Source organism: Microbacterium sp. 2FI (assembly GCF_005502885.1).
GTDB lineage: Bacteria > Actinomycetota > Actinomycetes > Actinomycetales > Microbacteriaceae > Microbacterium.
The window spans coordinates 1-51006 of the sequence record NZ_SCMR01000028.1; the positions used below are offsets into that span (position 1 = coordinate 1).

The following is a 51006-nucleotide window of genomic DNA, read 5'->3' on the forward strand; positions in this document are numbered from 1 at the left end:
GGGCTCGGAGATGTGTATAAGAGCCCGAGCCCCACCCCCGCCGTCGAACTGCTGCGCGTCGATGCGCTTCCTGTGCCGAGCATCGCCCAGCGCGAGGCGACGAGTGACATCTGCACGCTCCCCGACGTCACCGCTGCCGTCGCGGCGGGGGATGACCTCGCCGTGATCGAGGCCGCGGGCGGCGGCGAGGCATTCCGCGCTGCAGTGGCAGCCGACGCCGCACCGTGCATCGCGCTCGACGACCCGGCGCGGCTGTGGGTCGTGGTCAACAAGGCCCGCCCGTACGTGCCGATCGACTACTGGCCCGATGGGCTTGTGGCGCCCGAAGGGGTTCAGAACCGTTCCGGTGGATCGCTGCGCTCCGACGCGGCATCCGCACTCTCGTCGCTCGTGCGTGCTGCGCGCGACGCGGGCGTGGGGGAACTCGCGATGGAGAGCGGGTTCCGCTCGTACACGACCCAGGTGACGTCGTACGGCAACCAGGTCTCCATGCGCGGCGTCGAAGGGGCCGACCTCGTGAGCGCGCGCCCCGGATTCAGCGAGCATCAGTCCGGTCTCACCGCCGATGTCGTGGCCTGCTCGGGCGGGTGCGGCGGGCTCGACGACCTCGCCGCGACACCGCAGGGCGAGTGGCTCGCCACCCATGCGTGGGAGCACGGATGGATCGTGCGGTACGAAGAGGGCGAGACCGAGACGACCGGGTACCTGCCCGAGCCGTGGCACCTCCGCTACGTCGGCACGGCGCTCGCCGAGGCCTATCATCAGGGCGGGTGGAAGAGCTTCGAGGCGTTCTTCGGGCTCGATCCCGCACCCGGATACGTCGGGTAGCGGCATCCGTTCAGGGTGAAACTGAGTACCCTGGTTCGTGGGATGCAATCCCACCCGGCCGACCACTCGGCGATTTTGCTCGAAGACGAGAAGGAGGCGCCATGGAGCGCGACATCTACGACGAGGACCACGAGGCGTTCCGCGACGTCGTCAAGGAGTTCATCAAGCGCTACGCGACCGAGGACAAGCGCAAGCAGTGGGAGGCCGACGGCGAGGTCGACCGCGCCACCATGCTCGCGGCGGGCGAGGCCGGCATCATCGGCCTGTCGGTTCCCGAGGAATTCGGTGGCGCCGGGATGCTGCAGGACTACCGCTTCCGCTCGATCGTGCTCGAAGAGACCATCGGAGTGGGTCAGGGCTCGCTCGCCGGTGCGCTCGGCATCCAGGACGACCTGGCCGTGCCCTACATCGTGCACATGGGCACGCAGGAGCAGAAGGAGAAGTGGCTCCCCGGCATGGCGACCGGCGAGATCCTCGGCGCGCTCGCGATGACCGAGCCCGGCGCAGGTTCCGACCTCCGCGGCATCAAGACCACGGCGAAGAAGGTCGACGGCGGCTACATCGTCAACGGCGCGAAGACCTTCATCTCGTCGGGCAAGACCGCCGACATCGTCGTGACCTTCGTCAAGACCGGCGAGGGCAACCGGCCCGATGCGTTCAGCCTGCTGATCCTCGAAGACGGCATGGCGGGCTTCGACCACAGCCGCAAGCTCGAGAAGATGGGGTTCCACGGCTGGGACACCGCCGAGATGTCGTTCGTCGATGTCTTCGTGCCCGAAGCGAACCTCATCGGCGGCAAGGAGGGCCTCGGCTTCATCCAGCTCATGATGAACCTGCCCCTCGAGCGCCTCTCGATCGGCGTCGCGGCGGCAGCCGCCGGCGAGGCCGCGTTCGCGTGGACGCGCGAGTACACGCTCAGCCGTGAGGCGTTCGGCGAGCGCATCGCCGACTTCCAGAACACGCGCTTCCGCCTCGCCGACATGGCGACGACGGTCGACGTGATGTGGGCCTACGTCGATCGCGCGATGATGCTCTACAAGGACGAGAAGCTGACGGCCGAAGAGGCCGCGAAGGTCAAGTTCTGGACCACCGATCGCGAAGCGGAGCTCCTCGACATCGGCGTGCAGCTGCACGGCGGCTACGGCTACATCACCGAGTACCCGATCGCGCGCGCCTACCTCGATGCCCGCGTCCACCGCATCTACGGCGGCACGAATGAGATCATGCGCGATCTCGTCAGCCGTCAGATCGTCGGCAAGCGCAAGTAGGTTCGATTCGAACATCGGATGCCGCGACCCGCGCCTCTTCGAAGGCGCCGGTCGCGGCATCCGTCGTCTGTGGTGTCAGTGCTGGCCCGCGGGACCGCTGCCGGCGCCGAGGCCGCGCGCGGCGAGACCGCGACGGCGGGCGAGCTTGGCGACGCCCGCTCTGCGCAGGCGATCGGCGATCAGGATGCCGAGCCCGACGCCCACGAGACAGCCGACGATCGTGAGGGCGAAGAAGGCGACGAGCGCCCAGGGCTGCATCGCCCACAGGTTGAACGACTCGGCCGCGAGCACCGGATAGATCGCGCCCACGAAGACGGCGCCCGCGTAGTACTGCCACGTGCTCCACGACCGGTAGAGCGCGACGAGAAAGGCGAGCTCGGCGAAGAAAGCCCACCACAGCGCCGCCCCGAGGAACGGAAAGGCCACGAGGCCCGAGATGAGTCCGACGAGGATGCCCGCGCCGGGCCGCTCGAGGAGGCGCAGGGCCACGGTCGCCGGCAGCAGCCACAGGCCCGCGATTCCGACCGAGAGGAACGGCACGACCGCGAACAGCGCGGTCGACGCCCAGCCCGCGCCCCACAGCAGCGCGCCGCCGGCGACCCCGATCGCCGCGCACGTGAGGAGGTAGACGGTCGAGACGCGGCTCACGCGTGGGCCTCGGCATCCGCGAGCTGGGATTTCGGGGTAGGGGATGCCGCGCCCACGCGCCAATACCCGCAGAAGCTGATGTGGTCCTTCGCGACGCCGCGGTCGGCGACGAGGTGCCGTCGAGCCTCGGTCGGCAGCGCCTGCTCGCCGACGATGTAGGCGTGGAAGGGGGCGGTGGGCAGTTCGGAGTCGGTCAGCGCGCGCAGTGCTGCGAGTGCCGGCTCGCCCGGCTTCGCGGCCGGGTCGCGGACGATCCAGCGGATCTCGATGCCTTTCGGATGGTCGAATGCGATTGCGTCGGCGGCCTCGGGCACCTCGACGATGACGAGGCCCTCGGCGTGCGCAGGGAGCGACGCGCAGATCCCGGCGACGGCGGGAAGACCCGTCTCGTCGGCGACCAGCAGCACGCGATCGACGCCCCGTTCGGGGTTGAACGCCAGGCCCTCGTCGATGATCACGACGCTCTCGCCCGGCTCGCAGGTCTCTGCCCAGCGCGAGGCGGGGCCGGCGGTTCCTTCGGCTGCAGAACCGTGAAGCACGAAGTCGATGTCGATCTCGGGGCCGGAGTCGGGCGTTGCCGGACGATAGGTCCTCACGGTGTAGTTGCGCATGACCGGCCGCACGCCGTCGGGGATGCGGAGGTAGCGCAGATAGCCGAACATCTTGTTGGCCTTGGCCGGAAGGCGCTCCAGTCCCTCGTCGCCGCCGAGCGGCAGGAAGAGGCGGAACCACTGGTCGTAGCCCATCGCCTCGAAGCGCTCGATCTCACCGCCGCCGAAGGTGATGCGCATCCAGTGCGGTGAGAGGCGCTCGCGGCGGAGCACCGTCAGGTGCACGAGTCCCTGCGAGGCGGGTTTGACGAGTCGACTGGCGAGGGCCATGTCTCATCCTTCCGGGGTGGGCGCCGAGACTTCACAGATGTGAGCTCGGCGGGATTGTTCGGTGACAGCTGTGAAGTCTCGGCGAGGAGAACAGGGCCTCAGAGGCCCCAGGGGAAGAACACGGTGAAGATCGCGGCCGACGCGATCCAGAACAGCACGATGAAGACCACGTCGCGGGCGCGGAACGGCACGAGGTGCCGCTCGGTGCGGTCGGCGTGGGCGCCGAAGGCGCGCGCGTCCATCGCGAGCGCGACGCGCTCGGCATGACGGATCGCGCCGGCCAGCAGTGGCACGATGTAGCCGAACCAGCGCGCGACCGCGGCGATCGGGCCCCGCCCGCCGTGCGCTCCGCGCACGCGGTGCGCCTGGCGGATGACGTCGAGCTCGTGCCCGAAGCGCGGCACGAAGCGGAAGGCCGCGAGCGCCGTGTAGCCGATGCGGTACGGCACGCGCAGCTGCTGCACGGTCGCGCGCACGAGGTCGGGACCGGTGGTCGACAGCCCCGTGATGAGCGTGAGCGCGACGATCGCGGCGATGCGCAGACCCGTCGCGAAGCCCACCGCGAGCGCACCGCCGTACAGCGTCCACGATCCGAGCTGGAAGACGACCACCGACTGGTCGACGCGCGCGGCATCCGTCCACAGCGCGAAGCCGAAGCCGATCGCCGCAGCTCCGAGCGGCAGGGCGAGCAGCAGCACCACGGCGAGCCGGCGCGTGAAGCTCACCCCGACGAGCAGCACGGCGTACGCGAGCAGCACGAAGGCGGCCGGGGTGGCGGCATCGCGCACGAAGACCAGCAGCACCATCGCGGGAAGCGGGGCGGCGAGCTTCGCGAGGGGGTTCAGGCCATAGAGGAACCGCACCGGCGACGCGTGGATGCGGTCGGCGTACGGGTCGACGGCGGCGCGAGGCGCCTGGGCGGTGAGGACCGGTCCGGTCGCGGTCATCGCTCACCTCCGGGAAGGTCGGCGAGGCGCGCGGCGCGAGCGAGTTCGGGATGCTGCGCGAGGCCCTGCAGAGCGCGCCGCAGCGGCGGCAGCCGCAGCCCCGCGCGCTCGATGAGATCGGCATCGGCGAACACCTCTGCGGTGGGGGCCGCGGCGATGAGACGGCCCTCACTCAGCACGACCGTGCGGGTCGCATACTCGGTCACCAGCTGCATGTCGTGGGTGACGACGATGATCGTCGTGCCCTCGTCGTTGAGCTCCTGCAGGAGCGTCAGCAGCTCGTCCGCGCGGGCGCGGTCCTGCCCGAAGGTCGGCTCGTCAAGGATGAGGAGGGGCGCACCCGCCACCAGGGCGGTGCCGACCGACAGTCGGCGCTTCTGCCCGCCCGAGAGCAGGAACGGGTGCGATCCGGCCTTGTCGGTGAGCCCGAAGCGGTGAAGGAGCGCCTCGGTGCGCTCGCGCACCTCGGCATCCGGAAGTCGGCGCTGTCGCAGCCCGTGCGCGACCTCGTCGAAGACCGTGTGGGTGATGAACTGGTGCTCGGGGTTCTGGAACACGAAGCCAACGCGCGATGCCAGCGTGCGGGCATCCGCGCGACCGACGTCGAGGCGGTCCTTCGAGCCCGACGGGTCGCTGAGGCTGACGGTGCCGCGCGGCGGGGTGACGACCCCGGCGAGCGCCTGGATGAGGCTCGTCTTGCCGGCTCCGTTCGCTCCGACGACCGCGACGAACTCGCCCCCGGCGACGTCGAGGTCGATGTCGTGCAGCACGGTTGTGTGCCCGCGGCGGAGGGTCAGCCCGCGGACGGCGATCAGGGGTCGGTTCGGGCCGCTCACCGTTCGCAACTCCGGATGGATGCTGCGCGCCGGGGGTTTTTCGGAGGCGGAAGGCCCATCCATCCGGACTTGCGAACCGGCAGCGGAGGGCACGGGCGCAGGCTCGCCTTCGAGCGCTGCGTGCAGCTCGGCCGGCGTGAGGGGCAGGGGATCGAGCGTGAAGCCGGCGCGGCGCAGCCGCAGCGCGGCGATCGTCGAGACCGGCAGCCACACGCCCATCGCGTGCAGCTCGCCGGCGCGTTCGCGCAACACGGCATCGACCGAGCCGTCTGCGACGACGCGCCCGCCCTGGTCGAGCACGATGACCCGGTCGACGAACCCGACGGCCGCGTCGAGGTTGTGCTCGACGAGCAGGACGGCGCGCTCGGCGCCTGCGACGAGATCGGCGAGCGCGGCGTAGACCTCCTCGATCCCGCGGGGGTCGAGGTTGGCGGTCGGCTCGTCGAGGACGAGCAGCGGCGACCCCATCGCGAGGGCGCACGCGATCGCGAGCCGCTGACGCCCGCCGCCCGACAGGCGGTCGGGGTTCTCGCCGCGCCGCTCCCACAGCCCGACACGGCGGAGCGCGGCCTCGGCGCGCTCGAGCACGTCGGCCACCGGCATCCGCAGATTCTCGGGACCGAACGCGACCTCGTCGAGAAGCGTCCCCGTCACCAGCTGCGCGTCGGGGTCTTGGAAGACCATGCCGACCCGCGTCGAGAGGTCGGCGACCGTCGTCGCGGTCGTGTCGATGCCGTCGATCTCGACGATTCCGGTCACCTCGGCAGGCACCGCGTGCGGGATGAGCCCGTTCAGCGCGAGGGTGAGCGTCGACTTGCCGGATCCGCTCGGCCCGAGAAGAAGGGCGACCTCGCCGGCGGCGAGATCGAACGAGACGGATGCCGGTGCCGCCACGGTCTCGCCGTCATGGGTGATCGCGAGGCCGCGCACCCGCACGAGCGGCGTGTCAGAGGCCGCCGCGAGCGCGGCGGCGGGGTCGCGCTCGAGTGCGGTCACGGATCTTCCCGGCAGGAGTGAACTAAGCCACTCCTAACTTAGCCGACCCTTACCCGGGCGGCGAGCGGGCGTCCGATCAGGCTGCCGGGCGTCGCGGTACGCCGGCTCGCCGGAGCGCCGCGCCGATCGCGAGTCCGACGGCGGTCCACAGCACCGGCCCGATCACGAACAGTGCGACGTAGACGATCTGACCCCACAGCGCGAACTTCGACACGTCGGCGGCGAACCAGATCGCGACCGCGATGACGGCGCCGACGATGACCGCCGAGACGAAGAAGCGCCACGGCTCCCAGTGGCGGTAGCGGGCGATGGCCGCGACGAGCTCTTGGAGCCCGCCGATCAGGAGCGCCGTGCCGATGTAGCGGCCGATCCACAGCGGCACCACGGCGCTCGCGACGAGGGCTGCGACCAGGTGGGTGAGGAGGGCGACCCACGGTGCGCGCAGCAGTTCCTGGGCGATGACGCCGGGAAGCACGTGCACGCCGAGCACCAGGCCGTAGAGGATCGGCAGAGCTGCCGAGACCGGTGCGCTGATCGCGCCGGCGGCAGCCTGCAGAACACCCGTCGCGACACCGATCGCGGCGCAGGTGAGCAGAACGCTCGTCGAGAGTCGGGATCGGTTCGCCACCTGCACAGCGTACTGGCCTGGGACGCTGCTTTTCTCATCGAGTCCTCACGAACTATGAGTTCGCTGAAAGTTACGTTTGAGCCTGTTGCGCCTCCACGAGGAGACGCACGTCCCTGCACATCTCCGAACGGGAGGCCATTCATGGGTCGTACCTCCGTCCGAGCAGCCGCGGTCGTCACACTCGCCGCACTGTTCACCGGGTCCGCTGCCACCGCGAGCTTCGGTGCCGCGCCGGAGGAGGTGAACAGACCCGTGCCGATCGACGCGCCGGCCGGCCGCTACATCGTGTTGCTGAAGGATGCGCCCCTGGCGACATACGAGGGCGGAACGAGCGGAATCGCGCGCACCAAACCCGACAAGGGCGGCCAGCTCGACGCTCACTCGTCGAACTCGCAGAAGTACGTCGCGCACCTCAAGAAGGAGCAGAAGGCGCTCGCCGCCGACGCCGGCGTCGAGCCTGCCGCGACCTACCAGGTGACACTGAACGGCTTCAGCGCCGACCTCACGAGCGACGAGGTCGCCGAGCTCCGCGGCAACAAGGATGTGCTCGGTGTCTACGCGGACGAGGTCCGGTACCCGCAGGCGGTCCCGTCGACCGAGTTCCTCGGGCTCGGGTCGAGCGACGCCGGAACCGGCGGAGTATGGGATGCCGTGGGCGGCGTCTCCGAAGCCGGCAAGGGCATCGTCGTCGGGGTCGTCGACACCGGCATCGCAGCCGACAACCCGTCGTTCGCCGGCGCACCGCTGAAGAAGAAGCCCGGCGCCGAGCCGTACACGGTCGGCGGCGACACCATCGTCTTCGACAAGTCCGACGGCAAGCAGTTCCGCAGCCCCATCGTCATCGGCCAGAGCTGGAACAAGCTCGACTACTCGACCAAGCTCGTCGGCGCCCAGTACTTCAGCTCGGGTGCAGAAGCCGCAGGGTTCGACTTCAGCTACGACTACCTCTCGCCCCTCGATGGAGACGGCCACGGCTCGCACACCGCCAGCACGGCAGCCGGCAACTTCGGCGTCGACACGACCGTCGAAGGCGTCGACTTCGGCCCGATCTCGGGTGTCGCACCGGCGGCCAAGGTCTCGTCGTACAAGGCGTGCTATGTCGGTCCCGACCTGCTGGCGACCTCGGACGACATCTGCGCCCTGAGCGATCTCCTCTCGGCGATCGACAAGGCCGTCGCCGACGGCGTCGACGTCATCAACTACTCGATCGGCGGCGGCTCGGCCACCTCGGTCCTGCAGCCCGATGACATCTCGTTCTTCAACGCCGCGGCGGCGGGCGTGTTCGTCGCGGTGAGCGCCGGCAACTCCGGCCCGGGTGCTGCCACGGCCGACCACGCGTCGCCCTGGTACACGACGGTCGCGGCATCCACGATCCCGACCTATGAGGGCACCGTCGAGCTCCCGAACGGCTTCCAGGCCGCGGGTGCGTCGGTGAGCGTGCCGTTCGGCGAATCGGTGACCGGACCCGTCGTCTACTCCGGTGACGCGGTCGCCGCGGGCGCAGCGCCGGCCGAGGCCGCACTCTGCTTCCCCGACACCCTCGATGCGGCCAAGGTCGCGGGCAAGATCGTGGTCTGCGACCGCGGCACCAACGCGCGTGTCGAGAAGTCGCAGACGGTCGCCGAGGCCGGCGGCATCGGCATGATCCTCGTCAACGTCACGCCGAGCTCGCTCGACAACGACTTCCACTCGGTTCCGACCGTGCACATCGACGCCCAGCACCGCACACCGCTGCTGGACTACGTGCGCAACACGGCCGCGCCGACGGCTACCCTCGTCGGCGAGAACACGACCGGTGTCGTGACGCCCACGCCGCAGGTTGCGGGCTTCTCGAGCCGAGGCCCGATGCTCGCCGACGGCAGTGACGTCATCAAGCCCGATGTCTCGGCGCCCGGTGTCGCGATCCTCGCAGCCGTTCACAACGGCCCGAAGGAGAAGCCGCAGTTCGGCTTCAAGTCGGGCACGTCGATGTCGTCGCCGCACGTGGCCGGTCTCGGCGCGCTCTATCTCGGCGAGCGGCCGCTGGCCACGCCCGGTGAGATCAAGTCGGCGCTCATGACCACCGCCTACGACACCGTGAACGCCGACGGCTCGGCGAACACCGATCCGTTCGCGCAGGGCGCCGGTCACGTCGACCCGACGAAGTACTTCGACGCGGGACTGCTGTACCTCAACGGTCCGGCGGACTGGGCGGCGTACCTGCAGGGTCTCGAGCTCTTCGACTTCGGGGTCTCCCCGATCGACCCGAGCGACCTCAACCTCGCCTCGTTCGGCATCGGAGCACTGTCGGGTCCGCAGACCGTCACGCGCACGGTGACCGCGACCCAGGCGGGCACGTTCACCGCAGCGGTCGATCTTCCCGGCATCGATGCGGTCGTCGAGCCCAGCACCCTCACCTTCGGGGCTGCCGGCGAGAAGAAGTCGTTCACGGTGACCTTCACCAAGGGTGACGCCGACGTCGAGGCGTGGACCACGGGATCGCTCACGTGGACCTCGGGCGACACCTCGGTGCGCTCGCCGATCGCGATCTTCCCGGTGACCGCCGATGCTCCGGCAGCGGTGGAGGGCAGCGGTGCCGACGGCAGCGTCGAGGTCGAGATCACGCCGGGTGTCTCGGGCGACCTCGCCCTCAACCTCGCAGGCCTCGCCCGCGAAGAGGTGCTGGTCGACGGTGACGAGACGACGGGTGCCGCCGAAGACGGCTACAGCTACTACACGGTGACGGTGCCCGCAGGTGCCGAGCTCGCGCAGTTCGCGCTCGACTCGGCGGACGACGCCGGATCGGACCTCGACCTGTTCGTGTACCGCGTGGTCAGCGAGACCGACTGGCGCTACTACGAGTCGTGGACGTCGGCTTCGGCATCCGCCGATGAGTCGGTCCAGCTCGCGGCCCCGGTTGCCGGAACCTACCTCGTCGAGGCGCACGTCTACTCCTACACCGCGCCGTTCACGTGGCAGGGCACGAGCGCCGTCGTGACCCCGGGCGGAGAGGGCGCGCTCACGGCGACGCCGAACCCGCTCCCGGTGACCGAGGGCGTGCCGACGCAGTACACCGTGTCGTGGTCCGGCCTCGACGCGGGCAGCTACCTGGGTGTCGTCCGCTACGGCGACTCGCAGGTTCGCACGGTCGTCTCGGTCGACGTTCCGTAGCAGGTGCAAAAGGAAGGCGCCCGGGCTTCGGCCCGGGCGCCTTCCGCGTTCTTACGGGTCAGAGCCGCCGGCGCCGCTGGGTGAGACGCACGGCCGGCATCGGCGGCGCGGGGATCCGCTCGTCGGCGTGGCCGACGACGTGCCCGAACCGCGGAGAGTCCGCCTCCCACGCATCGCGCGCGTCGGCGATCTCGTCGTGCGAGCGGCCGACGAAGTTCCACCACATCACGATGTCGTCCTCGAACGGCTCGCCGCCGAGCAGGAACACGGTCGCTCCGGTCTCACTTGCGACCTCGACCGCGTCGCGGTGGATGCCGAGGTACAGCAGGTGCGCGTCGTCGAGGGCGACGGTCCCGTCGGCGGATGCCGCGACGGCGGCGTCTCCGTCGACGCCGACGAGCGCGTACTCCCAGTCGGGACGCAGCGGCAGACGCACCCGGCTGCCGGCGGCGATCTGCACCTCGGCGCCGACGATCGGGGTGTACGTGGTGGCCGGCGAATGCACTCCGGCGAATTCGCCGAGGACGACGACGGCGGATGCCGCATCCCCTGCGACCGCATCGAGGGTCACCAGCGGCAGATCGTCGTGCTGCTCGAACGCCGGCGCGCCGTGGCGGCGCGATTCGGGCAGCGCCACCCACAGCTGCAGGGCGTCGAGCGGTGCGGCATCCTCGCCCACCGAGTATTCCGAGTGCGCGATGCCCGAGCCGCTCGTCATGAGGTTGAGCGCGCCGCGGCGCACGACCACGTCGCTCCCGACGGTGTCGCGGTGGCGCACGTCGCCGACGAAGGGCCACGTCACCGTCTGCAGGCCCACGTGCGGGTGGGGCTCGACGCGCATGCGGGTGACCTGCGGACCGAATCGGTCGAGGAAGCACCATGCCCCCACGAGCGGCAGGTCGCGCTGGGGGAGCGCGCGACGCACCGACATCGCCCGGACGCCGCCGAGCGGCACCTCGCGGGCTTCAAGAAGCAGGGCGCGTGGGCCGTCGCACTCCGTGGGGGAGTCGACCGATACCGCGTCGTCGGTGTCGAGTCTTGTCATGAGTGTGCGCTCATTCGGGGTGCGGCACCTTCGGCCAGTCGATCGCGAGGCCGGGCACCTCGTTCTCGCGCAGGTATCGCGCGACGACGGTGCAGTGCGGGACCACGGTCTCGCCGCGGCTCGCGACGTCGGCCATCGCCTCGGCGACGAGCCGCTGCGCGATCCCGCGCCCGCGGAAGGCCGGATCGACCTCGGTGTGGGGGAAGAGGAGGCGTCCGCGGGAGTCGATGCGGAACGCGGTGAAGCCGGCGAGCACGTCGCCGACGTGGATCTCGTAGCGTCGATCCTCGTCGTTTCTGGTCACGGTGATGTGGTCGTCGATCTCGCTCACGCGGTTCCTTCCGTCGTGTCTCTCAACGTACGGGTCGGCCCGGCGATTCCGCCACCGATGCGGGGCCTCTGGTGCCGAGGCCGGTGGAGGTCTATCGTCAGCCTCGTCCGCGGCTTTCATTCCGGGGACCGGCTCCATGGGGGGAGCCGATCGGTCCGAACAGAGGATTCGAAGGGGAATCATGAAACGACGCATCATCGCCGTGCTCTCCGCCGCGGCGCTCACCTTCACGATCGGCATCGCCGCGGCGCCGGCTGCCTCCGCCGACGGACACCTGGGGGCGTCGTATGTCGCCCTGGGCGACTCGATGGCCTCCGGCAACGGCAACCTGCCCTACGTCGACCCCGTGTGCCTCCAGTCGGCGCGGTCGTATCCGAAGCTGCTGGCCGCGGCGACGGGACGCGACCTGGTCTCGGCTGCCTGCACCGCCGCGACGACCGACCAGGTCGCGATGCAGCTCGGTCAGCTGCAGCTCGACGGCGATATCGGACCCGGCACGGAGCTCGTCACTCTCACCGCCGGCATCAACGATCTCGGCTGGCAGCAGGCGCTCGCCGTGTGTGCCGCCCCCGGCATGGAAGCGCAGTGCGCGTTGGCCGTCCAGGCGATGGCGGCGGCCGGTGCCACGGTGCCCGGCAAGATCTACGGACTCCTGATGGGGATTCGCGCGGCCGCGCCGAACGCCGTGATCGTCGTGACCGGCTATCCGAAGCTGTTCGGGACCGTCACGAAGAGCTGCAGCATCGGCAACCTCGGCGGCTCGTCGGTGAAGCTGCCGGCATCGCTCACCGTCATGGCGAACGGCGCGCTCGACGGCGCCGTCGACGACCCGTTCCCGCCCGGAAGCGACCCGATGCCCGGGCTGAACGACGCGATCGCGGGTGCGACGTGGCTCTTCGCCTCGACCGACCCGGTGGGAACGCTGTTCGTGGATGTCGACCCGGCGTTCCAGACCCACCGCCTGTGCGACACGGGTGACCGCTGGATCAGCGGCCTCATCCGAGGCGTGCCGGTCGACCGCGGCCTGCACCCGAACGCGGCGGGCCTCCAGGCCTTCGCTGCGACCATCGGGGCGGCGCTGGTGCCGTAGGGCCGGACGCCGCGGTCGCGGCATCCGCTCCTTCCGACTGTCTGCCAGGCCGAGTCTCGCCACTCGGCCTGGCAGACTCATGTCATGCCGCTCTCCCTGCTCGACGCCGTGCCGCGCGGCGCCGATCCGGACTCGGCGTACCTCGGCTTCGTCGAATGGGCGGAGAGCCGGGGGCTGACGCTGTACCCGGCGCAGGACGAGGCGGTCATCGAGATCGTCTCAGGCGCGAATGTGATCCTGTCGACGCCGACCGGCACCGGCAAGTCGCTCGTCGCGGTCGCCGCCCACGCGGCATCCCTCGCCGCCGGCGGCCGCAGCTACTACACCGCGCCTATCAAGGCGCTCGTGAGCGAGAAGTTCTTCGCGCTCGTCGACATCTTCGGCGCCGCGAACGTGGGGATGGTCACCGGCGACTCGTCGGTCAACCCCGACGCCCCCATCATCTGCTGCACGGCCGAGATCCTTGCGAACGTCGCGCTTCGCCAAGGAGCGGATGCTGCCGCCGACCAGGTCGTGATGGACGAGTTCCACTACTACGGCGACCCCGATCGCGGGTGGGCGTGGCAGGTGCCGCTGCTGCTCCTTCCGCGTGCGCAGTTCATCCTCATGTCGGCGACCCTGGGCGACGTCACCGCGATCGCCGACGACCTCTCGCGCCGCACGGGCCGCACGACCGCCCGCATCACCGGCGTCGAGCGACCGGTGCCGCTGCACTTCACCTACGCCCGCACGCCGGTGCACGAGACGGTCGAAGACCTGCTCCACACGAATCAGTCCCCGGTGTACATCGTGCACTTCTCGCAGGCGGCGGCGATGGAGCGGGCGCAGGCGCTGTCTTCCGTGCGGATCGTCTCGCGCGAGCAGCGCGACGAGATCGCCGAGGCGATCGGCGGCTTCCGCTTCACGACGGCGTTCGGCAAGACGCTGTCGCGGTACGTCCGCGCCGGCATCGGCGTGCACCACGCCGGTATGCTCCCCCGCTACCGCCGGCTCGTCGAGACGCTCGCACAGCGGGGCCTGCTGCGGGTCATCTGCGGCACCGACACGCTGGGCGTCGGCATCAACGTGCCCATCCGCACGGTCATGATCACGGCCCTGGCGAAGTACGACGGACAGCGGATGCGGCAGCTGAGCGCCCGCGAGTTCCATCAGGTCGCAGGTCGCGCGGGTCGGGCCGGCTACGACACTGCCGGCACGGTCGTGGTGATGGCGCCCGACCATGAGGTCGAGAACGCGGCCATGCTGGCGAAGGCCGGCGACGACCCGAAGAAGCTCAAGAAGGTCGTGCGCAAGAAGGCGCCACAGGGGTTCGTGAACTGGAGCGAGGCCACTTTCGAGCGCCTCGTGGATGCCGAGCCCGAACCGCTCGTGCCCCAGCTGCAGCTGACGGCGGCGATGCTGATCAACGTGATCGCGCGGGGCGGCGACGTCTTCCAGAACGTGCGCTCGCTTGTGCGCGACAACCACGAACCGCGGGCGCGTCAGTTCGAGCTCGCGCGCCGCGCGCTCGCGATCTTCCGCACGCTGCTGGCCGCCGACGTCGTCGTGGTCGGTCCTGACGGCGGAGTCCGCCTCACGGTCGATCTGCAGCCGAACTTCGCGCTGAACCAGCCGCTGTCGCCGTTCGCGCTCGCCGCGATCGGCCTGCTCGACCCGGAGACGGAGCTGCGCCACGGCGCGACCGAGGGCCAGGTGGGCTCTGCCGGCACCGGCCACTACGCCCTCGACGTCGTCAGCGTCATCGAGGCGACCCTCGACGATCCGCGGCCGGTGCTGTCGCAGCAGCAGTTCCTCGCGCGCGGCGAGGCCGTCGCCGCGATGAAACGCGAGGGCATCGAGTACGACGAGCGCATGGAGCTGCTCGAGGGCATCACGCACCCCAAGCCCCTCGACGAACTCCTCGCCCAGTCCTACGAGGTGTTCGCGTCGAGCCAGCCGTGGATCCGTGACTTCGAGCTGTCGCCCAAGTCGGTCGTGCGCGACATGTTCGAGCGGGCGTTCTCGTTCGCCGAGATGATCCAGCACTACCAGCTCGCCCGCAGCGAGGGGCTCGTGCTCCGCTACCTGAGCGACGCGTACCGGGCGATCCGCCAGACGGTGCCGACCGAGGCGCAGACCTCCGACCTGCTCGACATCATCGCGTGGCTCGGCGAGCTCGTGCGCCAGGTCGACTCGAGCCTCGTCGACGAGTGGGAGGCGCTGATCAACCCGGTCGCCGATCCCGACGCGCCCGTCGTGCCGCCCGCCCCGCCCTCGGTGCTCACGAACCGCCGCGCGTTCGGGGTGCTGGTGCGCAACGAGCTGTTCCGCCGCGTGCAGCTGGCGGCGCTCCAGCGCGACGACGAGCTGGCAGAGCTCGACCCCGATGTGGACTGGCCGGCAGTCCTCGACAGGTACTTCGACGAGCACGACGAGATCCTCACCGGCGGCCCCGCGCGGTCGCCGAGGCTCGTCACCGTCGATGAGACGGATGCCGCGGCATCCGGTCTCTGGCGCGTCGAGCAGACGATCGACGACCCCGAGGGCCACCACGACTGGCGCATCCGCGGCGAGGTCGACCTCGCCGCGTCCGAAGAGGCCGGAACCGCGGTCGTGCGGGTGACCGAGGTCGTGCGGCTTTAGCCCGCAGTCGCCCGGCCGGTTCCCGAGGTCATCGGGTTCGTCATTCAGTCCGCACGTCTGCCGGAGGGGGCGACACGCCGTCGTCGACCCGCGCGAGTCGGTGCAGAGACTAAATTCTGAACGGCGTGCGTCGACGACAGGCGGATGCCGATGCCCCGGCATCCGTCATGATGGCGTCATGCCGACATACCTGGCGTTCCTGCGCGCGATCAACCTCGGGCCGACTCGGAAGTTCCCGAAGGGCGACATCGTGCGCTGCGTCGAGTCCGTCGGGTTCACCGACGTCGCCACCCACATCAACACCGGCAACGTGCGCTTCGCGACGCCGATGCGCTCGCGCGCCAAGATCGAGGCGGTGCTCGAGAAGGCGTTCGCGGCCGATCGCGGGTTCGACGTCCCGACCATCGTCTTCAGCCAGGCCGAGTTCGCCGCGATCGCGCGCGAGGGGGCCGAGTTGAGCGCGGCAAGGCCAGACCTCGAGCGACACTACGTGTACCTGATGAAGGACGAGCCGTCGGCCGCGGTCATCGAGCGGGTCGAGGGGACGACCGCCGACGCCGGCGAGATGGTCGTTCGCGGCCGCGCCGCCCACGCGCTGCTCGGGCCCGGGTATCAGGAGGGCGGCGTCGATCCGCTGGGCGCGGCGAAGCTGCTCGGCGTCGCGACGAACCGCAACCTGAACGTCGTGACGACGCTCGCCGCGAAGTGGTGCTGAGGTTCGCTCCACAGGAGGATCGCGCTTGTACAGGAGGATCCGGCTGGATTCGTCCTGTGCAGCGCGACTTCTCCTGGGAGCGCGGCGCGCGCGGCGCCTCCTCCCCAGGCCATCGGCTCCATTCGCATGCCACGGATCTGCGCGGGGTCGGGAGTCGGCGTCGGATGCCGCGGCTACCCTGGGTCGAGTGACCATTCCGCAGGGCGACCCGTACGCCGATCTCGCGTGGGATCCCGACGAGTTCGCCCCGCCGCCCGATGACTCGTGGGCTCCGCCCGAAGAAGAATGGATGCAGTCGGCCGGCGCCACGGCCGGCGCGGGCCGCCACGCGGGGCTCGTCGCGGCACCGGGTGGCACTCGCATCGCGCCCGCCGCGGGTGCGGCATCCGTCGATCTCCCGCAGCACCGCGACTTCACCGGCGCCGACCCGCGTGCCGTGCTCAAAGAGGTCTTCGGCTACGACGCGTTCCGCGCCGACCAGGCCGACATCGTCGCCCAGGTGGTCGGGGGCGGCGACGCGGTCGTGCTCATGCCGACCGGTGGCGGCAAGAGCGTCACCTACCAGGTGCCGGCGCTCGTGCGTCCGGGCACGGGGCTGGTGATCAGCCCGCTGATCGCACTGATGCACGATCAGGTCGACGCGCTGCTCGCCAACGGCGTGCGCGCGGCGTACCTCAACTCGACGCAGGCGCCGACCGAGCGTGCGGCCGTCGAGCAGGCGTTCCTCGCCGGAACGCTCGACCTGCTCTACGTCGCGCCCGAACGGCTCTCGGCCACGGCGACCACCAAGCTCCTCCAGCGCGGCACGCTCAGCGTCATCGCGATCGACGAGGCGCACTGCGTGTCGCAGTGGGGGCACGACTTCCGCCCCGACTACCTCGCGCTCGGCGACCTCGCCGAGCGGTTCCCCGGCGTGCCGCGCATGGCGCTCACCGCGACGGCGACCCGCGAGACCCACCGCGAGCTCACCGAGCGGCTGCGCCTGCCGAACGCGCGGCACTTCGTGGCGAGCTTCGACCGCCCCAACATCCAGTACCGCATCGACGCGAAGACTGATCCGCGCCGGCAGCTCGTGGCCTTCATCCGCTCGATGCGACCGGTCGATTCCGACGAGCAGCCCGCGGGCATCGTCTACGCGCTCAGCCGCAAGTCGGTCGAGCAGACCGCCGACTTCCTTCGCACCCAGGGCATCGACGCCCTGCCGTACCACGCGGGTCTCCCCGCCGAGACGCGGGCGGCGAACCAGTCCCGCTTCCTCCGCGACGACGGCGTGGTCATGGTTGCCACGATCGCCTTCGGCATGGGCATCGACAAGCCCGACGTGCGCTTCGTCGCCCACATAGACCTGCCGAAGTCGGTCGAGGGGTACTACCAGGAGACCGGTCGCGCCGGACGAGACGGCGAGCCGTCGGTGGCCTGGATGGCATACGGGCTCGGCGACGTCGTGCAGCAGCGCCGCCTCATCGACATGTCGCCCGGCGAGCGGTCGTACAAGATGCGGCTCGGCCAGCACCTCGATGCGATGCTCGCGCTGTGCGAGACGGTCGCGTGCCGCCGCCAGAACCTCCTCGCTTACTTCGGCCAGGAATCCGGCGCGTGCGGCAACTGCGACACGTGCCTCGAGGCGCCCGAGACGTGGGACGGGCTCATCCCTGCGCAGAAGCTGCTCTCGACGATCGTGCGCCTGCAGCGCGAGCGGGGGCAGGCCTTCGGTGCGGGCCACCTGATCGACATCCTCCGCGGAGCCTCCACCGAGCGCATCCGCCAGCAGGGACACGACGCGCTCTCGACCTACGGCCTCGGCGCCGATCTCAGCGAGCAGGACTGGCGCAGTGTCATCCGGCAGCTGCTGGCACGCGGCATCCTCGTCGCCCAGGGCGAATACGGCACGCTCGCCCTCGGCGAGCCGGCCGCCGAGGTGCTGCGGGGCGCCGGCCCCGTACCCCTCCGGCGAGACGTGCTCGGCAGGCAGTCGACGACACGGGTTCGCAAGGCCTCGGCATCCGATTCGCTGGATGCCGCAGACCAGCCGCTCTTCGAAGCCCTCCGCGCGTGGCGGGCGGCCGTCGCGAAGGAGCTCGGCGTTCCGGCATACATCGTCTTCGGCGACGCGACGCTCCGCGCACTCGCCGAACTGCGTCCCGAGAGCCTCGCCGACCTCGATGGGGTCAGCGGCATCGGCGCCAAGAAGCGCGAGGCCTACGGCGAGGCCGTGCTCGAGGTGATCGCGGCGGCCTGATCCCGGCCTGACGCGGCGGGTGCAGCCTCCCGCGCCTACCCGCGCGGCAGCAGGTCGTTCAGGTGCGCCTCGAGGTGCTCGGCGACGTCGATGCCGTCGCGGTCGTAGAGCCACTGGTACTGCAGGCCGTCCCACAGCGCCACGAGCCAGACCGCCTCGCGCTCGGGGTCGCGGTGCGCGGGCAGATCGCCGTCCGCCTGCGCGAGGCGGAGCAGCTCTGCGAAGTGCTCGAGCACCTGCGCGTAGCGCTCCTCGAAGTAGGCGTGCGCCGGGTGGTCGCCCGGCACCGCCTCGCACGAGAGTACGGCGTACACCTCGATGAGCCCGGGCGCGGTGCGCGCGTTGTCGGCGGCGCCGCGCGGCAGTCCGCGCAGCTCGTCGGCCACGCAGGCGGCCCGCTCGTAGGACTCGCGCGCACTGATCGAGCGGTCGCGCTCGGCGAGCACGGCGCTCAGCAGCGCTTCCTTCGAGGGGTAGTGGTGCAGCAGGGCCGACTTCGAGACCCCGACCTTCTCGGCGACCTCGCGCAGGCTCGTGTCGGTGTACCCCTCGCTCGCGAACAGGGTCATCGCGTCGGCGACGATGCGGGTGCGCCGCTCGCGCCCGACCCGGTAGCCCACCTCGGGCAGGGCGTCGGGCGGGGCGAGATCGGGCATCGCCGGCACCGGCGCCCGCTCGGCACGCGGACCCGGATCGTCGGCATCCCGCCAGCCCACAGGCAGCGCCACCGCCGCCTCGTGATCCTCGAGCAGCCCGACGATGTCGATGCGCTCGGGCAGGTACTGCGCGAGGACCTGGAGTCCGTCCCACGCCGCGGCCGTGCGGATCGCCTCGCCTTCGGCATCCCGATCGGCCGAGACCGTGTCGTGCGCGATCGCGTCCTCGATCGCCGTCGCCGCGAGCGCACGCAGGCGCGCATAGCGCTCGCGCATCCGCTCGTGCGCCGGATGTGTCGTGGTCGACGCCTCGCCGGTCAGCGCCGCGAACAGCTCGAGGTAGCCGGGGATCTCGGCGTTGTGACGGGCGACGGCGGCGTAGTTGAGCACGCCGGGCTCGTCGGCGACCATGCTCTCGAGCAGCAGCGACTCGTTGTCGGCTTCGAACTGCGCGACGACGGCGGCCAGCAGCTCGTCCTTCGTCGAGAAGTGGCGCAAGAGACCCGGATGCGAGATGCCGGATGCCGCGGCGACATCGCGCAGCGACGTGGCGCGGTAGCCGCGCGAGACGAACGCCTCGCGCGCCGCAGCGACGATCGCGGCGCGCGTCTCTGCGGCACGCGCACTGCGCGCGGTGCCTCGCGTCGTCGCGGTCGTCGTGGTCACGTGGGGTCCCCCTGAGCGTCGAGTCCATTCTCTCTGATTACCGCTCGGTCTAGTTTCAGTTACCACACGGTCGGGTTTCGTGTATTCTCACTCGAGACACACCGCGCGAGACGTTCGCGCATCACACCGCTGTGAAAGGACACCGATGACAGAGCTGTCACCCGCCGCGACGGCCGCGGCCGCCGGCACGACGGGCTTCAAGGCCCCCGGCACGACACCCGCCAAGACGCCCCGCGGTTACACGCCTGGACTCGCCGCCGTGAACTTCGGGGTCTACCTCGCTCTTCTGACGCCTGTCATGGTGTCGATGGCGTTCAAGATCCAGCACATCTCCGAGACCCCCGAGCAGGCCACCGGCAGCCTCGGCCTCGTGATGGGCGTCGGAGCGCTCTTCGCTCTCATCGCGAACCCGCTGGCCGGTCGCCTGTCCGACCGGACGACGTCGCGCTTCGGCATGCGCCGCCCGTGGATCCTCGGCGGCGCACTCGTCGGCCTCGGCGGCTTCGCGCTCATCGGCGTCGCACAGTCGGTGTGGGTCGTGCTCATCGCATGGTGCCTCGTACAGGCCGCGATGAACGCGGTGCTCGCCGCCGCGAATGCGACCCTCCCTGACCAGGTGCCGACGCAGAGCCGCGGCAAGGTGTCGGGCATCATCGGCATCACGACCCCCATCGGCATCCTCACCGGCAGCTTCCTGGTGACTCTCCTCTCCGACGACTTCGCGCGCTTCGTCGTGCCGGCTGTCATCTCGACGGTGCTCGCCGCACTCTTCGTGCTGGTGCTCAAGGACCGCCGCCTCACCGTCAAGCCCGAGCGCTTCACGGTCGGTCAGTTCTTCGGCTCGTTCGTCTTCAACCCGGTGAAGCACCCCGACTTCGGCTGGACGTGGCTGACGAAGTTCCTCGTGATGTTCGGCTACGCCGGCATCGCGACCTTCCTGCCCTTCTACCTGACCGAGAAGTTCGAGCTCGACGAGCAGGCCGCAATCTCGACCATCCTCATCGCGAACCTCGCCTCGATGGCCGCGATGATGATCTCGGCGCCGATCGGCGGCATCCTCTCCGACAAGATCGGCAAGCGTCGCCCGTTCGTCGCGGTCGCCGGTGTCGTGATGGTCGCGGGCCTCGTGCTGCTCGCCTTCGCGCCCGACATCACGACGCTGATCATCGCGCAGGCGATCATCGGCTTCGGCGCGGGCTCGTTCATGTCGGTCGACCTGGCCCTCGCGACCCAGGTGCTGCCGAACCCCGACGACGTCGCGAAGGACCTCGGCGTGCTCAACATCGCCAACGCCCTGCCGCAGTCGATCGCGCCCGCCATCGCCCCCGCGATCATCGCGTTCGGCGCGACGACCGCGCTCGGCGGGTATACGACGTACTACCTGTTCGGCGCGCTCGTCGCCCTTGCCGGCGCCGTGCTCGTCTACCGCATCAAGGGAGTGAAGTAGCCATGACCGACACCACCACGATGACGGATGCGGCGCCCGCAGCATCCGAGATCGAACGCCCCTGGCTCGACGCGACGCTACCCGTCGACGAGCGGGTCGAGCTGCTGCTGGCCGAGATGACGATCGAGGAGAAGGCCGGGCTCTTCTTCCACACGATGATCGGCATCGGCGACCTCGAGGCACCCAACCCGATCTTCGCGACGCCGTCGGCGGTCGACTTCGTCGAGCAGCGTCACATGACCCACTTCAATCTGCTGGGCGCGGCTCCGAGCGGCCGAGAGATCGCCGCGTGGCAGAACGCGGTGCAGCGGCTCGCGGCATCCACTCGTCTGGGAATCCCCGTGACGCTGTCGACCGACCCGCGCCACTCGTTCAGCGACAACCCGGGGGCTGCGATCATGGCGGGGCCGTTCTCGCAGTGGCCCGAGACCATGGGCCTCGCCGCGATCGGCGACGAAGAGCTCGTCGAGCGCTTCGCCGACATCGCGCGCCAGGAGTACACCGCAGTCGGCCTGCGCGTCGCGCTGCACCCGCAGGTGGATCTCGCCACCGAGCCGCGCTGGGCGCGCCAGACGGCGACGTTCGGCGAAGACCCCGAGCTCGCCGGTCGCATGGGCGCCGCGTACATCCGAGGGTTCCAGGGTTCGTCGTTCGGGCCGGGTTCGGTCTCGACGATGACGAAGCACTTCCCGGGCGGCGGTCCGCAACGGGACGGCGAAGACCCCCACTTCGCGTACGGCCGCGAGCAGGTCTACCCCGGCGGCCAGTTCGAGCTGCATCTGAAGCCCTTCGAGGCGGCCTTCGAGGCGGGCACACGCCAGATCATGCCCTACTACGGCATGCCGGTGGGCACCGAGTACGAAGAGGTCGGCTTCGGCTTCAACAAGTCGGTCATCACGGGGCTGCTGCGCGAGCGCTACGACTTCGACGGCGTCGTGTGCACCGACTGGGGCCTCATCAACGACGCCGAGATCTTCGGCCAGCCCTTCCCGGCGCGAGCTTGGGGCGTCGAAGAGCTCACCCCGCTCGAGCGCATGAAGAAGGTGCTGGATGCCGGTGTCGACCAGTTCGGCGGCGAGGCGTGCCCCGAGCTGCTGCTCTCGCTGGTTTCGGACGGATCGGTGACCGAGGACCGGCTCGACGTGTCGGCCCGCCGGATCCTGCGCGAGAAGTTCGAGCTCGGCCTCTTCGAGAACCCGTTCGTCGACGAGGACGCCGCCGACGCGATCGTCGGGCGCGACGACTTCCGCGCCGCGGGCGAGGCAGCGCAGCGCGCGTCGATCACGGTGCTGTCCAATGACGGCGTGCTGCCGTTCGCGCGCGGACTGAAGCTCTACGTCGAGGGCATCGCACCCGAGGTCGCGGCCGCGTTCGGCAAGGTCGTCGCGACACCGGCCGAGGCCGACATCGCTGTGCTTCGCCTGCAGGCGCCGTTCGAGGAGCGCGCGTCGATGTTCGAGAACTTCTTCCACGCAGGGTCCCTCGACTTCCCGGCCGATGTGCTCGCGCATGTCGCCGAGGTCGCGGCCGCCGTGCCGACGGTCGTCGATGTGCTGCTCGATCGCCCCGCGATCCTCGAGCAGATCGTGGACGCCGCAGCCGCCGTGACCGCCAACTGGGGCGTGAGCGCCATGGGCCTGCTCGACGTGCTCGTCGGCGAGGCCGCGCCGAAGGGCCGCCTGCCGTTCGATCTGCCGCGCTCGATGGCGGCGGTCGCGGCATCCCGCCCCGACGTGCCGTTCGACACCGCCGACCCGCTGTTCCGGTTCGGTCACGGGCTGGAGCTGTAGGCCGCGTCCCACGGCGAAGCATTTCGGAGGAGATATGCGAAACGGAGGGCGCGCTGTGCGCGAAGCACCCTCCGGATTGCAGATCTCCTCCGTTCTGCGTGTGCGGTGGGTCTCGGTGTGGACTCCGCACAATCGAGCGGCCGCGCGTCGCGCGATGTTCTTGTAGGCATCCACCAGTCCGTTTCGGAAGCGGTTGTGGGAGTCCTACGGTCGACAGTGAACTTCTCCTGTCCACTCCACCGAAAGGTGAGGCACATGGCCGACGCCGCCGTCCGTTCACACAAGCCCGCCACGAGCCGCCGCACGCCCGCCGGCGGCGCCCCCACCGCCGCGCACACCGCCGCCGAGGCATCCGATCCGCGCATCGACATCGACGCCGTGACGAACCTGCTGCTGGGAACGTGGGGCGAGACGCGCCGCGAGGCGCGCGAGATGATCAAGGACCCCGCGTTCTGGCGCATCGAGGGGATGCCGATGGCCGAGCACCGCGAGCGTGTGCTCACCCAGCTGCACCTCCTCGTGCAGCACGGCGGCTCGCGCCGCGCGTTCCCGGCCGAGTACGGCGGCCTCGAGAACAACGGCTCGAACATCGCCGGCTTCCAGGAGCTCGTACTCGCCGACCCGAGCCTGCAGATCAAATCCGGCGTGCAGTGGGGTCTGTTCGGCTCGGCCGTCCACCAACTGGGCACCAAGGAGCACCACGACAAGTGGCTTCCGGGCATCATCGACATGTCGATCCCGGGCGCGTTCGCGATGACCGAGACCGGCCACGGATCCGACGTCGCGGCCATCGGCACGACCGCGACCTACGACCCGGCGACCGAGGAGTTCGTGATCCACACGCCGTTCCGCGGCGCCTGGAAGGACTACCTCGGCAACGCCGCCCTGCACGGCAAGGCCGCGACGGTGTTCGCGCAGCTCATCACCGGCGGGGTCAACTACGGCGTGCACTGCTTCTTCGTGCCGCTGCGCGACGACGACGGCGTGTTCCTGCCGGGTATCGGCGGCGAGGACGACGGCGTCAAGGGCGGCCTCAACGGCATCGACAACGGGCGCCTGCACTTCGATCACGTTCGGGTTCCGCGCAGGAACCTCCTCAACCGCTACGGCGACGTCGCCGCCGACGGGTCGTACACGAGCGACATCCCCAGCCCCGGCCGCCGCTTCTTCACGATGCTCGGCGCGCTCGTGCAGGGACGCGTGTCGCTCGACGGCGCCGCGACCACGGCATCCGCCCTCGCGCTCCACATCGCGCTCACCTACGCCGGCCAGCGCCGCCAGTTCGACTCGGGTTCTGGTTCGGACGAGGTCGTGCTGCTGGACTACGGCAAGCACCAGCGGCGCCTGCTGCCCCTTCTCGCCCAGAACTACGCGCAGTTCTTCGCGCACGACGAGCTGCTGCGGAAGTTCGACGGCGTGTTCTCGGGTCGCACCGACACGTCCGAAGAGCGCGAGGACCTCGAGACCCTCGCGGCGGCTCTCAAGCCCCTGTCGACCTGGAACGCGATGGACACGATCCAAGAGGCGCGCGAAGCGTGCGGCGGATCCGGCTTCCTCGCCGAGAACCGCCTGGTCGGCCTCCACCAGGACCTCGACGTCTACGTCACGTTCGAGGGGGACAACAACGTGCTGCTGCAGCTCGTCGGCAAGCGGCTTCTCTCGGACTTCGCCAAGCAGTTCAAGGGAGCGGATGCCGCCGCCCTCGCCCGCTACGCCGTCGGCCACACCGCCGGACGCGTCTTCCACGGGGCGGGGCTGCGCCAGCTCGGCCAGTCGGTGGCCGACTTCGGCTCGACCGCACGCTCGGTCGAGCTGGGTCTGCGCGCCGAACAGCAGCACGAGCTGCTCGCCGGTCGTGTCGAGCAGATGGTCTCCGACGTCGCGGGAGCGCTGCGCCCGGCATCCAAGCTGTCGCCCGCCGAGGCCGCAGCCCTCTTCAACAGCCACCAGGCCGAGCTCATCGAGGCGGCCCGCGCCCACGCCGAGCTGCTCCAGTGGGAGGCGTTCTCGGACGGCGTGAACACCATCGCCGACGACGACACCAAGCAGGTGCTCACGTGGCTGCGCGACCTGTTCGGGCTGCACCTCATCGAGAAGCACCTCGCGTGGTACCTGATCAACGGCCGGCTGTCGGCGCAGCGCGCGGCATCTGTCTCGCGCTACATCGATCGCCTCGCCGCGCGACTGCGCCCCCACGCGCAGGACCTCGTCGACGCCTACGGCTTCGCTCCCGAGCACGTGCGCGCACCGATCGCCTCGGGCGCCGAGCGTGCCCGGCAGGACGAGGCCCGCGAGTACTACCGTGCGCTCGCCGCATCGGGCGAGGCGCCGGTGTCGGAGAAGTCGCTGAAGAAGAAGTAGCGGGCGGCGCGCTCGTGTCGGCGGTCGACCCTAGGCTGGCGCGGTGAGCACAGACCTCCGCGTCGGTCCCGACGACATCGCCCGCTGCGCGTGGGTGGGCGACGACCCCGAGTACCGCCGCTACCACGACGAGGAGTGGGGCCGACCGCTCCACGGCGACCGCGCTCTGTACGAGAAGATGAGCCTCGAGGGTTTCCAGGCCGGGCTGTCGTGGATCACGATCCTGCGCAAGCGCCCGCGGTTCCGCGAGGTGTTCGCGGCCTTCGATCCCGAGACGGTCGCGACGTTCGGCGAGGCCGACGTCGAGAGGCTGATGGCGGATGCCGGCATCGTCCGCAACCGCGCCAAGATCCTCGCCACGATCTCCAATGCCCGGCTCGTGCTCGATATGCAGCCGGCCGAGCTGGACGCCTTCCTCTGGTCGTTCGCGCCGGCGCCGAGGGAACGCCCGACGTCGTTCGCCGAGGTTCCGGCGACGACGGCGGAGTCCGACGCGATGAGCAAGTCTCTGCGCAAACGCGGATTCCGCTTCGTCGGGTCGACCACGATGTACGCCCTCATGCAGTCCTCGGGCATGGTCGACGACCACGTGGAGGGATGCTGGCGAGCTGTTGACGCGTGATGCGTGATGCGTGATGCTTGATGCATGCGCACCACTCTGACGATCGACGACGATGTTCTGGCCGCGGCGAAGCAGTTCGCGGACGCGCGAGGGCTGACACTCGGCGAGGCGCTGTCGCAGCTCGCCCGCGCGACCCTGACGGAGCGGCGCAGGTTCGGCACCCGCAACGGCATCGTGCTGCTGCCCGCGGCCACCACGGCCGGGCGGGCCGAGCTCGAAGACGTCAATGCGCTTCGGGACGAATCGTGACGCGGCACCTCCTCGACGTCAACGCCGTGATCGCGCTGATCGATCCGCTCCATGTGCACCACGATCGCGCCCACCGCTGGTTCGCCTCGCGCGAGCCTTCGCCGTGGCACACCAGCCCTACCGTGCAGAACGGCGTCGTGCGCGTCATCAGCCATCCGAAGTACCCGAACACGCAGCCGGCGCCGGTGGTGCTGGCGAGCCTCGCGAGTCTGGCGGCTCAGCCGGATCATGCGTTCCTCGCCGACTCGGTCAGCCTGCTCGACAGCTCGGTGCACACCGAGCGACTTCTTGCGAGCTCGCAGGTGACCGACACCTACCTGCTCCACCTCGCGGCATCCAATTCTGCGATGCTGGCGACCTTCGACACGCGCATCGTGACATCGGCCGTGCCCACCGGGGCGACCGTAGTCTTCCCGATCCCGTAGGCGCCCGCCCCGTACGGGGAATGAATACCGGATCGGGCCGGTTCCCGGTAGCCGGAGGACCCACATGGACTACGGTCACACGCTCGAGTTCGGCGCATTCATCACCCCGTCGGCCGCCCGCCCCGAGGCGCCCGTCGTCCTGTCGCAGGCCGCCGAGGCAGCAGGGCTCGACCTCGTCACCTTCCAGGACCACCCGTATCAACCGGCGTTCCTCGACACGTGGACGCTCATGTCGTTCGTGGCGGCGCGGACGCGCAGCATCCGGATCGCCCCCAATGTTCTGAATGTGCCGCTGCGGCCGCCCGCCGTCGTGGCGCGGAGCGCCGCGAGCCTCGACCTGCTCTCGGGCGGCCGGTTCGACCTCGGCCTCGGCGCCGGCGGATTCTGGGACGCCATCGAGGCGATGGGCGGCGGACGCCTCACGCCCGGCCAGGCGGTGACCGCGCTTGCGGAGGCGATCGACGTCATCCGCGAACTGTGGGACACGAGCGAACGTCGCGGCGCCTTCACCGACGGCGAGTACCACCGCGTGCACGGCGCGAAGCGCGGACCTCGTCCTGCCCACGACATCCCGATCTGGATCGGCGCGTACAAGCCCCGCATGCTCGCGCTCACCGGGCGCAAGGGCGACGGCTGGCTCCCCTCGCTCGGCTACATGAAGCCGGGCGACCTCGGCCGCGGCAACGACGCGATCGACGAGTCGGCCGTCTCGGTGGGCCGCGACCCGCGCGAGATCCGCCGCCTGCTCAACGTCGGGCAGCTCGCGGCCGACCCACGCGAGTTCGCCGAGCGCCTCGCACAGCTCGCGATCGACGACGGCATCTCGACGTTCATCCTCGCGGGCGACGATCCCGGTCTGCTCCAGACGTTCGGCGAGGAGGTCGCGCCGGCGGTGCGCGAGTTCGTGGCGCGCGAGCGCATCGCCAACGGCACGCCCGCTGCGTCGAACCGCTCCGCCGCCGCGCTGGCTGCACGCCGCGACGGCATCGCGTACGACGATGTGCCCGCGGGGCTCGCGGCGATCGAGCCGGGCGACTTCGGCTACGCCGACGTGCGCTCCACCTACATGCGCGGCGGCTCGCCCGGGATCGTCCTGCAGCCCACGTCGCCTGCGCAGGTCGCGGAGGCCGTCGCGTTCGCAGGGCGGCATCCCGATGCCGCCCTCTCGGTCCGCAGCGGCGGCCACGGCATCAGCGGCCGCAGCACCAACGACGGCGGGATCGTCATCGATCTGCGCCACCTCAACGCGATCGAGGTGCTCGACACTGCCACCCGGCGCGTGCGCATCGGCCCCGGCGCGCGATGGACGGAGGTCGCGGCCGCGCTCGGTGAGCACGGTTGGGCGCTCTCATCGGGCGACTACGGCGGCGTCGGGGTCGGCGGGCTGGCCACGGCCGGCGGCATCGGCTTCCTCGCGCGCGAGCACGGGCTCACGATCGACCACCTGCGCGCCGCTGAGGTCGTGCTCGCCGACGGCTCGATCGTACGGACGGATGCCGACACACGACCCGACCTGTTCTGGGCCGTGCGCGGAGCCGGCGCCAACGTCGGGATCGTGACCGCGTTCGAGTTCGAGGTCGACGAGGTCGGACAGGTCGGCTGGGCGCAGCTGGCGTTCCAGGTCGACGACGTCGCCGGCTTCCTCGAGGGGTACGGACGGATCGTCGAATCCGCAGCGCGCGACCTCACGATCTTCCTCCTCGCCGGCGGCCCGCGCCCGGGTCAGCCACAGGTCGTGCAGCTGTACGGGGTCGTCGACTCCGAGGACCCCGACACGATCATCGCGCGTCTCCAGCCGTTCGCCGAGCTTGCGCCGCTCGTGCAGCAGTCCGTCCAGCTCGCGTCCTACCCGCAGGTCATGGCCAACGCCGACCTCGGCCCGCAGCACGGCGCGGGAGAACCCCACTCGCGGTCGGCGCTCATCGAACATGTCACGCCGGCTTTCGCCGAAGCGGTGTCGCGGATGCTGTCCTCGGGTGCCGTCCCGTTCTTCCAGCTGCGCGCGGTGGGCGGGGCTGTCGCCGACGTCCCGGAGGATGCGACGGCGTACGCCCACCGGTCGGCGAACTTCTCCGTCGTCGCGCTCGGGTCGAACCCGGAGCGCCTCGACGCGCAGTGGCGGACGCTCGCCGAGCACACGGCCGGCATGTACCTGAGCTTCGATTCGTCGGAGCGCCCCGAGCGCATCGGAGAGGCGTTCCCGCCCGCGACGCTCGCGCGGCTGCGCGCGATCAAGGCGGCGTACGACCCGACCTGCCTCTTCCGCGACAACTTCGCGGTCGAGCCCGCGGCGGCGTCCGAGTCCGCGGCCTGACGCCACACGAGCAGGATTCAGGAAGCATCGTGTCCGCAGTCGCAGGCACAATGTAGGGTCGCAACCGATCGAGAGGACGCCATGGCTGAGGCACCCGGAACCCACATCGCCGATTCCCACGAGCAGATCCGCGTCGTGGGGGCGCGGGAGAACAACCTCAAGAACGTCAGCGTCGACATCCCCAAGCGCCGGCTCACGGTTTTCACGGGGGTGAGCGGTTCGGGCAAGTCCTCGCTCGTGTTCGGCACGATCGCGAACGAGTCGCAGCGCCTCATCAACGAGACTTATCCGACCTTCGTGCAGCAGTTCATGGGGCAGCTCAGCCGCCCCGAGGTGGACGCCCTCGAGAACGTCAGCCCCGCGATCATCGTCGACCAGGAGCGGATGGGTGCGAACTCCCGCTCGACCGTCGGCACTGCGACCGACGCGCAGGCCATGCTCCGCATCCTCTTCAGCCGTCTCGGCCAGCCGCACGTGGGGTCGCCGCAGGCGTTCTCGTTCAACATCCCCTCGGTGTCGGGGGCGGGCGCCGTCACGTTCGAGAAGGGCGGGAAGACCGTCAAGGAGCGCCGCTCGTTCGAGATCACCGGCGGAATGTGCCCACGGTGCGAAGGCATCGGCGAGGCGAGCGACATCGACCTCGACGAACTGTTCGATCGCGAGAAGTCCCTCAACGAGGGTGCGCTCACGATTCCCGGCTACAACGTCGACGGCTGGATGGTGAAGGGCTTCACCGAGTCGGGATTCATCGACCCGGACAAGCCGATCAAGGACTACTCCGAGCAGGAGCTGCAGGACTTCCTCTACAAGGAGCCGACGAAGGTCAAGATCCAGGCGATCAACATGACCTATGAGGGGCTGATCCCCAAGCTCACGAAGTCGATGATGCAGAAGGACCGCGATTCACTGCAGCCGCACATCCGCGCGTTCGTCGACCGTGCCGTGAAGTTCACCGCGTGCCCCGACTGCGGCGGCTCGCGCCTGAACGAGGGCGCTCGCTCGTCGAAGATCAAGGGCGTGAACATCGCGGACGCCGCGGCGATGCAGATCACCGATCTCGCCGAGTGGCTCGCGACGATCGATGACGCCGAGGTCGGTCCGCTCATGGCGAGCCTGCGCGCGACGATCGATTCGTTCGTCGACATCGGGCTCGGATATCTGTCGCTCGACCGCTCGTCCGGCACGCTGTCGGGCGGCGAGGCGCAGCGCACGAAGATGATCCGGCACCTCGGCTCTGCCCTCACCGACATCAGCTACGTGTTCGACGAGCCGACTGCGGGTCTGCATCCCCACGACATCCAGCGCATGAACGCGCTCCTGAAGCTCCTCCGCGACAAGGGCAACACGGTGCTCGTCGTCGAGCACAAGCCGGAGGTCATCGAGATCGCCGACCACATCGTCGACCTGGGGCCCGGGGCCGGGCGAGCGGGCGGCGAGATCCAGTACCAGGGCGATGTCGCGGGCCTCCGCGCTTCGGGCACCATCACGGGCCGCCACCTCGACGATCGGGCGAAGGTCAAGGAGTCGACCCGCACGGCGAAGGGCGCGCTCGAGATCCGCGGTGCCACGCAGCACAACCTCAAGAACGTCGACGTCGACATCCCGCTCGGCATCCTCACGGTCGTCACCGGCGTCGCGGGGTCGGGCAAGTCCTCGCTCATCCACGGGAACGTGCCGGCCTTCGACGATGTCGTCGTCGTCGACCAGGCGCCGATCAAGGGGTCGCGGCGCAGCAGCCCCGCGACCTACACGGGGATCCTCGACGCGATCCGCGCCGCCTTCGCGAAGGCGAACGGTGTGAAGCCGGGCCTGTTCAGCGCGAATTCCGAGGGTGCGTGCCCGGCCTGCAAGGGGCTCGGTGTCATCATCACGACGCTCGGGTTCACCCAGACCGTCGAGACCCTGTGCGAGCTCTGCAACGGCTCGGGCTTCAGCGACGAGGTGCTCGAGTACACGCTCGACGGCAAGAACATCGCCGAGGTGCTCGCGATGTCGGCGGCCGAGGCATCCGAGTTCATCACCAAGGGCCCGGCACACACGACGCTCGTGCGCATGATCGACGTCGGCCTCGGTTACATCACGCTCGGCCAGGCGCTCAACACGCTCTCCGGCGGTGAGCGCCAGCGGCTCAAGCTCGCGATCTCGATGGCGAAGAAGGGTGCGATCTACGTGCTCGACGAGCCCACGACGGGCCTCCACCTCGCGGACGTCGACAACATGCTCGGGATGCTGGACCGCCTCGTCGCGGCGGGCAACAGCGTCATCGTCATCGAGCACCACCAGGCGGTGATGGCGCATGCCGACTGGATCATCGACATCGGACCGGGGGCCGGCCACGACGGCGGCACGATCGTGTTCGAGGGGACGCCGGCCGACCTGATCGCGCGGGGTGACACGCTCACCGCCCAGCACCTCAAGGCATACGTCGGGGCCTGATCCGCGTCAGCGCCCGGCGTCGTACAGGTGCTTGCCGCCGTGGCTCAGCACCTTCACCACGACACCGCGGCGGTGGAGTTCGGCGACGGTGCGCGTCTCCTCGTCGATGTCGCGGCCGAGTGCGTGCACGTTGGTGACGACGAGCACATCTCCGCGCCCCAGCCGCCCGAACAGGCGCACGAGGCGCTCCTCCCACGACTCGAGCGTTTCGGGGGCCGGATGCCGGAACCCCTCGATCGGCACGCCGAAGCGCGTGAGCTCGTCACGCTGCGTCACGACCGACGGCATGTCGTCGCGCGAGACGACGAGGCCCACCAGGCGCGAGCCGGAGGGACGGGCCTGCCACCAGTCGCGATCGCGCTGGAGTTCGGTGAAGCATTTCGGGCATTCCGCGGCGGCGTGCGGCAGGTGGATGGGCGCCGTCTCGGCTGCGCCGGCGTCGCGCGGGCGCAGGGTGGCGGCATCCGTCCTCGTGGGATCCTCCGCCTCGGTGACTTCGCCCATGTCAGCCGCCCCTTCGCTCCGCTCCATTCTCACCCGTGCCGGCGCCCGCGCCCAACCATCAGTCGTCGTCGCCCAGCCGCAGTTCGAGGCTGAGCTGGTCCGCGTCGAGCTCGGCGAGCGCATGACGCAGTGCCGCGGTGCTGTACGCGCCGCCGGACGACACGGCGGTCAACCGCATCCGCATCGCCTCGATCAGCGCGAGGCGCAGTTCGAGCGCGTCCTGCGCCTTGGTCGAGGTCTCGTCGTCGGGTGGCTCGAGCATCCGCGCGCCGACAAGCTCGAGCATCTCGTCGGGGAACGGAGTGCCGTCGCGCCGGCGCAGCTTCTCGCTCGCCAGCGCGGCGGCAGCGGCCTCGCGCAGTTCGTCGTCGAGCGCCGACTGCTCGGCACGGTCGAGGCTCTCGGCGCTCGAGCCGCCGAGGCGCAGGATCTTCACGACCCACGGCAGCGTGAAGCCCTGCAGCATGAGGCTGCCCACCGCGACGGCGAACGCGATGAAGATGAGCAGTTCGCGATCGGGGGTCTCGTCGCGGGGGAGCGTCTGGGCTGCAGCGAGGGTCACCACACCGCGCATGCCCGCCCACACGATGATGACGCCGTGCTTCCAGCCGAGGGGCGAGGCCTCGTAGTAGTTCAGGTCGCTGAGCGCGCGCGAGATGCGACCGCGCATCGAATCGATCCGCCGCTGCTTGTGCGCCTCGTCGCCGACCCGACGTTCCCGCCGTCGTTCCCGCCGCGCGCGTCGGCCCCGGCCCCCGCCCTCGGGTGGCTGCACTCGCCCGGCCGCGACGTCGTCGATCCGTTCGCTGAGCTCCTCGAGCCGCTGGCGCTGCCTGCCCCGAGCTCGCCTGCTCTGCGCCCACACGAGCACGGCGACGTAGGCGCCGCGCACGATGAGGATCAGCGCCAGCGCCCCGATCGCGATCCCGAGCCCCGTGCCGATGCCGTCGTGGTCTTCGAGATTGCCCTCGACGATCTCCTTGAGCTCGAGCCCCATCACGAGGAAGACCGCGCCCTCGAGCACGAGCTCGATCGTGCGCCAGTTGTGCTCGTCCGACATCCGCTGGTCGGGGGTGAACCAGCGGGCGGCGCCCTGGCCGGTCACGATGCCCGCGACGACCGCGGCGACGAGCCCCGACCCGCCGAGCTGCTCGGTGGGGATGTAGGCGATGAACGGCACCGTGAACCCGACCGCGGTGGTGGCGGCGGAGTGCCCGATGAGCGCCCGGAGCCGGAGGTGCAGGTACCCGACGATCCCGCCGACGACCACGGCGACGAGCACGCCCCACACGAAGGCCGGCAAGAAGCCGACGCCCAGTTCGGAATCGTCGCCGGTGGACGATGTGCCGAGCGCCAGGGCGGCGGCCGCGATCATCGTGCGCAGCAGCACGAGCGCGGTGGCGTCGTTGAGCAGGCTCTCGCCCTCGAGCATCGTCACGACGCGGCGCGAGACGCCGAGGCGCTTCACGATCGACGTCGCCACCGCGTCGGTCGGGCTCAGGATCGCGCCGAGGGCCACCGCGATCGCCGGATTGATGCCCGGGATCACCATGACGAAGAAGATCGCGAGCACGATCGAGCTGACGATCACGAGCAGGAACGAGAGCCCGGCGATGGGTCCGAAGTCGCGGCGGAACTCGATCGCCGGCAGCGCCACCGCCGCCGAGTACAGCAGCGGCGGCAGCACGCCCACCAGGATCCACTCCGGGTCGATCTCGGGAACGGTCACGAACGGCAGCAGCCCCACGCCGATGCCCACGAGCACGAGGATCAGGGGCCCGGCGATGTTGATGCGCGGGGCGATCGCCGTCGCCACCGCGATGACGATCATGCCGAGCAGGACGAGGACGAGCGCTTCCATCACGCCTGCAGCAGGCCCGCGGCGCGCACGGCGTCGCGCTCGGCGACGAGTTCGGCGACGGATGCCGACACCCGCGCGCGCGATCGCTCGTCGAGCTCGAGACCCTCCACGATGCGGTAGCCCGAGCCGTCGGAGGTGACGGGGAACGACGAGACCAGCCCTTCGGGCACGCCGTACTCGCCGTGCGACACGACCGCGGCCGACGTCCACGTGCTGCCGGTGCCGAGCTCTTCGCTGCGGACATGCTCGATCGTCGCATTCGCCGCGGATGCGACCGACGACGATCCGCGTACCTCGATGATCTCCGCGCCGCGGCGGGCGACGCGGGGGATGAACTCGTCGTCGAGCCACGCGGCCGCGGCCGCCGTGCCGCCGAGTCGCTCGGCCAGCGCAGAAGCCACCGGCATCCACTCGCCGTCCTCGCCGTGCACTGTCGCGTGCGCGACGTCGGGGAATTGGGTGGCGGAGTGGTTTCCCCAGATCGTCACGCCCGCGATCGCGTCGGCGCCGACGCCGAGGGCGGCTGCGAGCTGACCCACCGCGCGATTGTGGTCGAGGCGCGTGAGCGCCGAGAACCGGTCGGCAGGGACGTCCGGGGCCGCCGATGCCGCGGCGATGAGCGCATTCGTGTTCGCGGGGTTGCCGACCGCGACGACGCGAACACCGGGATCTGCGCCCGCTCCGATCGCCGCTCCCTGCGGGCCGAAGATGCCGGCGTTCGCGGCGAGCAGGTCGGCGCGTTCCATTCCGGGGCCGCGGGGCCGTGCGCCCACGAGCATGCCGATGCGGCATCCGTCGAACGCGACCCGAGGGTCGTCGCTCAGCTCGACGCCGTGCAGCAGCGGGAACGCGCAGTCCTGCAGCTCGAGCGCGGCGCCTTCGGCGGCACGCATGCCCTGCGGGATCTCGAGCAGCCTCAGGCGCACCGGCCTGTCGGGGCCGAGCATGTCGCCGGCGGCGATGCGGAACAGCAGTGCGTAGCCGATCTGCCCGCCGGCGCCGGTGATCGTGACGGTCGTCGGAGCGCTCACCATGCACTGAGCCTATTGCCGTGTCAAGGTTCCGCGCCGGGAACGTCGCGCGCGATACCGTGTGCGCATGACGTTCAACGACAATGCGCGCGTCGGGGGCAACACGGCGCGGCGTCGCGGAGCGGGGATCGCGGTCGCCGGCGGCGGTGTCGCGGGCATCGGCGCGATCGCCGTGCTGCTGCTCAGCCTGTTCACCGGCACCGACCTGACCGAGTTCGTTCCGGGCGTCTCGCAGGGCGGTGGCGAGGAGTCCGAGATCGCGAACTGCGAGACCGGCGCCGACGCGAACGCGAACGACGACTGCCGGCTGGCTGCGGCATCCCTCGCCCTCGACCAGTTCTGGGCCGGCGAGGTCGAGGGATATCGGCAGCCGCAGCTGATCATCGTCGACCAGGCGGCCCAGACCCAGTGCGGCACCGCGTCGAACCAGACGGGGCCGTTCTACTGCCCGCCCGAAGAGACCGTGTACATCGATCCGACGTTCTTCGGTCTGCTGCGCGAGCAGTTCGACGCGTCGGCCGGTCCGCTCGCGCAGCTCTATGTGCTCGCCCACGAGTACGGCCATCACGTGCAGTACATCACCGGGGTAATGGACCGGTATCCGAACGACGGCAGCGGGCCCGACAGCAATGCCGTCCGCACCGAGCTGCAGGCCGACTGCTTCGCCGGAGCGTGGGTGGGCCAGATGACCGAGCAGGTCGACGAGAGCGGGACCCCGTTCCTTTCAGCCCCCACGCGTCAGCAGATCGCCGACGCGATCAACGCGGCACAGACGGTCGGCGACGACCACATCCAGCAGGAATCCGGGGGATCGGTGAACCCCGAGAGCTGGACCCACGGTTCGAGCGAGCAGCGTCAGCGCTGGTTCGAGGCCGGGTACGAGGGGGGCGTCTCCGCGTGCGACACATTCGGCATTCCGGGGGGAAGCCTGTGAACGAACACCTCGACGACATCCTCTATCCGCCGATCGAGCCGTACGAGACCGGCGAACTCATCGTCGGCGACGGCAACCGGGTCTACTGGGAGCAGAGCGGCAACCCCGACGGCAAGCCGGCGGTGTTCCTCCACGGCGGTCCCGGCGGCGGCACGGCGCCCTGGCATCGCCGCTTCTTCGACCCCGAGAAGTACCGCATCGTGCTGTTCGACCAGCGCGGGTGCGGCCGGTCGACTCCCCACGCCAGCGACGCGGATGCCGATCTCCGCTACAACACGACGTGGCACCTCGTCGCCGACATCGAGTTGCTGCGCCGCAATCTCGGCATCACGACGTGGCAGGTCTTCGGCGGATCCTGGGGGAGCGCGCTCGCGCTCGCGTATGCCGAGGCCCACCCCGACGCCGTTTCGGAGATCGTGCTGCGCGGCATCTTCACGCTGCGCCGCCACGAGCTCGAGTGGTTCTACGAGGGCGGTGCGTCGGCGGTCTTCCCCGACCTCTGGGAGGACTTCATCGCGCAGATCCCCGTGCTCGAGCGCTCGCACCTGATCGAGGCGTACCACCGGCGCCTGTCCGACCCCGATCCCGCGGTCCACATCCCGGCCGGGGTCGCGTGGTCGAAGTGGGAGGCGTCGACCCTCACGCTCCTCCCCGACCCGGGACTCGTTGACGCCATGACAGACCCGGCCGCGGCGACCGCGTTCGCGCGCATCGAGAACCACTACTTCCTCAACGCCGGGTGGTTCGAGGAGGGGCAGCTCATCGACGGCGTCGAGGCGATCCGCGGCATCCCGGGCGTCATCGTGCAGGGCCGCTTCGACATGTGCACGCCCGCGATGACGGCGTGGGACCTGCATCGGGCGTGGCCCGAGGCCGAACTCGTGATGGTTCCGGATGCTGCGCACTCGGCATCCGAGCCGGGAATCGCCGCGGCGCTGCGGGTCGCCACCGACCGGTTCGCGGCTGACTGACAGGCCACCCTGCTAGGCTCGAATCACTTGCAGCGCTCCGTCGCGCTTCTTGCGTCGTAGAACGCTTCCCTCGCCGCCGTCCCGGGCCCGCCCGCCGGACGCCGTCGGCTGTTGACTTTCGTACGGCGACCCGTGGGCGAAAGACGCCCCGGCCACCGATCAGGGTGCGTCACGCGCCCGGAGAAAACACCCTTCATGACTGATGTCACTTTCAGCACGCTCGGCGTGCCCCAGCCCCTCGTCGCCGCCCTCGCTGCGGACGGCAAGACCACCGCGTTCCCGATCCAGGTCGACACGCTCCCCGACACGCTCGCAGGCCGCGATGTGCTCGGCCGCGGCAAGACCGGATCCGGCAAGACCCTCGCATTCTCGATCCCGATGGCAGCCCGCCTCGGCGGCGCCGGCCGCACGTCGGCCCCGGCCGCGATGAGCCGCTCGAAGGGCCGCCCCCGCGGCCTCGTCCTCGCTCCGACGCGCGAGCTCGCCACCCAGATCAACGCGGTGCTCGAGCCGCTCGCCAAGGCCTACGGCCTTTCCACCACCACCATCTTCGGCGGGGTGAGCCAGAACCGTCAGGTGCAGGCCCTCAACGCCGGCGTCGACATCATCGTCGCCTGCCCCGGCCGCCTCGAAGACCTCATGAAGCAGGGCTTCGTGCGCCTCGACGCCGTCGAGGTCACCGTCATCGACGAGGCCGACCACATGGCCGACCTCGGGTTCCTCCCCGGTGTCACGCGCATCCTCAGCGCCACCCCGGCCGGTGGCCAGCGACTGCTCTTCAGCGCGACCCTCGACAACGGGGTCGACAAGCTGGTCAAGCGGTTCCTGCGCAACGAGGTGCTGCACTCGGTCGACGAGGCGAACTCGCACGTCGCCGCGATGACCCACCACGTCTTCACGATGGCCGACGCCGACGCCAAGAAGGACGTCGTCTCGGCGCTCGCCTCGGGCACCGGTCGCCGCATCCTCTTCATGCGCACGAAGCACCACGCCAAGCGCCTCGCCCAGCAGCTCACCGCTCAGGGCATCCCGGCGGTCGACCTCCACGGCAACCTGTCGCAGAACGCGCGTGACCGCAACCTCGCCGCATTCTCGTCGGGCGCCGCGAAGGTGCTCGTCGCGACCGACGTCGCCGCGCGCGGCGTGCACGTCGACGACGTCGAACTCGTCATCCACGTCGACCCGCCCACCGAGCACAAGGCGTACCTGCACCGCTCGGGCCGCACGGCTCGCGCCGGTGCCGAGGGCGCGGTCGTCACCCTCGTGCTGCCCGGTCAGGAGCGAGACGTCGCCCAGCTGCTGCGCGCAGCCTCGATCTCGGTGAAGCCGATCCTCGTGACGCCGACCTCGAGCGAGGTCACAGCTCTCGTCGGTGAGGTCGCGGCCTACGTCACGCCCGCGCCGAAGCAGCAGAACACGGGCGGCGGCGGCACCAGCCAGGGCGCGAACGCTCAGCGCAAGCGCGCGTCGCGCGAGGGCGGCCAGGGCGGCCAGAGCCGTCAGGGCGGCCAGGGCGGTCAGGGCGGTCGACGCCGTGGCGAGCAGGGCGCCGGCGCAGGCGCCGGCCAGCGCTCGGACCAGAGCGCCGGTCACACCCGCTCCGCTCAGCCCGCCGGAAACCCGCGCACCCCGGGCCGTCGCGCCTCGGGCGGCGGCAACGGCGGCGGCAAGCTCATGGTCGGCTCGGTCGTCCGTCAGAACGGCGCGAACCGCCGCGGCGGTCGCTGACCCTTCAGCATCCCCTTCGCCGGCGTCCGGTCTTCTCAACAGGAGCCCGGACGCCGGCGTCTTTCGTCCCCATTCCCTCTTCTGTACCGAAAACCTGCTCCGTGACGGCGACACGCCGTTGACGGAGTCTCCGGCCCGGCGTGTCGGATGACCGGCCGGGTTTTCGGCACACGGTGGATGGACGGAGGGGACGGATGCCGAGGCCCTCGGTCTCTGTCAGGAGTCCGGACGCCGGTGACCTTTGTCTCGGTGTCGGCGCCGAGACGACTCGGTTTGTCGCCTGGGGGCTCCGAGCCAGCACTCTGCGTCGTTTCGGCGCCGTTGTGGGCGGCATCCGTGGTCGAGATGACGCAGAGTGCACTCTGGGCGTCGTCACGCAGCATCCTGCGTCATCTCGCCGTCGGCAGACACCGGATGTGACGAGCGACACAGCACTCCCCTCATCGGTACCGAAAACCTGCTCGGTGACGGCGACACGCCGTTGACGGAGTCTCCGACCCGGCGTGTCGGATGACCGGCCGGGTTTTCGGCACGGAGCGGAGAGGGAGGGGACGGATGCCGAGGCCTCAGCGCCCGCCCGCCTCAGCCGCGGCGGATCAGCTCCGCGGCGACCTCGCCGATCACGATCGCGGGCGCGTTCGTGTGGCCGCGGATCACCGTCGGCATGACGGACGCGTCGGCGACTCGGAGTCCGTCGACGCCGCGAACGCGCAGCTCGGGGTCGACGACCGAGGTGGCGTCCGTCCCCATGCGGGCCGTGCCCACCGGGTGGTAGAGCGTGTGCGAGTAGCGGCGCAACGACAGCTCGGCGCGTTCTGACGGGGTCAACGCGCCGCCGCCTTCCGGCTGGATCCACCCGCCGGTCGTCACGCCCCGAAGAGCGTCGGTGTCGATCAGGCGCTCGCACGCGGCGAGGCCGGCGAGGAGCGTCCTCTCGTCGATGCCGTCGGCGTCGGTGAGGTAGCCGGGGTCGATCACGGGCTTCGCCGTCGGGTCGGCCGAGGCCAGTCGGATCGTTCCGCGACTCCGCGGCCGCAGCAGGATCGCACCGACGGTGATCCCTTCGGCCGGAAGCGGCACGAGGCCCTCGCCGACGTACGGCGCGGCGGCGAAGATGATCTCGATGTCGGGGAGGCCGGCCGCCATGCCGGCGTCATCGGCCACGGGTGTCCGCACGAACCCGTACGCCTCGGCGACGTTCGAGGTGAGCATGCCGCGGCGCCGCGCGAGGTACTGTGCGAGCTGAGCCGGTCGCTCGGCGGTGTACAGCGTGCCGCCGCGCGCTTCGGGTGCGAGCCCCGCGACGAGGTGATCCTGCAGGTTCGAGCCGACGTCGGGAGCGTCGGCGACGAGCGGGATGCCGTGCTCGGCGAGGTGGCCTGCGGGGCCGATCCCGCTCAGCATCAGCAGCTGCGGTGTGTTGACCGCCCCGCCGCACAGCACCACCTCGCGCCGCGCGAGCGCGTGGCGCGTGACGCCGCCGATCTCGACGTAGACGCCGGTCGCGCGGGGTGTCGCGGGCGCGTCGGGCGAGGATCCGGAAGCCGCGGCGAACGTCACGCGTCGTGCGAGCGCGCCGGTGACCACGCGCAGGTTCGCGCGCCCGGCGGCCGGGCGGAGGTACGCGTCGGCCGTCGACGCCCGCGCACCGCGGTGCTGCGACACCATGGTCTGCGAGAAGCCCTGCCCCGACGGCAGGTTCGCGGGGGTGACGGCATAGCCCGCCTCGCGCGCGGCCTCGAGGAACGCCGCGGTGTGCGGGCGGGGGTCGCGCTGATGCTCGACGGCCTGAGCGCCGTCGGTGCCCTGCGTCTCATCGACCGGATCCTGCGTGCGTTCGACGCGGCGGAAGGCGGGGACGAGCGCATCCCACGACCACGCCGGGCCTGCGGCATCCGCCCACTCGTCGTAGTCCGCCGCGAAGCCGCGCACCCACATCATCGCGTTGAGCGACGACGAACCGCCGAGCGTCTTGCCCCGCGGCCAGAAGACGGTTCGCCCCTCGAGGTGCTCCTGCGGCACGGTGTCGTAGTTCCAGTCGTTCTCACCTCGGAAGAGCTTCGAGAACGCCGCCGGCACGTGCAGCTCGAGCGCCCTGTCGGGTCCGCCCGCCTCGAGCAGCAGCACCGTGACCGCGGGGTCTTCGCTCAACCGTGCGGCGACGGCCGCGCCGGCCGATCCCGCCCCGACCACGATGAAGTCGGCGGTGAGGCCGTCCGCGCCGAACCGCCTGCGCGTCCGCGCGCCCCTCACGCGCGGAACGCCTGCACGAGCGTGCCGACGAGGCGACCGAGATGGCCGTCGATGCGGAAGCGCGTGAAGCCCTCGCTCACAGTGGCGCCCGTGCGCGACGACGTGAACCACGGGGGCTTGGGCAGCACCGAGAGGCTCGCCCCGTTCGACGCGCCGAGCGCCTGCGGGTCGAGCGAGCGGGGGAAGGGCCGGAAGGGTCCGCGGCTGACGGAGCGTTCGACCCGGTCGAGCAGCAGGGCGTTGTGCACGATGCCGATGCCGCTCTCCACGTCCTGCAGGCTCGCTCCGGGGAACCCGCCCCATGTGAGGGTCGGGATGAGGAAGACGAAGCCGGTCCACGAGTTGATCGCGACAGACCCGTAGCGCAGCGCCGCGACGGCGCGCTCGAAGCCGTCGCCGAGCGCCGCCTGGGTCACCGGGTCGATGAGCAGATTCGCGCCCAGCGTGCCGGCGAGCTCGTCGTTCGCGTGGGCGACGGCCGCATCGAGGAACTCCTGTCCGTTGCCGGGGAGCGAGACGACCCCCAGCACGGGCGCGAAGTACTCGGTGGACTGGAGGGCCGCGGCGTCGTCCCCCGGGCCGATCTCGACCAGCGCGCGCGTGCCCCCGGCGCACCATGCGGCGTCGGGATAGTCGGATGCCGCACCCGCGAGCCGCCCCTCGCTGTGCGGGTACCAGACCGGGCGCTGCGGTGCCGCGTCGTATGCATCGCGGAGCGCTGCGAGGAAGGCCTCGCGCTGTGGCCACTCCGAGCTCATGATGACGACCTGCCCGGCGATGCAGTTGTGCCCGGAGTTGTAGAGCCGCATCGTCGTGATGTGCTCGGCCTGGAACCGCAGGTCGGCATCGGACCAGCGGCCGGGCACGACGATGATGGGCGACACACCACCGAGTTCCGCGCTGATCGGCTTCTTGAGCTTCGGCCGGTCCTCGCGCCGCCGGCGGGCGGTCGCCGCGGCGCCGGGGCCTGATCCCGGCCCCCACACGATCGCGTCGAAGGTCGGGGCGGCGCCCGTGATGTGCACGTGGTCGATGCCGGCATGGGTCGTGAGATACGCCCCGACCTCGCCGCCGCCGCGCACGATGCGCACGAACCCGGGTTCGATGAGCGGGGCCAGTGCCCGTTCGAAGGCGGGGACGAGGGCGTCTTGCGTGGGGTTGACCTTGAGCAGCGCGACGCGGTTGTGGGCGAGGAGCTCGTACAGCACGTCGAGGATCGGGATCGAGGTGACGTTCCCGGCGCCGAGGACGAGGCCCACTCCACCGCCGTCGGTCGGGGTGAGCTGGCCGAGGCCTGCCGCCGCGACCGCCTCGTCGCGCGTGACGCCCGGCTCAAACCACACCTCGCCGGTGTAGCCCGACAGCAGCACGCCGTCCATCGCGCTCATCGGGAACACGTGGGCCTTGAGGCGGTCTCCGGGGGCTGGCTCCGTCTTCACTGCGTCCAGCGGCGACCCGCCTTTCGCGAGGGTCCGCAGCGTCGTGCGGTACGCGTCGATCGCGACGAGCGCCGCGTACGGACCCGAGAGCCACTCCTCACCGCGGAGCGGGTGGCCGGGCTCGAGGCCCTTCGAGGTCGCCGCGACGTCGGCCCATTCCTCGGCGACGGCCGAGACTGCGGCGTGGAGTCCGGAGAGCAGCTTCGCGCGCTGGGCGAGCGTGAGGTGCGGCCAGGTCGCGGCGCCCCGCCGCAGAAGCGCGATCTCGGCGTCGAGGTGCTCGCGCACGGCGTCTTCGAGCGCGGGCGCTGCGGCCTGGGCGCGCGGCGCCTTCGCGGGGGACGGGGCGGCGTTCGGCACAGGCGCTCTCCTTCGGGCGGGGTGTCTCAGTCTATGTCGCCTGTTGACACGGAATCCGGGGAACCGTGCGACTCGATGTCGCCCCGACGCAGCGGGTAGCGCGCAAGGGCGATGAGGCTCAGTCCGATGAGCACCGCGGGTGCGACGCTGAAGCTGATGACGATGCCGGTGATCGCGGCGTCGGGCTGCGTGACGACCTCGGATGCCGTTGAGGACACGTACCCGGTCACCGCGAGGATGATCGACAGCGTCGTCGCGCCGAGGGCGAAGCCGACGGTCTCGCCCGCCGTCCACACCCCGCTGAACGCTCCGGCGCGCCCGGGGCCGTGGGTGCGCCCGTCGTGCGAGATCACATCGGGCAGCATCGCCATCGGCAGCGACTGCATGCCGGCGTACGCGATGCCCGCGATCCCGACCGGCGCGTAGATCCAGGCGCCCGGCGCCCACAGCACCCCGACGATCGACAGGGCGGCGATCGCGAACACGACGCTCGCGATCGCGAAGGTGCGCTCCTTGCCGAGGCGCCGCGCGACGACCCCCCACGCCGGGGCCGCGAACAGGGCAGGCGCGATGAGGGCGACGAACAGCAGCGTGACGGCGTCTTCCGACTGCAGCACCCACGTCGCGACATACTGCGCGCCGGCGAGCATGAGCCCGGTCGCGAGGGCCTGCAGCACGAACGTCGACAGCAGCAGCCGGAACGGCCGGCTGCGCCGGAGGGAGCGGATGCCGGCGGCATAGTGCTCGCGGATGCCCGTGCGGTCGACGACCGGCGCGACCGGTGCGACCCCGGGGGTGTTGACGGGGCGCCGCGCGACGGTGACCGCGATCAGCATCCCGGCCCCGATCACGAGGCCGGCGACGATCCCCATGACGAGATAGCCGATGACCGGGTCGTCGGCCGCGCCGCGGAGCGCGGGGCCGCCCGCGCCGAACACGAGGATCGCGAGCGTGAGCATCACGACGCGCCACGTGAGCAGGCGCGTGCGCTCGTCGTAGCTGGGGGTGAGTTCGGCCGGCAGCGCGATATAGGGAACCTGGAACAGGCTGAACGCGGTCGCGGTGAGGGTGAAGGCGATGAGCACCCAGATCGCGCCTACCGCGGGTCCGAGTGCCGGCGGCACGGCGAAGGTGAGGGCGAAGAGCACCGGAAGCGTGATCGCGCCGATCAGCATCAGCCGGCGGCGCGTGCCGTGGCGGGCGAGGTCGCGATCGGTGAGGGCACCGATGATCGGGTCGATGATGACGTCCCACACCTTCGACACGGCGATCACGAGCCCGGCGACGAGGGCGGCGACCCCGAGCGAGTCGGTGAGGTAGTAGGTGAGCACGAGCCCCGGCAGCGTCGCGAAGCCGCCGGTGCCGAGGGAGCCCACTGCGTAACGCGCGATCGTGCCTCGCGTGAGGCGAGGCGGGGCGGGGACGGATGCCGCGGCCCCGACCGCGTCGGGAGAGCCGGTGGTCATCGCGCCAGTGTAGGTCAGTGCCCTCGCGTGCCCGTACCCCTGTGGACAGTCGCCGGGCGACGGCCTCTCAGCGCGCGAGAGCCGCGACGGCGTCGCGCACCGAGCGGAGCCCCGCGAGCGTCTCGCCGAAGCTCGTCGACAGCGGTGACAGGCCGATCCGGAGGCCCCCCGGGTCGCGGTAGTCGGGGATGACGTCGCCCGACCACAGCCGCGCGGTCACCTCGCGCATGGCGGGGTGCGACAGCGTCACATGACCGCCCCGCCACGCCGAGTCGCGCGGCGACGCGACACTGACCCCGAGCGGGGTCAGTTCGGCATCGGCGACGCGCACGGCGAACTCCGTCAGCGCGATCGACTTGACGCGGATGGCGTCGATGCCGGCATCCGCGATCATCGCGAGCGTGTCCTGCATCGCGAGCATGCCGACGATCGGCGGCGTGCCCGAGAGGAACCGGCGCATGCCGTCGGCGGGTCGGTAGTCGGGGCCCATCGCGAAGACGTCGGCCGAGCCCATCCAGCCCTGGATCGGCTGGGCGAGGGCCCGCTGGTGACGCGTTGCGACGTAGGCGAACGCGGGCGAGCCCGGGCCGCCGTTGAGGTACTTGTACGTGCAGCCCACCGCGAGGTCGAACTCCCACGCATCGGCCTCGACGGGCACCGAGCCCGCGGAGTGACAGAGGTCCCAGAGGATCAGCGCGCCGGCGTCGTGGGCGATCCGGGTGAGCGCCGGGGCATCGGCGAGGAACCCCGACCGGTAGGCGACGTGCGAGAGGACCACCACAGCGGTCCGCGGGCCGACCGCAGCCTCGAGCGCCTCGGCGGTGACGCCGGCCGTGAGGTCGACGTCGATCCAGCGCACCGAGCCGCCGCGCTCGCGCGCGATGCCGTCGACCAGATAGCGGTCGGTGGGGAAGTTGTCGCGGTCGACGACGATCTCGACGCGCTCGGGGTCGGCGGCGTGCTGCGCGTCGAACGCCGCGCGGATCAGCTTGTACAGCAGCACGGTGGTCGAGTCGCCGATCACGGTCTGCCCCGATGCCGCGCCGATCGCCGTGCGGCCGATCTCGTCGCCGATCGCGAAGGGCAGGTCCATCCACGATTCGTCCCAGCCGCGGATGAGGCGCCCGCCCCACGCGTCGGTCACGAACGCGGCGAGCCGGTCGACGCTCGCGCGCGGCGGGCGCCCGAGCGAATTGCCGTCGAAGTACACGAGCGATGACTCGGCGCCGACGAAGCGGTCGCGGAAGCCGCGCAGGGGATCGGCGGCGTCGAGGGCTTTCGCCTCGGCATCCGTGTCAGTGGTCGTCATGGATGAGCTCCTCGATGGGCACGACGGTCGCGCCACCGAGCCAACGTGCGACGTCGGCGGACCCGGCAGGCGGATCGCCGGCGATGAACGTCGCCACGCCCCCGAGTGCGTCGGCGGCGGGCCACGGGACGGTCAGCGTCTGGATGAGCGCACCCCCGCGGATGCCGGCGGCCTCGAGTGCTTCGAGCTCGCGCACATCGACGCCGAGGGGCAGGTCGCCGTTGCCGAGATCGGTCCCGTAGAGCACGGTGCCCCCGGCCGCGGCGAAGATCGAGAGGTTGGTGCGGGCGATCGCGGCCGCGGCCGCGTCGTCGCGGTGGATGTCGAGCGTCGAGATCCACCGCTGCCCGTCGTTGATCGCACGGCCGATGAGGCGCGGGCTCAGCTCCTCGCTGAACGGCGTGTGGGCGAGCACGTCGACGGCGGCATCCACTGCCATCCGCGCCGTGCCTGTGCCCTCGACGTGGGCCACGACAGGCAGACCCCGTTCGCGCGCACTCGAGACGATCGCGGCGAGGGTTGCGGCATCCATCGTTCGTCCCGTGTCCGCGTGGAGCACCACCTTCACCACCGACGCCCCGAACGAGGCCTGTTCGTCGACCGCCGTCGCCGCACCGCCCGGCACGCCCGGATGCGTCGACGGGTCGTTCACCTCGCGCACCGTCTCGGGCGGCGCCCACGACCGACCCGACGGATAGCCGCCGGGGACGGTGAGGAAGGCGCCGGCATATGAGACGCGGGGGATGCCGTCGTGCTCACTGCGCGCGAGTGCGACCGGGTCGCCGCCGAGGTCGACCACCGCGGCGATGCCGCCGGCGGGCAGGGCGGATCCGTCGATCAGGTGCAGGTGGACGTGGTGATCGGTGAACGCCGGGAGCGAGACGCCCTGCTCGCCGGTGAGCGCTCGCCGGCAGAGGGCCGCGGACGGCCCGAGGAGTTCACGCAGCGCGAAGGGGTCGGCGTGCACGTCAGCGGCCGATCTCGGTGCGCACGGCGAACAGCTCGGGGAAGAAGGTGAGCTGCAGCGCCCGCTGCAGGAACGGCACGCCGCTCGAGCCGCCGGTGCCGGTCTTGAAGCCGATGATGCGCTCGACGGTCTTGAGGTGGCGGAAGCGCCACAGCTGGAAGTTGTCCTCGAGGTCCACGAGCTCTTCGCACGTCTCGTACGCGGCCCAATGGGCGCCCGGATCCGCGTAGATCTCGGTGAAGATCGGAACGAGCTCGGGCGTGAACGTCCAGGCCTGCGTCACATCCCGATCGAGGATCTCGGCCGGGATCGCATACCCCGAGCGGGCCAGCATCCGGAGGAACTCGTCGTACAGACTCGGGGCCTCCAACGCGCCCGTGACGAGCGCGCGAGCCGCCGGATCGGACTCGAAGACGCGCACCATGCCGGCGTTCTTGTTGCCGAGCGTGAACTCGACCGCCCGGTACTGCGCGGACTGGAAGCCGCTCGCGTTGCCCAGCACGCCGCGGAACTGCACGTATTCGGCGGGGGTGAGGGTCGCCAGCACCGACCACTGCTCGGTGAGGGTCTTCTGGATGTGCTTGACCCGCGCGATGCACTTGAGCGCCGGGGCGAGCTGGTCCTCGCGCAGCAGCCGGCAAGCGGCCGACAGCTCGTGCAGCACCAGCTTCAGCCACAGCTCTGTGGTCTGGTGCTGGATGATGAACAGCAGCTCGTCGTGGTGCTCGGGGTCGCTCAGCGGCCGCTGGGCCGCGAGCAGCGTGTCGAGATCGAGGTAGCCGCCGTAGCTCATGCGGTCGGCGAAGTCGGTGACCACCGACCCCTCGATCGCGCGGGTGTTGCGTTCGACGCCATCGCTCACAGGCTCAGCCTAATGAGCGAGGAGCGGTGGCGTCAGATGATCGAGAGCTCGCGCAGCTTCGTCTCGACGTCGGCGTTGGTCGGCTCGACGTGGTGCGACGAGTCGGGGTAGACCACGACGGGGATGTTGGTGCGGCCCGAGATCTCGCGCGCGACGTCTGCGGCGTCGGGGTCGGCAGCGAGGTCGACGTACGTGTACGAGACGCCGAGCGAGTCGAGCTGCGACTTGGTGCGGACGCAGTCACGGCACCAATCGGCGCCGAACATGGTGATGGTGCTGGAAGAAGTCATCCGGCCATTCTTCCAGCACCATCCTGGACGCCGGCCGCACGCGGCAGCCGGCATCCGTCACATCAGAGCGCGGGCTTGCCCGGCGTGTACGCCCACGCCGTGAAGAACGCCTCGAGGTCGTGCCCCGAGATCTCCTCCGACAGCGCCGCGAAGTCGGCCGTCGTCGCGGTGCCGCCGCCGTACTCCTGCACCCAGGTCTTCGCGAGGTCGAAGAACGCCTCGTCGCCGATCTCGAGCCGGAGCGCGTGCAGCAGGGCCGCCCCACGGTCGTAGACCGCCGCGCCGAAGAGCCCCGTCGGACCGGGATCGGCGAGCACAGTGTTCCAGGTCGGCGTGGTGGCGGCGCGGTTCATGACGATGGCGAACTGGGCTGCGACGGTCCGGATGCTGCGCTCCTCATTCCACATCCACGTCGAGTAGGTCGCCCATCCCTCGTTCAGCCAGATGTCGGCCCAGCGGCCGGGGCTGACGTGGTTGCCCATCCACTGGTGGGCGAGCTCGTGGGCGATCGTTCCTTCGCTCGCGCTCCCCGAGAAGAACGAGCGCGTCTGGGTCTCGAGCGCGTAGCCCACGCTGTCGTTGTCGACGATCGCGCCGTAGGCGACGAACGGGTACTCGCCGTAGCGCGCCTCGAAGAACGCGAGCATGGCGCGCGTGCGCGCGAGGTTCACGTACTGGTTGGGGGTGCGGGTGACATCGATCGCGTTGATGATCGGCGTCTCGCCGGCTGGGGCGTCGGTCTCGAGCCGGAAGTTGCCGACGGTCGCGGTGGCGAGGTAGGCAGCCATCGGATCGGGCGCGTCCCACCACCACGTCGTCTTGCCGTCGACGGTCTCGGATCCCACGAGCAGTCCGTTCGCGACGGCGACGGCGGGCGCCGGCACCGTGATGGCGAATGAGTATGTGGACTTGTCGGTCGGGTGATCGTTGACCGGGAACCACGTCGCCGAGCCCTCGGGCTCGCTGACGACCATCGCGCCGTCGTAGGTGGTGACCCAGCCGTAGGGGTAGCCCTCGATGTCGAGGGGAACGGTGGTCGTGCCGCCGTAGGTGACGATCACGGTAGCCGACTGGCCGGTCTTGAGCTTCGGGCGCGGTGCGATGACGAGCTCGTTCTCGGTCTGCGCGAACGCCATCGGCTTGCCGTTGACGACGACGGAGCTCGCGGTGAGGCCGCGGAGGTCCAGGTTGAAGCGGTCGAGGTCGGCGGTCGCGACCAGGTCGATCGTCGCGACGCCGGCGAGGGCGCCCTCGAGCGGCGCCGGATCGGGCAGCAGCGGCGGCGTGTAGTCGAGGTCGAGGTCGTAGTGGACGACGTCGATGCCGCCGTTGCCCGCGAGCGGGAAGTACGGGTCACCCACCCCGTCGGCGCCAGGCCCGTAGCGGGGCGTACCGGGCGAGCCGGGCGCGGCGACGGCGGCACCCGATCCGATGAGCGTGGCCGTCACCACCAGTGCTGAGGCGATGAGTGCGGAACGACGGAACGGGCGTGCGGGCATGGCGTCTCCCCGGGTGCATTCGAGCGAATGCTGTTGACGCTAGCCTGGCCGTGTTGCGGCCGGATGTCGATGGCGTGACTCACATCGGAGTTCGCCCCTGGTTGTGCGCATGCGACGATGGACCCAGTGCAGCTGTCCATCATCGTCCCCACCTTCAACGAGGCTCCCAACGTCGCGGAGCTCGTCCGCCGTGTCTCGGCGGCGACGTCGGGGATGGATGCCGAGATCATCTTCGTCGACGACAGCACCGACACCACCCCCGACGTGATCCGCGAGGTCTCGGCATCCGCTCCCCTCCCCGTTCGCCTGCTGCACCGCTCTGCGCGCAGCGGCGGCCTCGGCGGAGCGGTCGTGGAGGGCTTCGCGCTCGCCGAGTCGGATGCGTGTCTCGTGATCGACGGCGACCTGCAGCATCCGCCCGAGGAGATCCCCGCGCTCGTCGAGCGCTTCGAGCGCGGCGACGTCGACGTTGTGGTCGCATCGCGCTACGCCGGCGGCGGCACGGCCCACGGGCTCGCCGACCGCACGCGCGTGCTCGTGTCGAAGATCGCGACGGCGCTGACGAAGGCCATGTTCCCGATCCGGCTGCGCGAGGTGTCCGACCCCATGACGGGGTACTTCATCCTCGACCGTCGCGCGATCGATATGGCGACGCTCAAACCCCGCGGCTTCAAGATCCTGCTCGAGATCCTCGCGCGCAAGAACCTGCGCGTCGCCGAGGTGCCGTTCGCGTTCGCGGGCCGCCATGCCGGCGAGTCGAAGGCCTCGGTGCGCCAGGGCCTCAACTTCGTCTCGCAGCTCACAGCTCTCCGCTTCGGAAAGATGTCGCTGTTCGCGGTCATCGGCGGACTCGGCGCGATCGTCAACCTCGCGATCATGTGGGCTCTCACGCAGATGGGTGTCGGATACATCGCGGCGGCGATCGTGGCGGCCGAGACGACGATCATCGGCAACTTCCTGCTGCAGGAGCGCTTCGTCTTCAACGACATGCGCGATGCGGCCTCGGGCGGCTGGCTGCGCTTCGCGAAGTCGTTCACGTTCAACAACGCCGAGGCGCTCGTGCGGATCCCCGTCATCGCGCTCCTGGTCGAGACGTGGCACTTCTCCGCGGTGGTCGCGGCGGGCGTGACGCTCGTGATCGCGTTCTTCGTGCGGTTCGTCTTCCACTCGCTCGTCGTCTACGCGCCCCGTCGCGCCGGTGTCGAGCCCAGCCGTGCCCGGCGCTTCGTCGAAGAGCTCGACGCGCAGGCGATGTCGCCCGGAGAGCTGTAGGGCGAGCGGATGCCGCGGCCTGCGCCGCGGTTCGTTCAGGCGCGCGCGGCTGAGGCGCCGGCGTCGTCGGGCAGGCGCGCGCCGGTCATCTGCTCGACGAGCGCCCACGCGCGGGCGCCGGCCGTGGGGTCGGCGAGGCGCCGGTAGAGCCGGCGCGGTCGGGGGCGGCCGCGGAGCTCTCCGAGCCCGCCCGGCACGACCAGGTCCTCGTCGGTGAGGTCGTCGGCGGTGACCGCCATGAGGGCGGGGAGGGCGGCATCTGCCGCGCTCTGCCCGAAGACGCCCCGGTCCATGAGGCTGCGGCCGACGCGCGCCGCCCACCGCGGGCTCTCGCGCATCTCGGCCGGCGCGATGTTGGTGAGGGCGACGCCGGGGTGGCAGAGCACGGTGCGGATGCCCCACGCACCGTGGGCGCTGCGCCGCGCGAACTCGCGTGCCGCGAGCCCCAGCAGCATCTTGGATGCCGCATACGCCCGCATCGGGCGATAGCCGTGCTCGAAGGCGACGTCGTCCCACGGCACCCGCCCGTGGTTCGCGGCGAGGCTGCACTGCACCGCGACGCGCGCGCCGTGGCCCCGCAGCACCGGCACGATCCCCGCGAGCAGCGCGGCATGTGCGAGCGCGTTCGTCTGCATGTGCAGCTCGCCGCCGTCCTCGGTGAGGTGACGCTCCGGATCGCCGATGCGCACCACGCCGGCGTTGAGCACCACGATGTCGAGGGGACGAGCCTCGTCGGCGAGCCCGCGCACGAGCGCGCGGACCGATGTGAACGACGCGAGGTCGAGATCGCGCAGCTCGAGCTGCGCCGACGGGATGTCGCGCACGATGTCGTCGATGGCCCTCTCGCCCTTCCCACGGTTGCGCACCGGCATCACGACGTGCGAGCCCGCAGAAGCGAGCGTACGGGCGATCTCGACGCCGACGCCGTCGCTCGCGCCGGTGACGAGCGCCCGGCGACCCGCGAGGTCGGGCAGGTCGATGCTCCAGCGCGTGGGCGGACCCGCGTGCGAGGGAGGGCGCGGGGCGGGGGACGCGGCATCCGTCACGAGATCGCTCCTTGGGGTGTGGGG

At 70.7% G+C, this 51006-nt stretch carries 39 protein-coding genes; 19 read left to right on the forward strand and 20 right to left on the reverse strand.

The genetic code is table 11. The annotated features are described in order from the left end of the window. Positions 1 to 828, forward strand: an 828-nt coding sequence (locus FFS15_RS16975; RefSeq protein WP_137846235.1) for a M15 family metallopeptidase, incomplete at its 5' end; no start/stop codon positions are given. A 101-nt stretch (positions 829 to 929) separates the two neighbouring features. Next, positions 930 to 2096 (forward strand): acyl-CoA dehydrogenase family protein, encoded by a 1167-nt coding sequence (locus tag FFS15_RS16980; protein WP_137846236.1) that lies wholly within the window; start codon positions 930 to 932, stop codon positions 2094 to 2096. A gap of 75 nt (positions 2097 to 2171) precedes the next feature. Here the strand turns inward: FFS15_RS16980 and FFS15_RS16985 are convergent, their stop codons facing one another. The 5 genes from FFS15_RS16985 to FFS15_RS17005 all read right to left on the reverse strand — a co-directional run bounded on the left by FFS15_RS16985 (position 2172) and on the right by FFS15_RS17005 (position 7032). After that, on the reverse strand, positions 2172 to 2744 hold the full coding sequence (locus FFS15_RS16985) for an ECF transporter S component (RefSeq protein WP_137846237.1): 573 nt from the start codon (positions 2742 to 2744) through the stop codon (positions 2172 to 2174). Further along, the gene (locus FFS15_RS16990; RefSeq protein WP_137846238.1) at positions 2741 to 3625 is read right to left on the reverse strand and encodes a siderophore-interacting protein; all 885 of its coding nucleotides are present in this window, start codon (positions 3623 to 3625) and stop codon (positions 2741 to 2743) included. The genes FFS15_RS16985 and FFS15_RS16990 overlap by 4 nt, the downstream gene beginning before the upstream one ends. Before the next feature lie 98 nt (positions 3626 to 3723). Then, a complete protein-coding gene (locus tag FFS15_RS16995) occupies positions 3724 to 4572 on the reverse strand; it encodes an energy-coupling factor transporter transmembrane component T (RefSeq protein ID WP_137846239.1) in 849 nt (282 codons plus the stop codon). Further along, a complete protein-coding gene (locus FFS15_RS17000; protein ID WP_137846240.1) occupies positions 4569 to 6404 on the reverse strand; it encodes an ATP-binding cassette domain-containing protein in 1836 nt (611 codons plus the stop codon). Before FFS15_RS17000 ends, FFS15_RS16995 begins: the two co-directional genes overlap by 4 nt. A gap of 76 nt (positions 6405 to 6480) precedes the next feature. Then, entirely contained in the window at positions 6481 to 7032 is a 552-nt protein-coding gene (locus tag FFS15_RS17005) for an ECF transporter S component (RefSeq protein WP_137846241.1), read from the reverse strand. Positions 7033 to 7173: 141 nt separating this feature from the next. Between FFS15_RS17005 and FFS15_RS17010 the strand changes: the two genes are divergently transcribed. Next, positions 7174 to 10182, forward strand: coding sequence for a S8 family serine peptidase (locus FFS15_RS17010; protein WP_171013254.1), 3009 nt, complete (start codon positions 7174 to 7176; stop codon positions 10180 to 10182). Between the two features lie 58 nt (positions 10183 to 10240). On the opposite strand, the gene FFS15_RS17015 is transcribed toward FFS15_RS17010, so the two are convergent. Further along, a complete protein-coding gene (locus FFS15_RS17015; protein ID WP_137846243.1) occupies positions 10241 to 11227 on the reverse strand; it encodes a pirin family protein in 987 nt (328 codons plus the stop codon). A 10-nt stretch (positions 11228 to 11237) separates the two neighbouring features. Further along, positions 11238 to 11558 (reverse strand): GNAT family N-acetyltransferase, encoded by a 321-nt coding sequence (locus tag FFS15_RS17020; protein WP_349290471.1) that lies wholly within the window; start codon positions 11556 to 11558, stop codon positions 11238 to 11240. A 181-nt stretch (positions 11559 to 11739) separates the two neighbouring features. Here FFS15_RS17020 and FFS15_RS17025 point away from each other — a divergent pair, with 181 nt between their 5' ends. The 4 genes from FFS15_RS17025 to recQ all read left to right on the forward strand — a co-directional run bounded on the left by FFS15_RS17025 (position 11740) and on the right by recQ (position 18224). Beyond that, complete coding sequence (locus FFS15_RS17025; RefSeq protein ID WP_171013255.1) at positions 11740 to 12648, forward strand: SGNH/GDSL hydrolase family protein; 909 nt, start codon at positions 11740 to 11742, stop codon at positions 12646 to 12648. An 84-nt stretch (positions 12649 to 12732) separates the two neighbouring features. Beyond that, entirely contained in the window at positions 12733 to 15270 is a 2538-nt protein-coding gene (locus FFS15_RS17030) for a DEAD/DEAH box helicase (protein WP_137846246.1), read from the forward strand. 178 nt (positions 15271 to 15448) lie between these two features. Beyond that, the gene (locus tag FFS15_RS17035; RefSeq protein ID WP_137846247.1) at positions 15449 to 15985 is read left to right on the forward strand and encodes a DUF1697 domain-containing protein; all 537 of its coding nucleotides are present in this window, start codon (positions 15449 to 15451) and stop codon (positions 15983 to 15985) included. A 187-nt stretch (positions 15986 to 16172) separates the two neighbouring features. Continuing rightward, positions 16173 to 18224 (forward strand): DNA helicase RecQ, encoded by a 2052-nt coding sequence (recQ, locus tag FFS15_RS17040; protein WP_137846248.1) that lies wholly within the window; start codon positions 16173 to 16175, stop codon positions 18222 to 18224. A 35-nt stretch (positions 18225 to 18259) separates the two neighbouring features. Here recQ and FFS15_RS17045 read toward each other — a convergent pair whose 3' ends face one another. Beyond that, the gene (locus FFS15_RS17045) at positions 18260 to 19546 is read right to left on the reverse strand and encodes a TetR/AcrR family transcriptional regulator (RefSeq protein WP_137846249.1); all 1287 of its coding nucleotides are present in this window, start codon (positions 19544 to 19546) and stop codon (positions 18260 to 18262) included. 145 nt (positions 19547 to 19691) lie between these two features. Between FFS15_RS17045 and FFS15_RS17050 the strand changes: the two genes are divergently transcribed. The 8 genes from FFS15_RS17050 to FFS15_RS17085 all read left to right on the forward strand — a co-directional run bounded on the left by FFS15_RS17050 (position 19692) and on the right by FFS15_RS17085 (position 31190). Further along, on the forward strand, positions 19692 to 20993 hold the full coding sequence (locus FFS15_RS17050; RefSeq protein ID WP_137846250.1) for an MFS transporter: 1302 nt from the start codon (positions 19692 to 19694) through the stop codon (positions 20991 to 20993). Between the two features lie 2 nt (positions 20994 to 20995). Then, positions 20996 to 22783, forward strand: coding sequence for a glycoside hydrolase family 3 N-terminal domain-containing protein (locus tag FFS15_RS17055; RefSeq protein WP_171013256.1), 1788 nt, complete (start codon positions 20996 to 20998; stop codon positions 22781 to 22783). Between the two features lie 255 nt (positions 22784 to 23038). Next, the gene (locus tag FFS15_RS17060; protein WP_137846251.1) at positions 23039 to 25144 is read left to right on the forward strand and encodes an acyl-CoA dehydrogenase; all 2106 of its coding nucleotides are present in this window, start codon (positions 23039 to 23041) and stop codon (positions 25142 to 25144) included. A 43-nt stretch (positions 25145 to 25187) separates the two neighbouring features. Further along, positions 25188 to 25766 carry a DNA-3-methyladenine glycosylase I gene (locus tag FFS15_RS17065; RefSeq protein ID WP_137846252.1) on the forward strand — a complete coding sequence of 193 codons (579 nt, stop codon included), beginning with the start codon at positions 25188 to 25190 and terminating at the stop codon, positions 25764 to 25766. A gap of 24 nt (positions 25767 to 25790) precedes the next feature. Next, positions 25791 to 26015: a CopG family transcriptional regulator gene (locus FFS15_RS17070; protein WP_137846253.1), complete on the forward strand. Its 225-nt coding sequence runs from the start codon at positions 25791 to 25793 to the stop codon at positions 26013 to 26015. After that, positions 26012 to 26440 carry a PIN domain-containing protein gene (locus FFS15_RS17075; protein ID WP_137846254.1) on the forward strand — a complete coding sequence of 143 codons (429 nt, stop codon included), beginning with the start codon at positions 26012 to 26014 and terminating at the stop codon, positions 26438 to 26440. Before FFS15_RS17070 ends, FFS15_RS17075 begins: the two co-directional genes overlap by 4 nt. A gap of 64 nt (positions 26441 to 26504) precedes the next feature. Further along, positions 26505 to 28754, forward strand: a complete 2250-nt coding sequence (locus tag FFS15_RS17080) for an LLM class flavin-dependent oxidoreductase (RefSeq protein WP_137846255.1) — start codon at positions 26505 to 26507, stop codon at positions 28752 to 28754. An 81-nt stretch (positions 28755 to 28835) separates the two neighbouring features. Continuing rightward, positions 28836 to 31190 (forward strand): excinuclease ABC subunit UvrA, encoded by a 2355-nt coding sequence (locus FFS15_RS17085; protein WP_137846256.1) that lies wholly within the window; start codon positions 28836 to 28838, stop codon positions 31188 to 31190. Between the two features lie 6 nt (positions 31191 to 31196). On the opposite strand, the gene FFS15_RS17090 is transcribed toward FFS15_RS17085, so the two are convergent. The 3 genes from FFS15_RS17090 to FFS15_RS17100 are packed head-to-tail and all read right to left on the reverse strand — an operon-like array spanning position 31197 to position 34589. After that, a complete protein-coding gene (locus FFS15_RS17090; protein WP_171013257.1) occupies positions 31197 to 31694 on the reverse strand; it encodes a recombinase family protein in 498 nt (165 codons plus the stop codon). 58 nt (positions 31695 to 31752) lie between these two features. Continuing rightward, on the reverse strand, positions 31753 to 33555 hold the full coding sequence (locus FFS15_RS17095) for a sodium:proton antiporter (protein ID WP_137846272.1): 1803 nt from the start codon (positions 33553 to 33555) through the stop codon (positions 31753 to 31755). Beyond that, positions 33555 to 34589 carry a malate dehydrogenase gene (locus tag FFS15_RS17100; protein WP_137846257.1) on the reverse strand — a complete coding sequence of 345 codons (1035 nt, stop codon included), beginning with the start codon at positions 34587 to 34589 and terminating at the stop codon, positions 33555 to 33557. The genes FFS15_RS17095 and FFS15_RS17100 overlap by 1 nt, the downstream gene beginning before the upstream one ends. A 64-nt stretch (positions 34590 to 34653) precedes the next feature. Here FFS15_RS17100 and FFS15_RS17105 point away from each other — a divergent pair, with 64 nt between their 5' ends. From FFS15_RS17105 to FFS15_RS17115, 3 genes are all read left to right on the forward strand, one after another. Next, a complete protein-coding gene (locus FFS15_RS17105; protein ID WP_137846258.1) occupies positions 34654 to 35520 on the forward strand; it encodes a neutral zinc metallopeptidase in 867 nt (288 codons plus the stop codon). Then, a complete protein-coding gene (pip, locus tag FFS15_RS17110) occupies positions 35517 to 36491 on the forward strand; it encodes a prolyl aminopeptidase (RefSeq protein WP_137846259.1) in 975 nt (324 codons plus the stop codon). The genes FFS15_RS17105 and pip overlap by 4 nt, the downstream gene beginning before the upstream one ends. Positions 36492 to 36686: 195 nt before the next feature. Next, positions 36687 to 38219 carry a DEAD/DEAH box helicase gene (locus tag FFS15_RS17115; RefSeq protein WP_137846260.1) on the forward strand — a complete coding sequence of 511 codons (1533 nt, stop codon included), beginning with the start codon at positions 36687 to 36689 and terminating at the stop codon, positions 38217 to 38219. 582 nt (positions 38220 to 38801) lie between these two features. On the opposite strand, the gene FFS15_RS17120 is transcribed toward FFS15_RS17115, so the two are convergent. The 8 genes from FFS15_RS17120 to FFS15_RS17155 all read right to left on the reverse strand — a co-directional run bounded on the left by FFS15_RS17120 (position 38802) and on the right by FFS15_RS17155 (position 48664). Beyond that, a complete protein-coding gene (locus FFS15_RS17120) occupies positions 38802 to 40472 on the reverse strand; it encodes a GMC family oxidoreductase N-terminal domain-containing protein (protein WP_137846261.1) in 1671 nt (556 codons plus the stop codon). Beyond that, positions 40469 to 42271: an aldehyde dehydrogenase family protein gene (locus FFS15_RS17125; RefSeq protein ID WP_137846262.1), complete on the reverse strand. Its 1803-nt coding sequence runs from the start codon at positions 42269 to 42271 to the stop codon at positions 40469 to 40471. The genes FFS15_RS17120 and FFS15_RS17125 overlap by 4 nt, the downstream gene beginning before the upstream one ends. A gap of 26 nt (positions 42272 to 42297) precedes the next feature. After that, complete coding sequence (locus FFS15_RS17130; RefSeq protein ID WP_137846263.1) at positions 42298 to 43737, reverse strand: MFS transporter; 1440 nt, start codon at positions 43735 to 43737, stop codon at positions 42298 to 42300. Between the two features lie 67 nt (positions 43738 to 43804). After that, positions 43805 to 45046 carry an aminotransferase class V-fold PLP-dependent enzyme gene (locus FFS15_RS17135; RefSeq protein WP_137846264.1) on the reverse strand — a complete coding sequence of 414 codons (1242 nt, stop codon included), beginning with the start codon at positions 45044 to 45046 and terminating at the stop codon, positions 43805 to 43807. Further along, positions 45033 to 46013 (reverse strand): hypothetical protein, encoded by a 981-nt coding sequence (locus FFS15_RS17140; protein ID WP_137846265.1) that lies wholly within the window; start codon positions 46011 to 46013, stop codon positions 45033 to 45035. The genes FFS15_RS17135 and FFS15_RS17140 overlap by 14 nt, the downstream gene beginning before the upstream one ends. Before the next feature lies 1 nt (position 46014). Then, the gene (kynA, locus tag FFS15_RS17145) at positions 46015 to 46875 is read right to left on the reverse strand and encodes a tryptophan 2,3-dioxygenase (protein WP_249354179.1); all 861 of its coding nucleotides are present in this window, start codon (positions 46873 to 46875) and stop codon (positions 46015 to 46017) included. A gap of 32 nt (positions 46876 to 46907) precedes the next feature. Beyond that, positions 46908 to 47165: a glutaredoxin domain-containing protein gene (locus FFS15_RS17150; protein WP_137846266.1), complete on the reverse strand. Its 258-nt coding sequence runs from the start codon at positions 47163 to 47165 to the stop codon at positions 46908 to 46910. 62 nt (positions 47166 to 47227) lie between these two features. Continuing rightward, the gene (locus FFS15_RS17155; RefSeq protein WP_137846267.1) at positions 47228 to 48664 is read right to left on the reverse strand and encodes a M1 family metallopeptidase; all 1437 of its coding nucleotides are present in this window, start codon (positions 48662 to 48664) and stop codon (positions 47228 to 47230) included. 126 nt (positions 48665 to 48790) lie between these two features. Between FFS15_RS17155 and FFS15_RS17160 the strand changes: the two genes are divergently transcribed. Beyond that, positions 48791 to 49936 carry a glycosyltransferase family 2 protein gene (locus tag FFS15_RS17160; RefSeq protein WP_137846268.1) on the forward strand — a complete coding sequence of 382 codons (1146 nt, stop codon included), beginning with the start codon at positions 48791 to 48793 and terminating at the stop codon, positions 49934 to 49936. 35 nt (positions 49937 to 49971) lie between these two features. On the opposite strand, the gene FFS15_RS17165 is transcribed toward FFS15_RS17160, so the two are convergent. Then, positions 49972 to 51006, reverse strand: a 1035-nt coding sequence (locus FFS15_RS17165; RefSeq protein WP_212743183.1) for an SDR family oxidoreductase, incomplete at its 5' end; no start/stop codon positions are given.

What these genes read in the sequence shown, in the direction of transcription:
- FFS15_RS16980 (WP_137846236.1), top strand. Translation starts at nt 930, where the DNA reads ATGGAGCGCGACATCTACGACGAGGACCACGAGGCGTTCCGCGACGTC.
- FFS15_RS16990 (WP_137846238.1), bottom strand. Translation starts at nt 3,625, where the DNA reads ATGGCCCTCGCCAGTCGACTCGTCAAACCCGCCTCGCAGGGACTCGTG.
- FFS15_RS16995 (WP_137846239.1), bottom strand. Translation starts at nt 4,572, where the DNA reads ATGACCGCGACCGGACCGGTCCTCACCGCCCAGGCGCCTCGCGCCGCC.
- FFS15_RS17010 (WP_171013254.1), top strand. Translation starts at nt 7,174, where the DNA reads ATGGGTCGTACCTCCGTCCGAGCAGCCGCGGTCGTCACACTCGCCGCA.
- FFS15_RS17015 (WP_137846243.1), bottom strand. Translation starts at nt 11,227, where the DNA reads ATGACAAGACTCGACACCGACGACGCGGTATCGGTCGACTCCCCCACG.
- FFS15_RS17025 (WP_171013255.1), top strand. Translation starts at nt 11,740, where the DNA reads ATGAAACGACGCATCATCGCCGTGCTCTCCGCCGCGGCGCTCACCTTC.
- FFS15_RS17030 (WP_137846246.1), top strand. Translation starts at nt 12,733, where the DNA reads ATGCCGCTCTCCCTGCTCGACGCCGTGCCGCGCGGCGCCGATCCGGAC.
- FFS15_RS17035 (WP_137846247.1), top strand. Translation starts at nt 15,449, where the DNA reads ATGCCGACATACCTGGCGTTCCTGCGCGCGATCAACCTCGGGCCGACT.
- FFS15_RS17050 (WP_137846250.1), top strand. Translation starts at nt 19,692, where the DNA reads ATGACAGAGCTGTCACCCGCCGCGACGGCCGCGGCCGCCGGCACGACG.
- FFS15_RS17055 (WP_171013256.1), top strand. Translation starts at nt 20,996, where the DNA reads ATGACCGACACCACCACGATGACGGATGCGGCGCCCGCAGCATCCGAG.
- FFS15_RS17060 (WP_137846251.1), top strand. Translation starts at nt 23,039, where the DNA reads ATGGCCGACGCCGCCGTCCGTTCACACAAGCCCGCCACGAGCCGCCGC.
- FFS15_RS17070 (WP_137846253.1), top strand. Translation starts at nt 25,791, where the DNA reads ATGCGCACCACTCTGACGATCGACGACGATGTTCTGGCCGCGGCGAAG.
- FFS15_RS17080 (WP_137846255.1), top strand. Translation starts at nt 26,505, where the DNA reads ATGGACTACGGTCACACGCTCGAGTTCGGCGCATTCATCACCCCGTCG.
- FFS15_RS17085 (WP_137846256.1), top strand. Translation starts at nt 28,836, where the DNA reads ATGGCTGAGGCACCCGGAACCCACATCGCCGATTCCCACGAGCAGATC.
- FFS15_RS17090 (WP_171013257.1), bottom strand. Translation starts at nt 31,694, where the DNA reads ATGGGCGAAGTCACCGAGGCGGAGGATCCCACGAGGACGGATGCCGCC.
- FFS15_RS17095 (WP_137846272.1), bottom strand. Translation starts at nt 33,555, where the DNA reads ATGGAAGCGCTCGTCCTCGTCCTGCTCGGCATGATCGTCATCGCGGTG.
- FFS15_RS17100 (WP_137846257.1), bottom strand. Translation starts at nt 34,589, where the DNA reads ATGGTGAGCGCTCCGACGACCGTCACGATCACCGGCGCCGGCGGGCAG.
- FFS15_RS17105 (WP_137846258.1), top strand. Translation starts at nt 34,654, where the DNA reads ATGACGTTCAACGACAATGCGCGCGTCGGGGGCAACACGGCGCGGCGT.
- FFS15_RS17115 (WP_137846260.1), top strand. Translation starts at nt 36,687, where the DNA reads ATGACTGATGTCACTTTCAGCACGCTCGGCGTGCCCCAGCCCCTCGTC.
- FFS15_RS17130 (WP_137846263.1), bottom strand. Translation starts at nt 43,737, where the DNA reads ATGACCACCGGCTCTCCCGACGCGGTCGGGGCCGCGGCATCCGTCCCC.
- FFS15_RS17135 (WP_137846264.1), bottom strand. Translation starts at nt 45,046, where the DNA reads ATGACGACCACTGACACGGATGCCGAGGCGAAAGCCCTCGACGCCGCC.
- FFS15_RS17150 (WP_137846266.1), bottom strand. Translation starts at nt 47,165, where the DNA reads ATGACTTCTTCCAGCACCATCACCATGTTCGGCGCCGATTGGTGCCGT.
- FFS15_RS17155 (WP_137846267.1), bottom strand. Translation starts at nt 48,664, where the DNA reads ATGCCCGCACGCCCGTTCCGTCGTTCCGCACTCATCGCCTCAGCACTG.